Source organism: Paenibacillus eucommiae (assembly GCF_017874215.1).
Lineage (GTDB): Bacteria > Bacillota > Bacilli > Paenibacillales > NBRC-103111 > Paenibacillus_AI > Paenibacillus_AI eucommiae.
The window spans coordinates 115,343-173,013 of the sequence record NZ_JAGGLB010000022.1 but is presented as its reverse complement, the minus strand read 5'-3'; the positions used below and the strand labels follow the sequence as shown (position 1 = coordinate 173,013).

The window sequence follows — 57,671 nt, the reverse complement described above, 5'->3', positions numbered from 1 at the left end:
CCGCAAGCTTTTGACAGGCTTCCATTATGTAGTGGTCAATTTAGTGATCAGGTCTGCAGGGCTGTTCGTCCCGAAAGGCAATCCTAAACAAATTTATACATGGCGTGATTTGAAGCGGGAGGGAATAACGATAGTCAATCGTGAGAAGGGCTCAGGTGCGCGTGTTTTACTGGATGAGCAGCTGAGACTTCAGGGTATGGATACCAGGCTTTTGAAAGGTTATGATTGTGAGAGGTCGAATCACATTGCAGTTGCAGGCATGGTAGCTTTGGGGGAAGCAGACGTGGGAGTAGGTATCGAAAAGGCTGCCAATATCGTTTCAGGAGTCGAATTTATTCCTATGATTCAAGAAAGATATGATCTTGTGATGATAAAATCACCGCAAAATATGGAATGGATTGCCCAGGTGATGAATATTTTGAAATCGGAGGCATTCCTGCACGAGCTTACGTCTGTTCAAGGTTATGATCTATCTCTCACGGGCACTATTATGTATGAGTCATAAAAATACGTCATAAAGTATGTGATCATGAAGCAAGTACTAAGCAAAAATTTAGTACTCATTTAGCACACATTAAGTCAGGATGGTTATCCTTGCATAGATGTGTGTTTTTAGTTTGAGGATGTACTTACTATTTAAATGAAAACGGCATATTTACAGTCAGCAGAAATTCATATATAATTTTACGTAACGCATAAAGGTTCTTCGTCTCACATATAGAGACGATGAGGGGCCAACAAGGAGGAACATCGAGTGCAATATACACAGGTTAAAGATTTAACGTTTTCAAAGCTAACACTAGGGACCGTACAACTGGGAACACCTTATGGAATCGCTAATAAAATGGGTCAGCCCGATGAAAGCACGCGTTCTTCAATCCTTGAGGCAGCTTTGGAAGGCGGTATCAATTGTTTTGATACTGCGAATCGATACGGTACCTCCGAGTTGGTGCTTGGTGAGTTTTTTGCTAACCGGGAAAAGCCATTAATCGTTACGAAGATGCGGCTGGATGTAGATAAAAGCACAGAAGCGGCTGAAGTGGAGCGTTTAATGCTAGAATATACGGAAATGTCCTTAAGCCGTCTGGGAATCTCTCAAATTCCGATTATGATGCTGCATAACCCGGACATATTGGCTTTTCACGGAGAAACCTTCACGGCTGTATCCAAAAGGCTGAAGCAGGAAGGTCTGGTTGCCAAAATGGGGATGTCCATGGGGGCAAATTCGGAGGAACAATTCCGCGATTTATGGCCGATCATCAAGGATGATATTTATGAGGCCGTGCAGATTCCAATCAATATATTGGATCACCGGCTGCTGCATACAGGTGGAATGGGGCTATTAGAGGAGTCTGGCAAAATTGTATTTGCGAGAAGCATCTTTTTGCAGGGTTTATTGTTCCTTAAAGATGATGAACTGCCGCCGCATCTCAAGGAAGCAGCGAAACCGCTGCAAACACTGCGGGCATTGGCGGAGCAGGAAGGTGTTTCCATAGCTCAGCTGGCTGTTTCCTTTATTGCCGGCCTGCCGCAAATCCACAGCTTGTTGTTCGGAGCGGAAACAGCGGAGCAGGTTAGGGAAAATATCAGTCTGTTTAACAGTCCTGCGATTAGTGAAAAGACACATGCCGCGATTCTCAAGGAGCTTGCTGACGTGCCGGAAAGCGTGATTAATACGGTGTTATGGGCCCGGACTTAGGAAATGAAAAGAGGGGAACGCGATGATTAATGTGCTGGTTAATATGCCCGTTCAGCCTGAACGATTGAATCAATTACAAAACATGCCGGGAATTCGCGTTGAAGTGGTTCCTTATATAGAAGAACGACATAGACTTCCGAAGGATATGCTGAGAGATCAGCATGTCCTTTTCTGCAGTACACCACCTGATAATATCGAAGACATGACAGCGCTTAAGCTTGTGCAAATCAGCTCCGTTGGCTACAAGCAGGTTATGGACATAGGACTTGTGGAAAAAGGCGTCCGGGCCTGCAGCGCTCAGGGCGTAGTTGACGTGCCCATAGCGGAGTGGACGATAACGATGATGATTCAGTTAGCGCGCGATATGCGCGGCATGTTCCGAAATCAGGACAATCAAATTTGGGATCGTTCGGCCCGCTTTCAAACAGAAATCAGGGGCTCGCGCGCCGGGATATGGGGCTATGGCGGTATCGGAAGAGAGACGGCACGTCTGCTCAAAACGATGGGCATTCACGTACGGGTCCTAGTCAGGGAAGGCATTAAGGAGAGGGAACATATTTATTGCCTTCCAGGGACAGGAGATCCGCTGGGGGTGCTGCCTGATCAAGTGTTTACAGCCGGCCAGGAAATTGAATTTTTGCAGGATTTGGATTTCATGATTGTAGCCGTGCCGCTAACGAAGGATACGGAGGGGATGATTGGTGAGAAGGAGCTGCGGGCTCTTCCTGAAACTGCTTTTCTACTCAACCCTGCCCGCGGCCCCATTATTCAGGAGCAGGCATTGCTGAAGGCTTTAACGGAAAATTGGATTGCCGGAGCAGCGCTGGACACCCATTACTATTATCCGATGCCAGCCAGTCATCCGCTTTGGAAACTGCCAAATGTGATTATGACCCCACATATTTCCGGTTCCTCGCAAAGCACCCATTTTCTCGACCGGGTCTGGGATGTTTTTGTGGACAATATCGCACGTTTTGTAGATGGGAAACCGTTGTTGAATGAACTGTCGCAGCGTCAGCTGCAAGGGTATTGAAGGGAAGCGCAGAACTTATCCAGATGGGGGGAATTAGCATGCTGATTACCGATGTACGAACGATTTTATTGACAGGACCTTGTACCAACGATCCATTTTTATCGGAAGCCCGTAAGCTGCGCAGCGCTGCGTTTATTGAGATTCATACGAATACGGAGCTGATTGGTCTCGGAGAAACGTACATTGGGTACTTTTTTCCGGAAAGTGTACAGCCGATTGTTGATTTTTTCAAGCCGATATTGATCGGTCAATCCGTGGATGATATCCCTTTATTATGGAAGCGGATGTATCACTGCGGCAACTTCTGGTGCCGGACGGGATTGGGGCTGTCGGTGCTTGGGGGCATTGAAGCCGCGTTGTGGGATTTGCGAGGGAAGGCACTAGGTTTACCCGTGTATGAACTGCTAGGAGGCCTGCAGCATAAAGAGCTCCCCTGTTACGCGACCGGAGGTCCAAGTAATTATCCGCCCGATAAATTGGCTGCCAAGCTTGAGCATTATTTATCGCTCGGCTTTAAAGGGGTTAAGATTGGCGCTGGCAGCTTTGATAGTGAGAAAGGCTGGTTCATGCCGGAAACGGATCTGGAGATAGCCGAATTTGAAGCGGCGAAAATGGAGCATGTCCGCTCCGTTATCGGAAAAGACCATCAGATTATGATGGATGGCCATATGGGTAATAGCCCAACAAACACATGGACGCTGCAGACGGCGAAGACGGTAATGAAAGCATTGGAGCCTTATGGGCTGTTGTTTTTTGAAGAGCCATTGCACTACACAGATGTGGCTGCTTACGCGGAACTGCGAGCAAGTACGAGCGTCCCCATCGCTGGAGGGGAGTGCTTAACCGGAAGCTCGGAATGGCAGCTGTATGCAGATCTCGATTGCTTCGATATAGGGCAGCCCGATGCTTCCTTTGTCGGGGGACTAAGTGAATTTATGGCGGTGGCGGCCATGTATGCCCGCAAGGGGAAGGGCATCGCTACGCATGCTTGGGGAGCAGGAGGCTCCTTAATGCAAAATATCCATTGCGGGTTCGCCTGCCCGAATACGAGCATTCTGGAAATACCGCCGAATTTCGCCGGGCTTCATAGTGAAATTGTCACGGATTCCTTTGCTATGGTGAATGGGCTTGTAATCCCTCCAGAAGCGCCTGGACTGGGAATCGTCCTGACAGAAGCAACGAAAAATAAATATCCATTTATTCCTGGAAGTGGTGAATTTAATTCTGTTCCTGGTAAGTTATTGGTTACCTGAGTAATAGGAAGTTATTCACTATCCCTTACGGTCATAATGAAAACGGAGGACTTCCCTGAATGAAAAATGTATCCACAAAACTAGGCAAAAATCTATACATAGTTAGACATTGCAAGGCAGCGGGACAGGCAGCGGATGCTCCATTAACCGAATTGGGCTTGGAGCAAGCCACTAAGCTAGCCGATTTTTTCTCAGATAAGTCTATCGATTGTATTCTCTCAAGTCCCTATGAGAGAGCTTACAGCACCATAGTTCCTTTAGCGAAAAAGCTTGGGTTGCCTATTGGGTTAGATGAACGTTTAACGGAGCGGGTTCTTTTGGGCAAGGATCATCCGGATTGGTTTGAAATGCTTCGCGAAACCTATGAGGATCTGGACTTATGCTATGAAGGGGGCGAATCCAGCCGTATGGCTATGAAGCGCGCTGCTGCCGTGGTCTCAGAGGTGCGGGAGGGAGGCAGCAGCAATGCCGTTATAGTTACACATGGCAACTTAATGTCGCTTCTGCTGAAGCATTTTGACAGCCGGATTGGTTTTAAGGAATGGGAAGCCTTGTCGAATCCAGATGTGTTCCAGCTTTCCTTCCTTAATGATACGTTCCGCATTCAACGGATTTGGGAGGGCTAGAAAGGGCCAACCAAGGGAACTTCTACCTGAAAAGCCTGTTCAATCAGAGCAGCTGGAACGAGCAGTTGGCCCTGATCTCCAGGGAAGGAGGGTAGTGGACTCAGAACAGGACTTCCGTTAATCAAGGCCTCTTCACCCCAATGGTTGATCTGCAGGGTGACATCACCCTTAGTAAACACAGCTTGTGAAGTGGCGGCATCCCACGAAACCTCAGCACCGATGCTTGCAGCAAGGTCCCTTGCTGGAAAGCGGCTTTGATTGTAGGCCTTGAGATCGTCAATTTTGTTGATTTCCTTCAAAGCGGATCCAGGTATTTGATACTGGATCCGATAGGGTTTGCCCTCCGGCAGAAGGAGGAATAATACATGATCAAGCAAAGGCTGCTCTTGCTGTTTTAGAGCAGTAACAACGCGGAGCATCTGCTCTAAATCCGTTTTTTGCATCTCCCGGTCAAACTGAAAAGATAGATCGAAGGCCAGGTTTGCCGTTGTATAAGGCGGCACGTCTCCGTAGATGGATCCGAAATCGTATTTCCCTACTTCGCAGCAGGTGAAGGCCAAATGAAGCTGGTTCCTGAAATCGTCCTCAACGGTCAGTAAACGTTTGTCCACATCTTCTTTTGCCTGCTGAAGCCACAGCGTACTGGCGTAGTCATCAATGAATCTTAACGGATTCTCTTTGCGCGGATATACCGAAAATTCAAGACCTATAGAGCTTTTGGGATACACTCTTGCGCTGATCGGTTCCATATTATCCCAGAGATAGGTGGCGTGTTTGATCGTCATCGGCTCGTTATATTTTTGCTCGAGATAGTGTTTCACTTTGTATGTATAGATTGCTTTTTGGATCATGCCGTAACGGAATTCTTGAATCCCTAAGACTAGCAGCAACAGAAAACCGGCGATTGTGCTTACTATGATTTTTCCGGTATGTTTTCTCATGTTCAGTTGTCAGCTCCTTCTGCGAATTAGACGAGGCTGGCGTGGAAATGGTTCCTTTTTTATGCAAGTGCTAGACCAGATAAGAAATAAACAGGGTAGCAATTCCGAAGTAAATAAACAGCGAAAGTACATCGTTAAGGGTTGTAATTAAAGGGCCGGAGGCTACAGCAGGATCGATTTTCAGCTTGTTTAACAGTAATGGAATGACGGTTCCGGCTATTGTTCCTATAATAAGTGTGGAAATAAGGGAGATACCAACGACGAAGCCCAGCATCAAGCTTCCCTGCCATACATAGGCCAGCAAAGTTATTAATATTCCGCACGTTAAGCCGATGATGAGTCCGACAAGCAGCTCTCTGATGATCAATCCTCTGACTTCCTTACCGCTCAGCTTCTTGCTGATCAGCCCCCGCACAACTACCGCCAATGACTGTGTTCCCGTATTCCCGGTCATACCGGCAATCATCGGCATAAAAAAAGTGAGAGCCACGATCTGATTCAAGGTATCCTCAAACCGGCTAATGATGGTCCCGGAAATCAGGCCAATGAACAGCAATAAAATGAGCCAGGGTAGTCTGCGAAAGGCAGCGGTCGTAGGCTTTGTGTTGAAATCTATATCCTTGCCGCTACCGGAAAGCTTCTGGATATCCTCGTTGGCTTCCTGATAAACAATGTCGATAATATCATCGACGGTAATGATCCCAATAAGTACATGGTTAGGATCAACAACCGGAACGGCTGTGAAATCATAATTACGAATCACATCAGCGACCTGCTCCTGATCCATCCCGACATCTACGGAAATGACCCTGGAGTGCATGATTTGACTGATTTGATGATGAGGCTCGGCCAAAATTAAATCGCGGTAGGAGACTACGCCGAGCAGCTTTTTGTCTTCATCAATGACGTATAAGTAGCTGATTGTTTCAGAAATGTCGGCAAATTCGCGAATTTTTCCGGAAGCCTCTTTGACCGTGTAATGCTGCGGAATCCACACATAGCGGTTGGTCATAATCCTTCCTGCTGTTTCAGCTGGGTAGGTCATCAGCTTGCGGACCGCACCGGATTCGGAAATGTTCATGGAGGAAAGGAAAAGATCGCTCTCCTTATCCGATAAGGAATGCAGGAAGGTGGCAAGGTCATCGTTGTCCATTTCGTCCATAACTTCTGCCGCTCTGGATGAACCAATCATGCGGATCGCCTGGTATTGCGCACTTGTTTCTAATTCCTGAATCATATCCGTTAAAATTCTTGTTTCAAGCATTCCCAGGAAGTGCGGACGAAGCTCCTCAGGCAGCTGATTAAACAAGATCGCGATGTCAAAAGGTTGCAGCTCGTCAATAATAAGTTGAAACTCATCGTACTGCTGATTGGTCATGAGCTGCTCGATACGGTCAACCATTTGCCCGGCGTTTAGATCCCTGTACAAAATGAACTCAACTCCTTATTGTAATCTGTCTTTTTCTTTTCCTAGTATGCCATATTTTCTCCATACTTCCCATCTTTTATCTAGAAACAACATCGTCAGTAAAAGACAGTAAAGAGCCACGTAATGTTATTTACAAACAATCGAAATTGGGATAAAATTTAATTATTAAAACATTAGTTTTAACAGATAAAACTCGCTAGTGGCTCGTCAGTTTATGAAGTCATAAGTCATTTAATGAAAATTGAGGAAGAAGGTTCTGACATGAGTGATATTGGGAAAAAGCTAGTCGATTTGGAAACACCAGCTATATTAATCGATTTGGATACATTGGACCGTAATTTACGGCATACGGCTGAACTGGCGCAAAAGGCTGGAGTCAAGCTGCGGCCGCATTTCAAGACGCATAAAAGTGTATGGATTGCCAAGCAGCAAATGAAGTACGGAGCCTGTGGCATGACAGTAGCGAAGCTGGGAGAAGCCGAGGTGCTGGTCGATGCGGGTATAGATGATATTCTTATTGCTTTTCCAATTGTCGGCAAGGCAAAGCTTGAGCGGTTGGCCAAGCTGCTGGAACGGGCAAAAATAATTGTCAGCACAGATAATGTAGATGTGGCCAAGGGGCTCTCAGATTTGGGCACCTCAATAGGCAAGAAAATCAGACTTTATATAGATGTTAACACTGGACTGAATCGCTGTGGTAAGGAACCCGGAGAAGAAACGGCTGCTCTTGTTACTGAAATCTCCAAGCTTCCTGGCGTGGAAGTAATCGGTCTAATGACACATGGCGGATTCGCCTACGGCCTGAAAACACCGGAAGATTTAAGAAACGCGGCGCTTACAGAAGCGCAAGGGCTAGTCAAAACCAAGGAGCTGCTGGAGCAGTCTGGTATTTCAATTCCTGAAATCAGTGTGGGCTCAACACCTACGTCGAAGTATGTTGATGCGGTTGAGGGCGTAACCGAAATTCGTCCAGGCGCTTACGTATATGGAGATGGCGGCCAGCTATTCATCGGCATTATTAAACCAGAGGAGTGCGCTATGCACGTCATGGCAACTGTTGTTGGCATTCCACGCAAGGGCACAGCCATTATTGACGCCGGCTCCAAAACCTTCAGCAGTGACGCAAGCGGCCATTTCCCTGGATTCGGCAGACTGCGCGATCAACCGGAAGTGTATGTGGAACGCCTCAGTGAAGAGCACGGCATTGTTCATCTGCCAGAAGGTGTATCCTATGAGATTGGCGATCAGCTGTTTTTCCTGCCTAACCATTGCTGTACGGTAAGCAATTTGCACAATGAGCTTCAGGGAATTCGCGGAGATCAGGTTGAACAGATCATAACTGTGGATGCACGCGGTAAAGTTCGTTAAAATTCATTAAAGTTCGTTCATAGCACTACGGTTTATTGACGGTTTATTAATGGGAGGATGAAATTGGAAATGAGTCGCGAGCAGCTTTCCTTAAGGATCAAAGAGTGGGTCGAAAATAATAAAGAAGAAGCGGTAGCGCTGGCTTCCAAGCTTGTTCAAATCGAGAGCGTTAACCATCCTCCTGTTGGCAATGAGGCTGAATATCAGCGTTTTTTTGCTGAGTGGATGGTTGGACAACAAGGTGAAGTGGATACGTATGAGCTATCCGAGGTGCCAGGTTTGTCAGAGCACCCTGCTTATATGAGTTCACGTCGTTATGACAACAGACCCAACGTGGTAGGGCGTTTTTTTGGAGCTGGCACGGGCAGGTCGCTGATGTTTTCAGGCCATGCCGATACGGTCTATCAAGGGAATGAACCATGGACGTACCCGGCGTTTTCCGGAGAAGTCGCTGATGGCAAATTGTATGGGCGCGGCTCTTACGATATGAAAGGCGGCATGGCTGCTGCTTTAATGGCAGTCAAATGCTTGAAGGATCTTGAGATTCCGGTAGCCGGTGATGTATTTATTGAAAGCGTAGTGGATGAGGAGCATGGCGGAGCGAACGGTACGCTTGCCGGCCGGCTTCGTGGGCCGAATGCGGATATGGCGATTATTCCGGAGCCAACGAATATGGACCTTTACCCGGCTCATCTAGGCGGAGGCATCTGGAAAGCGACCTTCCAGGGTAAAAGCGGCATTGGCTTCGCCGGCGAAGTGCTGGTCAGCGCGCTGGAAGCAACAGTTGAGTTTGCCAACCTGCTGAAGGCTTATAACGCTTATCGCAATGAGCATCTCGAAGTGCCATCCTGGTGGCAGAACGGCCGCAAGGCGGAAGTTGCGCTGCTCACTATTTTCTCAGGAGATGTGAACCGTGAGCTGCAGGAAAAGCTGCCGGCCAATGGTGAATTGAATTTCTGGATTGAAGGGTACCCGGGCATGACAGGGGAAGGCATTATTGAAGATCTGTGGAAGTTTTATGATGCTCAGGTCAAGGATTATCCGACTTTACAAATATGTAGGCCGCAGATCCGGCCATTAATCCGTTATTTATCTGCCAGTGAAATGAAGCTTGATGCCACGGGTAAGGAATTCTTGCAACTGGTTTCCGAGTCTGGTGAGAAGGCACTGGGTTCATTCCCGGAGCCTCCAAAGGGATCCCCTTTTGCCTGTGACGGCTTTATGTTTAACTTATACAGCAGCACACCGGCTTTGGTTCTTGGACCGAGCGGTGGAAATGCGCATGCGGCTGATGAATACCTGGATTTGACCTCTTATGAGCAGTTGATTCAATGGTATGCCGAAATTATTGTGAATTGGTGCGGTGTTACGGACAAAGCAGAATAAGTCGATGGTGTAGATTAAAAAATCCCAGGGGAGGAATAATAAATGAGATTAAAGGATAAAGTAGCACTTGTTACTGGAGGCTCGCAAGGTATTGGACGGGCGATAGCGGCTCGTTTCGCGGCGGAAGGGGCCAAGGTTGCTATCTCAGGACGCGGCCGTGAAGCTCTGGAGGAGACTGCGGCTTATATTACGGGGCAAGGCGGCGAAGTGCTTATCATCGAAGGTGACGTTCAATATAAAGAGCAGGCTGAACGCATGGTGGATGATGTTCTTTCGCAGTGGGGAAAGATTGATATTCTGGTTAACAACGCGGGTGTCAACAAGACGGCTTCCTTCCTGGAAATTACCGAAGAAGATTGGGACTGGCACATGGACATTAACCTGAAGGGAACCTTCCTGGTTTCCCAGCGGGTGTCCAAGGAGATGGTCAAGCAGGGCAGTGGCGGCTCTATTATCCAAATGTCGAGCGTCAACGGCTTGGCCGCGGAATCGGATCAGGCACATTACAATGCTACCAAAGGCGGGATCAACATGCTCGCCATGTCAATGGCGCTAGAATTGGCCGAGCACGGCATTCGTGTCAACGCCTTGTGTCCAGGGTTTATTGAAACACGCCTGACTAAACCCCTGATTGATAATGCACCAGCAATTGAGAACTATTTGAAGACGATTCCGATGAAACGTGTTGGACAGCCAGAGGATATCGCGGCGGCAGCGTTATTTATGGCAAGCGATGAGTCAAGCTATATGACCGGTCACTGTATGGTTATAGATGGCGGTCAAATTATCAAGCTTTCTTAATTCCTTAATCGGAGCTTAGCCCGGGTTGAATATGCTTCGTTTTCTTGGACAAGCTCTGGTTTAAACTTTTGTTTCAAATCTTGTTTCAGCTCTTGTTTCAATGGACCCTTGTCAGGGTAATTACTTCTTATCTCATAATAGAAATTTCTTTATTAGAAATAATAGGAATAATTGAAATAAGGAGGCGGACCAGATGTCCAACGAGCAAAGCAAGGATTACAAGAACGAGGATTTGAAAACCGTAAAAGAGCATGAAAAGTTCGATGAGCAAAAAGGCTCCGATAAACCGATTGACAAAGTGATGAATGGTTCAATGGCGCCGAATTTGGATGAGATCAAACGCCTTGGCAAAGATATGGAAGGCATGAAAACCGAGACACAATTAAACGAAGAGGGTCTCGTAGCCGATCCTGCACAAAGCGAATGACGATATATAAGATAAAATAAAAAATAATCAGTTCTTCCGGACATGCCTCTAGCATAGCGGATAGAATAAAAAAACAAGCTGAGTGGAGCTGTGCAGTATCTCCATCTTGGCTTGTTTTTTTATGAACTTACTTGAAAAGTATAAGTTTTTGGTGGAAGCCTGGCGTGGATACAGCAGCACGTCTCCCGAATGGAGTGGAGTGTGCGCATTGTGTGCATCACTTAACGATGTTTTTCATCGTTAAAGTAGGTGTTTCTGCTCTATCCGTCACGTTAATGATGATTTTCATCGTTAAAAGAGGACGAATAGCCTCTCAGGGGGGTTAACAGGGATTTTAACGATGTTTTTCATTATTAAAGAAAGGTTGTGGAGACGATCTGCTACTTTAACGATGAAAAACATCGCTAAGTAGCAGCCGGGGCGGTGCGCGCTCAATGTCGTCAGGCGTCAGGTCCAATCCAAAGCAACAGCATGTAGGCGAAAGTCCGCAGACAATAGGTTTGTGCGGCCGAAGCAGCAGAATGTAGGCGGAAACCACACACATTGGGCTGTGTGCGGCCGAAGCGGCAGAATGTGGTCGGAAAATGGCACACATTGGGCTGTGCGCGGCCGAAGCAGCAGAATGTGGTCGGAAAACCACGCACGTTGGGCTGTGCGTGGCCGAAGCGGCAGAATGTAGGTGGGAAACCGCACACATGTGGCAGGCTTAACCTGACAACATTGGAGCGTGTACTCTTCATCCCCAGCGCATGCTCCTGCCAGGGAAATCTCCTCCAGTCAAGAGAAAAATCCTTGCTGGCTGTCGGTTTGAGCTTGGTGTTCGTACTATTATAGCGCCATTCCCTCCCCGAACCACCACATTACGAACACACACATCAAAGGACACCGCAAGGCGTTTTTGATGTGTCTATGTGAACTGTTGACTAATTTTCATGGAATGAATTATAATATACAAAAAGGTTCTAAGCATAAACACATATCCTATCCAAATAAGAGGTTAATACCTAATGAAAGCTCCCAAAGGTCAACTGTTCAGAAGTTTCTTTAGTTCTCAGGTCGTCAACGATTTACGTACGAATATTATTACAGGAAAGCTGCCGGCAGGCGAGAAAATCGTCGAAAATGCGATTGCCGAAGAAATGAATGTTAGTCGCGGACCGGTGCGCAATGCCTTGGCTATACTGGAAGCGGAAGGTTTAGTTACCTTTTTGCAGAACGGAAGAACTGTGTCGAGTGGCTTCACTCTAGTGGATGCAGAGAAGCTGTATGAGATGAGATCCTTTATTGAATTGAAGGCGATCGAGCTCATTTTTAAAGATAATCTTACAGATTTTCAATATATTAAACAAATCAATGAGGGATTAAGGAAAGAGAAGCATAACGTTGCAAATTTTACGAATCTGGATGTAAGCTATCATTTTGAGCTAATGCGTCTTTCGGGCAACAAATATTTGCTGCAATGCTGGCTTTCTCTTCGTCCACTGCTGGAAACGATCCTGATGATCACGAACACGCAAATCCGCGAAGACGATCAAGAGGGTTTTAACAAAGGGTATGTGATCGACCACCACGAGAAAATTACAACAGCCTTAATTACAGGCAATTTCAATGAGGCCATTTTATTTCTAAAAGAACATTTGGATACAGGTAAGGCTGTTATGATCGAGAAGATGAGTGAGATTTTGAAAGAGCGATAGGCAGCTCAGTATGGAATGAGTATTGGATCCATTTGAGTGAAGATATTTTATAAGAAAAGCGACTATGGTTGTGCATATATGCGCAGTTGTGGTCGTTTTTTATGTCTATTGAGGCATAATATTAAAAAAAGTGTGTTCATTTATTGAAATTAATATAAAAAAAGAAAATTTATACAGATAATCAATAACAATTAGACATAATAAGTAAACCGTTGACAATTATTATTCGCCATGTTACTATACGAATTGAGATAGAGGAAGTAATATTTGCAGCGAGAGGTGCTATTTAAGGGGACAGTTGGTTTAGTGTCAATACGTTTAGTTGCACGAATGAAAGCGTAATCAAATAGATAATTATCTTTCAGAGGCATAAATAAGTAATATATCTTGAGGAGGAAATAGTTGTGAATAATGTAGTTGATTTTTCTTATTCTTTTGGTACACCACATCGAATTACAGTAGCAATGCCTGACAGCAGCAGCAAGACGCTGCTTGATTTGGAAAAGGGCGGCTGTAAAATGTCATGGACTTATGACGACTTAACACGAATGCCTCTAGGGGCACTGATGCTTCCTACTACCTCGAAGCATGTTTGGTTCCGTCCTACCGTAGACGGGATTCCGTTTGCTGACAGCAGATGGACGCGGTCAGAAGGGCATTTGCCAGTTTTGGTAAATACATATTTTAATTCATCATCATCTGTTTCAATGAAGCTGGAAATCGTCGGAGGCGAAGAGGCAGCGATTGTACGAATCGATATCACGAATGCGGATGATCAAGAGCGTCAATTTCAATTACTTTGCGGGGATACTCCGTGGTCCTCAGCTTATAATCCGAATTGGGTAAATCCAAATGACGAAGCAGATGTGTTGCTAGCCGGTTGGCTGGACCGGGCAGACCGTATTCTGGTTGTAGGGATTGGAGCTGAAGCCTATACATCCAATCCAACCAGCTTCACGATGTCTTGGGATGTTAAGCCTGGCGAAAGCCGCACAGCATGGATTATTAGACCTTATCAGGCTTATGCAGCCGATTCAGAGAAGCTGCGTATTAAGGATTGGGAACATGATTTTGAACAAGCAAAGCAGCATTGGCGGACACTGTTAGCAAAGGCCGCACGTATTCATATACCAGATGAAGCGGTGGAGCAATGCTTTCTGGCTTGTCTGGCTGACATATTCATTATGCGGGAGCCGGTGGCCCAAGGATATATTGCCCCAACACCGGGAACCGAAGGGTACAGAGCGCCTAATTCAATTGAGCCTCTTTTGGGCTGTATTGCATTGGATCAATTTGGTATGCATCAAGAAGCGGAAGCAGCATTCCGCATGGCTGTGGAGCAGCAAGAGGATAACGGGGATTGGACAGACCCGAAGGGTTGGACACATTTAATGTGGGCCGGCAGTGGATTCAAAGCTTGGACAGTCATGGAGCACTACCGCTTAACTGGGAATATTGAATTTTTGCAGGAAATATACCCACGATTGACGGCAAGCACGCGCTGGCAGGAGAAGATGCGTGCCAGTACACGTATTGATGCAGGTGGCAAACGTACTTCAACGTATGGATTAATGCCTAGGGGTATGGGCGACTGTGGGTTGATGAATGACGAGGACTACTATGGTGTGTTTTATCCGCACAATTTCTGGAGCTTGTTCGCAGACCGTTTAACGATGGAGGCCGCACAAATTTTAGGTAAAGATGCTGATGAGAAGGAATTTCGCCGTATCTATGAAACAGCAAGGGAGGACTTAGTGGCGTCCTTGCAATTGGGAGCCATTCAAGAAGAGGATTACCGCTGGATATCCGGCGTGGCTAACAAAACGTGCGGCAGCCGATGGGGAGCCCTTAATGCAGTATATCCCTGTGGAGTGCTGTCTGCAGAGGATGAGCTTATGAGAGGCACAATCCGCTATATAGAATCAAGAATGAGTCCAGGCGGGATGCCATTGAATACAGGGTGGTTAAAGGAAGGCATGTGGGTTGCAGCAACATTAGACAATGTGGCACAGTTTCATCTGGCTGAAGGAAATGGAGATGCGTCAATTGACTATTTGTACAGTACGCTTAATCATGGAACTCCGTTGATCACTTGGTGCGAAGAGCGCGGGCAGGAAGCCGGTACGACGAATTGTACAGGGGATCGGCAGCATTTGTGGACACCGGCAGCAGTCGTCAGATTGCTGCGCGATAGCTATTTAATGGAGGAAGGCACTACTCTGCATTTGGCAAGAGGACTTGAAAGAAGCTGGCTGATAAGTGGGAAAAAAGTTGGGATTACCGGAGCCCCAACCCATTTTGGCCGTGTGTCTTATGAAATTGAGTACGATATGGAGCTTTCAAAATTGGTGGGTAAAATCAACTTTCCTGAAGACTGTAAGATGGAAGAGGCCATTTTACATATCCGTCTGCCCCTGAACTACGAAGTCATTTCCATAAATTCCGTAAGTGGTTCCGTAGAGCCAAGTCTTATATCGGGCGGTAAGCTGAACTGGAAGGCACCACGCGGAGAAGTGACCTTCGAGGCGATTATCGCTGCAGCAGCATCATGACAGGTGAGGTGAAATAATATGCGCCTAATCTTAAAAAATTTCAAATATGTGGAACAAGTCATGAAAATGAATCTTGATGAGTATTTAAGCATGTACCAAATCGGTTATGACGCATGGAAAAATAAGTGAGGTTAGAGAAAATCTGCTGGCGTAGCTTGCGGATTTTTCTTGTTAACAAAGGCGTAACGTTCCTTACAACTGTTAAGCCACATCAGATCTGTCAGTTTCATATTTGCACACTAAAAGGAAAAAGAGTACATTAAAAGAGAATGCATATTCAAATATATCTAATTCGCAATGAACGGGTGAGGAAAAATGACAATAAACACAGATCAAATGAGACAGTTAGTTTTTGTAGGCTCTTATGCGGAGGCCTCAGCCAGTGGCGTGTATGTGTATTCCCTTGATGCTGATTCTGGAGCATTGACGCTTCTGAATCAAGTTTCAGGACTGCAAAATCCGACTTTTTTAAATCTGGATGTCACCAATCAGCGTCTGTATGCAATTGCTGAGAGACTGACGGACGGGCAAAGAATGGGAGCTGCTGTGGCCTTTTCCATAGATCCAACTAAAGGTACTTTGCAAGAGCTGAACAGATCAGCCACCGTTGACGCCACGACCTGCCATATACAGCGGGATAAGGATAATCAATTCCTGGTTGTTTCCAGTTATTCCGGGGGGAAGCTGGGTCTGCTGTCGCTTGCGGGGGATGGACAAGTAGGGGAACTGCTGGATGCCAAGCAGCATGAGGGACATAGCGTGGATCCGGACAATCAGAATAAGCCGCATGTACATTTTGCGGTGTTCAGCCCGGATAACCGTTTCGTGCTTGCTGCCGACCTTGGCATTGATCGTATTCGTACATATAAAGTGGATGGGGCGCAAAGAAAGCTGGTTTCCCAGAGCGATGCAGTGCTTCAGCCGGGAGCCGGACCGAGGCACCTTGCCTTCCATCCAAACGAGGAGCACCTCTATGTTATTAATGAGCTCAATTCGACCATTACCCTCTTTCATTACGATAGGGGAACAGGAGAACTGACAACACAAGCAACGGTTTCCACGCTGCCAGAGGATTATAACGGCGAAAATGCCTGTGCCGAGATCCAACTATCATCCGATGGCAGGTTCCTGTATGGTTCTAACCGGGGCCATGACAGCCTTGTGGTGTTTGCTATTGATCCGGATACAGGCAACCTTGCTTATGTTGAGCATGTTTCCACCCAAGGGGAGCATCCAAGGCATTTTTCCCTGACTCCAGATGGGCAGTTCCTGCTTGCCGCTAATCGGGATACGAACAATATCGCAACGTTCCGTGTGGATACGCAAAGCGGGAAGCTGCAGTATACTGGTCAGCAAGTGCAGACTTCCAAACCGGTATGTGTGAAGATAGGCTTGTTTCCAGTTCATTAATTTCAAGGAATACCGATGGGGGACGAGGGACTTGGCTTTTCCACAATATTTAAAAGAGTACCCGAACATGCATACTTCCTTTCCGCTTCATTTAAGCATGAACCGCCTTGTGTCCGGGTATCCCGCCCATCGGCATGACTTTCTTGAGTTTTCGTTCGTGATTGCAGGGAGTGGATGGGAGAAGGTGAATGGGGTTCGGCATCCGATGACTGCTGGAACCTTCACCTTTGTGCTTCCTTATCAAGTACACGAAATATTTACGGATCCCGGAAGCACCCTGGTGCTCTTTAACTGCATGTTTAAGATGGATCTGTTGATGAAATCGGTAAAAGGATCAGGGAGACTGGCTTAAGGGGCTGCTGGTACCCAAAGAGTACCGTAAACGAAGTAAAACAAATTATTGACAATCAATTTTGCGGCATGTTACCATATGAATAATTGTCAACCGTTTACTTTATGTATTGGAGGCTTATTTATGAAATCGCTATCCGGAAAAGTGGCTGTAGTCACTGGCGCAGGGAGAGGTATTGGGCGCAGCATTGCTAAATGCTTGGCAGCAGCAGGAGCTAAAGTTGTCATTAATTATGCACATAGCCAAGGTGGAGCTGAGGAGCTGGTTAAGGAGCTGCAGGACGAAGGCTTGACAGGTCTTGCGATTAAGGCTGACGTCTCTGTTGTCGAAGAGATTGAGCGTATGGTCCAGCTAACTGTGGAGGCATACGGGCGGATCGATATTTTGATCAATAACGCTGCGATCGACCCTACAGAGGACTTTTTTCAGGTGACAGAGGCGTTCTGGGAAAAAGTAGTGAACACAAATCTGAAGGGAACCTTCTTCTGTGCTCAAGCCTGTGCTCGCGAAATGCAGAAAACGGGGAGCGGGAAAATCATTAACATTAGCTCCGTACACGGAGAGCTGACCATGCCCCGCTACGCTGTATATGCTTCTACTAAAGGGGGCATTAACGCGCTGACCAGACAGCTGGCCCTGGATTTGGCGAAGTATCACATTACCGTAAATGCGGTTGCCCCTGGAGCCACGGAGGTGGAGAAGTTCATAGGTCAAGCCTGGTACGATCCAGAGGAAATGGGAAGCTATATTCCACTTGGGAGGATTGGACAGCCGGCGGATATTGCTCCAATGATTCATTTTCTTGCTTCCGAGGATGCTAATTTTATTACAGGTCAGATCATCACAATTGATGGCGGATCCAGTACAAAGCTATTTTTACCCGTAGATGTGACCTAAGTTTCTTGAAAAGAGGTGATGGAGATGAAATTCAAGAAGCTGGTGAACGTGCTTGAACAAGTAGGTCTGCGCTATGCAGTTATTAATGGTGAGCATGGTGGGGCGTTGGTGCTTCTCGAAAGAGGAGCGCGAGTCATAGGGATTTACGCAGAAGGAGAAGCAGAGAATTCGCTTTGGGTCCATCCGTTGCTGGAAGATGTCAGGCAAGCGAAGACCCATTTCCAGGATGAGCAGCATTGGAACATAGGCGGAGATCGTACTTGGGTGAGCCCGGAGGTAGAATTTTTTATTTCCAATGTTGAGGCGTTCTGGGACACTTACAAGGTTCCGGCAGCTATTGATCCAGGGGCTTATGTTATGAGCGATGGAGACTTTGGAAGGGAGGAAAAGAGCTGGTCGCAGTCTGCTGCTTTATTTGCTTACAGGTCACAGCTGGAGTTGGATTTTCACTTACAAAAGAAGCTGCGACTTGTGCCAGATCCGCTTCGTTTCACATCCTATAATTCATCGTTTGGATCTTATTCGTATATAGGCTATGAACTGGATATCCGTCTTTCCATACCTGCAGAAGCACCGTCTGCGCCTCTATCTTTGTGGAATCTGCTTCAGCTGCCTGCGGGAGGTGAAGTCAGGATTCCTACTTATGGTCAAGCGGATGTGACCGACTTTTTTGCTCCGACAGGCCCTTCACATCTGAAGGTTACTCCTGGGCTTGTAAGCTTTCGGCTGGATGCCAAGGAGCAGCACAAAATTTCCATCAAGGCCCCCTTCATCACCGGAAGAATGGGATACATGCGCGAAGGGGCTGAAGGAGAGGCCTACTTGCTTGTTCGGCAGTTCCAGGTTAACCCGTCAGCAGATTATCCGGATGTACCAGCGGATCGTTTGGACGATCAAGGTCATTGTGTGCAGTGCTATAACGACAGCGGAGAGCTTGGGGCTTTCGGGGAAATGGAATATCATTCTCCGGCGCTGTCAATAAAGAGTAAAGATAAGGAACTGCAGGATAGAAGCCAGATATGGTGCTACAATGGCAAAGCAGCTGATATCGAAGTGATAAGCGGGCAGCTGTTAGGAAAATAATTTTTATCAACTTAATTGTCAACGGTTTACTTAAATAGTATAAACCTAAACTATATATGTTAATCGGAAGGAGGGGCTCCAGAAATGAAAATGTCTGATTTGCTTGGGAAAGTTGCCTTAGTCACAGGGGCCGGAAGCGGTGTCGGACGTACAATGGCCTGCAAATTGGCAGAACACGGGGTAAAGCTTGCACTTTGCGATATCCGTGAGGAACAGCTCAAGGAGACTGCAGAGCTTATAGAAGGAAAGGCAGGCAGTGTGATTTATGTAAAAACCAATATTGCCGACGAAGAGGAAGTAAATCGGTTGTTCAGGGAGGTGAGCTCCTGTTATGGACAGCTGGATATAGTCGTGAATTGTGCTGCGATCTGGGATGCAGGAGAAGTCGAACAAATTGACAGTACAAGGCTGAACAGGATGCTGGATATTAATCTGAAGGGCAGCTTCTTTATATGCCGTGAGGCATTTGTATTGATGCGTCACAATAGTCCGGAGGTTGGGGGCTCCATAGTGAATATCGCATCAACGGCGGGTGAATTCGGAAGCATCCGGCCAGCGGCTCACTATGCAGCAGCCAAAGGAGGGGTGATCGCGATGAGTAAATCATTGGCGCGGGAAGGAGCGAAGGATGGTATCCGGGTCAATGTGGTTTCACCAGGTCCACTAGATACGCCAATGTCGAATATTACAAGCGAGGATCAGCGAAACCAGATAGGTGAACGTACACTGCTCGGCAGGATAGGGACGGCGGATGATATTGCTAATGGCGTGCTGTTTTTGGCCTCTTCCGTATCGTCTTGGATTACTGGTGAAGTGCTGCGAGTGAATGGCGGGAGTTTATTGTGAAGCTCCAATATAGAGTCGGGGAGGCAGTGTAGGGATGTCTAAGAGGGGAGATCATCAATACCGTGTAGTGCTGACGGATGCCGATCGGTTTCCGCTCGGGGAAGCCCATAGCAGGGCATTAATGCAAGCTGGTATTGAAGTGATAGGTGTCTCATCGAAGCTGGGTGAGGAGGAGCTGGCAGCATGCTGCACCGAGGCTGACGGAGTAATTGTGTTCGGTAGCAAAATCACCCGGCATGTGATAGAGCGGATGCATAAATGTCAAATCCTTGCCCGCTGTGGAATCGGCTTTGATAATATTTGCGTAGAGGCTGCACGGGAAAAAGGAATTACTATTACTTATGTGCCCGATTATTGTGTGGAAGAGGTATCTGATCATACAGTCAGCCTTATGCTGGATTGCTGGCGCAAATTGTCTCTTAGCCGGGACCGGGTCAACCATGGGTTTTGGGATTCTTATGAACAATTAGGCTCGATGCGGAGAATCGCCGGACAAACGGTAGGTTTATTGGGTTTTGGACGGATAGCTCAAGCCGTTGCCAGGAAATTGCAAGGTTTTCGTGTGAAGCTCATCGCTCATGATCCTTATGCAGCTAATGAGGTTTTGGAATCTGTAGGTGTTGCGGCGGTTTCTTTTGATGAGCTGATTCAAGCTTCCGATGTGCTTGCGCTGCTACTCCCATTGACACCGGAAAGCAGACATATTATAAACCGCAAAGTGCTGGAGCGCGTTAAGCCGGGATTGATTCTTATCAATACTAGCCGAGGTGGTCTGATTGATGAGGATTCACTGGTCTGGGCGCTGCGAATGCATAAGGTCGGTGCTGCCGGAATGGATGTATTGGAAGCGGAACCGCCGCAAATTGAAAATCCGCTGCTCCACATGCCAAATGTTATTATTACTCCCCATTCGGCCGCATTCTCGGAAGAAGCTCTGTTTGAGGTGAAGGCCAGAGCGATTGAGGAAATTATTCGTAAATTTCAGGGACTTAGCCCCTTGATGGAGATACCGACACCACATTCTTGATTCTGAAGTGGAGCTTATATTTTTACAAGGAGGAACATCTATGCTAACGAAGGTTATCATTCCCAAGATGGGGATGTCTACAGTAGAGGTTGATTTGGTCCATTGGTTTGTAAAACCAGGAGATACACTTAATGTGGGGGACCCCATCGCTGAAGTTGAATCGGAGAAAGCCAATTTTACTATCGAAGCGGAAGTGACAGGGAAAGTTAGTGAAATTCTGGTTGAGTTAAATGAGACCGTTGATGTGGGAACTGTGATTTGTCTGTTGGAAACCGAATGAAGGGATTAGGGGTGAGAGGATGAGCAAGGAATGGTCCAAAGAGCTCGGGATGGAAATGTACCGCAGCATGCTGCGTATCCGCAAATTTGAGGAACGCGTGATACGGTTGGTAAATGAGAATGAAATAGCTGGAGTCACTCATGAATACATTGGGCAAGAAGCGGTAGCAGTTGGTATATCCGCAGCTCTGGAGCAGGATGATATTATTACGTCCACACACCGCGGGCATGGCCATATTATTGCGAAGGGCGGACTCGTACGACGGATGATGGCCGAGCTGTTTGGCCGCAGTACTGGGTATAACCGCGGACGTGGAGGCTCGATGCATATTGCTGACCTGTCCTTGGGTATATACGGAGCCAATGGGATTGTTGCTGCCGGTGCCCCTATTGCGATGGGAGCTGCCTGGGCGAGCAAAGTGAGTGCTTCGGCACGCGTGGCTGTCAGTTTTTTTGGCGATGGGGCGGTGAACCAAGGGGTTTTACATGAAACGATGAATATGGCAAGTCTCTGGAAGCTTCCAGTTCTGTTTGTTTGTGAAAATAATGGGTATGCGGTAACGCTTAGTTCCCAGGAATCGAGTGCGAACACGGATTTCGCCGGGCGGGCGGCTGCCTATCGGATGCCGGGGATAAAAGTTGACGGAATGGATGTGCTTCAGGTATTGGCTGCAGCCCGCCAAGCCATAGAGCGCGCCAGAGCAGGAGAGGGGCCAACATTTCTGGAATGTATGACCTATCGGTATATGGGCCATCATACGGCGGAAGCCACGATGAGCTTGCAATACCGAAGCAAGGAAGAAATTGAAGCATGGAAGCTGAAGGATCCTATTCCCTGTTTATTTCGTGATCTTCAGGCTCAAGGCGTTGCTGCCGAAGAAATGCAGCAGGCTCTGGTTGAGATCGAATGTGAAATCGAAGAGGCTGTTGAGTATGCGCGTCAGAGTCCGGATCCGCAGCCAGCAGAGAGCCTGGAGCTGATGTATGCAACACCGTATCCGGGATTACCAGCCAAGGGGTGGATTTGATGAGAGAAATTCGTTATTTACAGGCTTTACGGGAAGCTATTTCACAAGAAATGACCCGCGACGAATCCATATTTGTTATGGGCGAGGATGTCCGCCATTCGCTTCGCGGGGCGACGAAGGATTTAGTGCAGCGCTTTGGCGAGCAGCGGGTAGTCGATACACCGATCTCGGAGGCGGCTTTTACCGGAATGGCGACAGGTGCCGCTATGGCTGGATTGCGACCCATCGTAGAATATCAAATCAGCGCTCTTATTTATGTATCTTTCGATCAGCTTATTAATCAAGCGCAGAAGCTGCCTTATATGATGGGAGGACAAGGTTCAGTTCCGGTAACCTATATGGTCACTGGTTCAGGCGCCAGATCAGGTCTTGCCGGTCAGCATTCGGATCATCCATATCCATTTCTGGTCCACGCCGGTATGAAAACGATTGTTCCATCGACTCCTTATGATATGAAGGGACTTATGATCAGTGCAATCCGGGATAACGACCCGGTCATGGTATTTGCACCGGCGAAGGTGCTCGCAATGAAAGGGCAGGTACCCGAGGAAGCTTATGCGATCCCCTTTGGTCAAGCGGATATTAAACGCAAAGGTGATCACATAACCGTAGCTGCCGTAGGCCATCTTGTACACGATGCCTTGAAAGCAGCAAATGAATTAGCACTGGAAGGGATCTCAGTTGAAGTATTCGATCCCAGGACATTGCTTCCTTTTGACAAAGCCACACTGCTTGAATCGGTAGCCAAAACGGGAAGACTTGTCGTATTCGATGATTCCAATCGAACATGCGGATTTGCAGCGGAAGTGGCTTCGATAGTGGCTGAGGAAGGCTTCTCAGCTTTAAAGGCCCCGATCAAACGCGTAACCCGCGCGGATGTGCCTGTTCCATTTAACCTTGGGATGGAAAGCTTCGTTATTCCGACGAAAGAGGATTTGATTCGCGCCATTAGGCAGATCGCACAGGAAGGATGAGGACAACAAAATGAGCGGAGCGAATGAGTTAACGCCGCATAAAGAAGTTCCATTAAAGGGCATCCGGAAAATGATTGCTGCCAGGCTTGGCACTGTGTGGCAGGAAGCTGTGCATGTAACACTGCATAAAGCGGTGGATGTGACTTATTTGTATGAGCACAAGGCAGAATTGACATATTCGCTTATGGATTATTTTTTATATGGGCTTGTACAGACGTTGAAAACTGAGCAATTTGTTGGCTTTAACGGACATTTTGACGGACAGATCTTAAGGCAGTTTACTTCCGTTAATCTTGGCATAGCGGTAGATCATCCTAAGGGGCTTATAGTACCTGTGCTTCATGGTGCAGAAGGGATGGAGCTTGGCGAATTCGCAGCGAAAAGAAAAGAGCTGGCGAAGCGTGCCAAAGATTGGAAGCAAGCTCCGCAGGAGCTGGAGAACGGAACGTTTACGATGACGAACCTGGGGACTATGGGCATTGATTGGTTCACGCCTATTCTGAATCCACCACAGGTGGCAATTATGGGCCTCGGCAGAACAAAAGTGGAAGTTACGAGCTGGAGCTGGGGGGACACCCCCAGACAAAGGGCACTTCTTCCACTGAGTCTGACGATTGATCACCGGGTTCTGGACGGCGCGGATGCAGCAAGATTCCTGGAGCATGTGGAATTATGCATGCTGGAGCTGGCGAAATCTCCACGTTAAAATGTTTGCTTACTAGTAACATTCTAGTGCTAGTGACATCTAGTGTCATCTGGTTTGACAGTTTGACATCTGGTTACTGGAAAGATACAGTATGCAAAGCCACAGATAAGCTGGCTAAGTCCCCCACGCTTTCGCCAAGTCCTGCTGGAACAACGGTACAGACCGACAAGGAATGGGGGAGTGTCTCCTCCAGCAGAACCTGTTTAACGATCGGCTCCAGGAAGGCAAGCTGGCGGCCGTAAATACTTCCGATGACGATTCGTTCGGGATTGAGGACATCGATAAGGATGGCCAAACCGCGTCCTAACTGACGCGCGGTGATATGAAGGACCTCGATCGCCAGGGCATCTCCTTGCTGCGCGGCCTCCCCGACCTTCTGCGCGGTTACTTTCGCCAAGTCCTCATAAACCGGACAGAACAAGGGGGAGTCTCCTGCGCGGAGGCTTTTCTCCGCCATCGAACGAGCTAACTGGGCGATGCCTCCACCGCTGCAGAAGCCCTCGAACGAGCCTGGCTTGCCATATCCTGTAGGGCCGTCTTCTTCCATTCTCATATGTCCTACTTCGCCTGCCATATCGTTAGTTCCGGCATAGAGACGCCCATCGAGTATGAGTCCAGCGCCCATACCGGTGCCGAACGTCAGAAAAATCATATTGCGGCAGCCTTTCCCGGCTCCCCATTTCCACTCCGCCAAAGCACAAGCATTGGCGTCATTTTGCAAGCCTACGGGTACGCCAAAGCTCTGCTGAAACGGTGTAATCACATCAATTCCATCCCAAGTTGGCAAATTGGGGGGAGCCAGAATCAATCCCCGCCTGCTGTCAAGCGGCCCACCGCAGCTAATACCGATTCCCAGCACGGTGGAGGAAGTTTCGGTGATAATCTCCTGCAGCGTATCAAGTAATTGCTTGAGGGCTAGTTCTGGGCTAGAGGGGGTGGGAAAGCTTTTCTTGGCCAAGATCTGTATACCCGCTGTTGTTTCTTCTCCAATGGAAACAGCGCATTTCGTTCCTCCGATGTCAACGCCAGCGTATGTACCCAAAGTACTCATTTTGGAAAAAATTCCTCCTCCAGCAAAATGCAAAGGGCATGATAAATGGGCAAATGCCGTTCTTGAATATCCGGTGTCCGTTCCCATGGCACACAAATGGTAACATCGCAAACTGCTTTCATTGCACCGCCGCCTTGACCGGTCATGCCGATCGTTCGCAAGCCCCGCAGACGGGCAACTTGAAGGGCGTGCAGCACATTTCTGGAGTTGCCTGATGTGCTCAGACCGAGAACTACATCACCTTGGACTCCGTATCCATATACCTGCTGGGCGTAAACCATATCTGCAGCCACATCATTGGCGAAAGCTGAAATGAGAGCGCTATGGCTGACAAGAGAAATAGCCGGAAGAGCTCCTTGCAGATGATCCGCCAAATAGCTGCCATGATCACCGAAATGATCCCTTAGCTGGCTTCTTTCATTTTCCGGGAGTGGCCTTTTGGACATAAAGCCTTTCATCAGCTCACCGACGATATGCTCACTGTCTGATGCACTCCCGCCATTACCGCAAACAAGCAATTTCCCGCCTTGGCGGTAAGAGGTTGTCAGCACCTCGCAGGCTTGCTCTATATCTGGGATACACTGGCTTAATTCTGGATATTTGCTCTTTAATTCGAAAAGTATGGCATTCAATTCTATTACCTCCATAATACCATGATGCACGGTGTATTTATGTTCCAAGAATATGTTCGCATACTTTTTCAGAGTTGTCTATCGGAATTTTCTTATTGAATGAGTTTATTTGTTAAATAATTTGTGTATTTGGTTTTGCCCCAGCCCTTCTGGGAGTGAGCAGGGCTGACAGGGGATGTTTCTCTCCGAGCAATTGAGCCTTGAGCATCTCAGCAGCGAGCATGCCATATACAGTTCCATTTCCTCCACAGCCCAGAGCATGAAACAGGCCAGGCTGTTCTGGCGACTCCCCTAGAAACGGCAGGTCATCTGCAGATTCTCCGAAGGTTCCGCACCAGGCATGCTCCGCTGCCCATTGCTTTTCTGGAAATAAGCTGCTCAGCTCAGCCAACAAATGCTTGGCCCGATTTTCCAAATAATTGGAATCTGTTACGGGATCAGGCCGATTCTCATCCAAGCCACCCGCAATAATTCTGCCGTCTGGTGTGGTGCGGAAATAAAAGTAAGGACGGGCTGTCTCCCACATCATATAGTGATTAGGCCAAGAGGATGGCAGGGAGTTAGGTGGCGTGGTTATAGCATAGGAACGTCTTAGTATGGGTTTGATTTGCTGTGAGCTTTCGATACCTGGCAAGTAACCTGCAGCACGCACAAGCTGATTGGCAATAATTTGGCCGTTAGCGGTGTGGATCACAAATCGGCCGTTCCGCCTTTCGATCTCTTGAACCTTGGTTTTTTCGAAAACCTTGGTTCCTTGCTTTACAGCTCCATCAATTAACCCATGTGCAAAGCGCACCGGATTGACCTCGGCATCGCCATGTGTAACGAGAGCAGCAGTTTCGCGGAAACTATCTTGGTGTTGAATATGGCTTGGAACTCCCCAATCTACCGGAAAGCCATATTTCCGGAGTAGGCCGTATTCCTTGTAGAGCTTGGATGCATCCTCCAGGCTGCTTGCACAATAAAGGCTGCTCCTTTGATGAAAGCCTGTTTCGAAGGATGCGGTATCGGCAAGCTCGGATAAGCTTTTTAGGGCTTGTCTGCATGCGCTATAAAATTGAACAGCGGCCATTTCCCCAATTTGCTCTGCTAACTGATGGAGCATTATGTCGTTGGAAAATTGGAGCAGTCCTGTGTTAGCTGCAGTACTTCCGGATGCAGCAAGGTTTCCTTCTACGACAACAGCAGGGATGCCACTGCGGGCTAACACAGCCGCACAGATTGCACCCGTCATTCCTCCGCCAATAATCGCAACCTGGGTAACGACTCTTTGATTCAGTGCAGGATAGGAGGGAATGTCTGACATTGTGCTGGGCCAGTAGAGGGATCCGTTGTGTAATTTTGATTGAGTAACATTCATCATATAGGCTGCAGCTCCTCATCAGAAATTTTAATGTATATGAACTTTCAAACTATTCGGCTCGAGATGATTTTAATTAACCTGCCTCCCCAAATTTGAAACCAGATTGAACCATCTACAAACGCACGAACACCAAGTTCAAACGGACAGCCAGCAACGGTTTTTCTCTTGGTTAGCGGAGATTTCCTAGCGGGAGCAGGCGCTGGAGATGAAGAGTGTCCCCGCGAGAGCTCGCAACCGAGAGGATTGGCTACTTTAACGATGTTTTTCATCGTTAAAAGCATCAGGCCCGCTCCACATCCTGACTTTAACGATGAAAAAAACATCGTTAAAGTCCATTTTCACCAACATGAGAGACCATCCGTCCTCTTTTAACGATGAAAAACATCATTAAAGTGATGGATTGACCTGGAACACTTCATTTAACGATGAAAAACATCGTTAAATGAAGCACACGCTCAAGTCGGCGGAGGGCTGGCTTCTACTAAAGCTACTAACTCTCATCCTCCCCAGTTCCCTCCAAGCTGCAAAGAGCCGAACATATCACGCTTAAACCGAAAGTGGGCTGCCAGCAGAAGTTGCTTTCCTGAGAGAAAGGGATAGTGGTGATAGGATAATCTGAGCTTCCTTTCTGATTCCCTCGGAGGATGAAGGGTCACACTGTCTACTTTTTCACTGTAAAGCTGCACCGTATAATTGGGGGATTTTCACTCCAGGCATATACAGCAAAACGTATACTTTCCAGTGAACTACAAAAAAAAGCCCAGATCGGGATGATCTGAGCTTTTTTGACGCAGAATTTTAAAGTACTTTACAGCGAGAGGATCACTTACTTATAAGGAGGAAAACCCTTGCTAGCTGTCCGTTTAAGCTTGATGTTCGTGCGAATGTAGCTGCGAGAGGTAAGGGGTGTGGGAGGAAGAGCGATAGCGTCCGCCTTTAAAGATTTGTTAAATCCCCACATCCATTCCATTCAGGGAACAAATCTTTAACAGCGGCTGGAGCCCACACCTCTTACCTCCGCAACGCTCCCACATAATCAACACGCTCATCAAAGGACACCGCAAGGCGTTCTTATTTTGTTAACCACACACGCATAAGAGAGAACAGCTGATTAATATTCAGCGGCTTGCTAATATAATCGGAAGCACCGGCTTCCAGGCATTTTTCGCTCTCATTTTTCATGGCTTTGGCTGTTAGAGTAATGATGGGGATATTCCCCCAGTTCGGCTCATGACGGATAGCATGCATAGCCTCGTAGCCATCCATAACGGGCATCATAATGTCCATAAGTATCAAGTCCACTTCAGAATCCTCATACAAGGCATCCAGACATTCCCTGCCGTTGCCTGCTACTCTAACCAGCATGCCTTCATTCTCAAGAGCTATAGTTAAGGCGTAGAGGTTGCGAACATCATCGTCGACCAGCAGCACTTTCTTTCCTTTGAATAACTGGGCATACTCGGAATGGGCAGACAGCAGGCCAGGAGGCTCCATGTCTTCCGATGAGGAATCGGCGATATCTGAAGGTGATGCGGTAGCAGCGACTTCTAGTTGTGAAGCTGTTCCTTCACTTTGATCTTGCGTCATGTGAGGCACATACAGGGTAAATGTGCTACCCTTGTTTTCTTCACTTTCAATATCTATATATCCGCCCATAAGCTTGGCAAATTCACGGCATATCGAAAGGCCAAGACCGGTTCCTCCATAGGTGCGGTTCGTTGTACCGTCTACCTGCTGGAAGGCTTCAAAGATCAGGCTTTGCTTATCTTCCGGGATACCGATGCCTGTATCGGTAACGGAAAAGCTGACCACCAGGCCGCCGCTTTGCCAATCAAGCTGCTTGCTCAAGGATGATGGATCCGCTTTGTCAATTTTCAAGGTCACCTTACCCTGCTCTGTAAACTTAAAAGCGTTGGACAGTAAATTTTTCAAAATTTGCTGTAATCTTCGGCCATCTGTTTTCATGACCTCTGGAATATCGGAACCGAGTAGAGTCTCGAAGGAAACTCCTTTTCCTTGTGCAATGATTTCAAAGCTTTGATTCATAAGCTCAGGCAATCCATACAAATTAACATCTTCGACCACAAGATCTACTTTACCGGCTTCGACCTTGGATAGATCCAGAATATCGTCGATCAGCGTTAATAAGTCTTGACCGGAATGATGAATAACACTGGAATATTCCTGTTCTTTAGGAGTAAGCGTTCCACTTTGATTTTCAGCCAGCATTTGCGATAAAATCAGGATACTGTTTAGAGGCGTACGCAGCTCATGGGACATGTTGGCTAAAAACTCCGATTTGTATTTCGAGCTTTGCTTCAATTCCTCGGAGAATTCCTCCAGCTCGCGCTTGGTTACTTCCAGCTCAATCGTTTTTTGACGGTCCAGCTGGTGCTGCTGATGCAAAATCTCATTGGTACTACGAAGCTCCTCCTGCTGCATCTGCAGCTCTTCCGCCTGCGATTGCAATTCTTCAGTCTGTGTCTGCAGCTCTTCGGACTGCGATTGCAGCTCTTCCGTCAAAGCTTGTGATTCTAGCAGCAGACGCTCGACCTCCATTCTGCCGCAGACACGGTTGATTGCGGTTCCGAATGTAGTGCGCAAGTTTTCCAGCAGTATCTGGTGCAAGGGTGTGAAATTTTCCAGTGAAGCGAACTCAATCACAGCTTCTACTTTGCTCTCAAATTCAAGTGGAGAGATCAGCACACTTTTGGGCGCAGATTGTCCCAAGCCGGAAGCTATTTTAATATAATGGTCAGGCAAATCATTTAGCAGGAAAACCCGCTTTTCCTTGGCACACTGGCCAACAAGTCCTTCACCTATAAGAAAGCTTGAGGTGGAAGGATCATCTTCTTGTCCGGCAAACGAGGCGAGCTTAACCAGCTTTTGATTACTGCCATAACCTTGGAGGATGTAGAACACTCCATGTGTGGCATTCAGCATAGAGGATACCGCCGCTACAAAGGCTTGAGCAAGCTCAGTGATATCGTTAAAGCCCTGGGACATGGTCGAAACCTCGGCAATCCGAGTTTGGATCCAATTCTGCTGCTCTATTCGCTGGGTAAATTCTAGCGTTTGTTTATTATAGGCTTCAAGTGAGCTGGCCATTTCGTTAAAGGACATGGCAATTTTTCCGATTTCATCGTTGGTTTTAATTTGCAGCCGCGGCAAATGATCGGCCGTATTAAAATCAACGTTGTTCATTACGTTAGCGACTTGATTTAGACTTTTGGAGGTGCTATTGATTAACCACAAGGCGACCCCGGTGCCGATAATCAGGGAAGTTACAGCTGTTAAGCCAATAATGAGCAGCATCTTACTGTAAATATCTTTGGATCGCTGCTGAGCTTCATTCATTAAATTTTCCTGAAAATCTTTGAAATCCTTCAAGCTTTGATTAAGCGCATTGCGGCTTTCCTGCGCAGCATTAATAAATAGATAAGAGGCCGCCTGACTATTGCCTTCTGTCATATTGACGATCAATTGCTTCACAACATCTGAATATTCGGTGTAGTTGAATTGGATTTTGGCAAGCAATTGCTTGCCTGTTTCGCCAAATACAAGGCTGTCCGTGGCTTTCATATTCTCGGCGGCAACTTGGCGGGCATCTTGAATAGCTTCCAAGTGCTCCTGTGCTTTACTGCTGTTTTGTTCATTGATCAGGTAACCGAGCTCGCTATCGATAAAAGAGAAGGCCGTGTGGAATTCGGTAATGTTTTTTAATTTTTTGTAACGGTCGTCTACGATTTCTGTAGTATTTTTATTAATAGAATTCATCATGATAATAACAAAGCTCATCAGAGCAAGCATCAGCACAAGGGTAATGCTTAAGCCTAAAAACTGTTTTCTTTTAAAATTCATCCCGATCCGTCCTTCAATCCTGCATATTTTAAAATAAGAATGTATATTCTTTTCCACGAACCACCTTTTATTATATCATAGAAGGAAGAGTTGCAACTATACTGTTATCTAGTAAAAATCAGCTTGTAATTTTAGGCAAAAACACCGATGATAAGTAGATAATCTTTTGTAAAAAGAGGGTGTGTTTATGTCATTTGTCATTCGCTTGAAATGGTTTTTCAAAATAAGGTGGGCGCAGTATACACTGGCCATTATTCTTATGACTTTGGTGAGCTTGCTTTCTACCATTCCGCCTAAGATGATTGGCAATACAGTAGATCATATCAGTAAGGGGGATTTAACGGCCGTGGGCTTAAGCAATACCGTCTGGCTCTTGATCGGTCTCTCAATCTTACTGTACGTGATGACCTATGTATGGATCACTACATTATTTGGCAATTCGGCACTCGTAGAGAAATTACTGCGGGGCAGGCTGCTGAAGCATTTAACGAAGATGACGCCGGGATTTTTTCAGCGCAATAGCACGGGACAGCTGATGGCGCTGGCGACCAATGATATTTTGGCTATCGGCCAAACAACCGGTTATGGAGTCATGACGCTGGTCAATACACTCGTTGGAGCTACAGTGGTCATTGTGACAATGATTTCGTTGATCAGCTTTAAGCTGATGCTCGCCGCGCTTGTTCCGCTGCCTTTTCTGGCTGTTGTGATTAATTTTTTGGGTAAAAAGGTGAGATCCCGCTTTCTGAATGCACAGGCTTCCTTCGGTAAAATGAATGATCATGCGCTGGAGTCGATATCGGGTATGCGCGTCATTCGCTCCTACGTTCAGGAAGATAAGGATATGGAGGCTTTTGACCGCGTTACTTCAGATGTAATGAACAAGAATAAAAAGGTGTCTATTCTCAATGCGATGTTTCAACCCCTGATTTCGTTAATTGTCGGGATCAGCTTTACGATTGGCATTGGTTATGGGTCGTATCTGGTTATAGAAGGGCAAATAACGCTGGGGCAGCTGATTTCCTTTAATATTTATCTGGGCATGCTGATCTGGCCGATGATTTCCTTCGGCGAATTTATTAACGTTCTTCAGCGTGGAAGTGCTTCTGCGGACCGTCTGGAGGTGGCTTTTGCTGAAAAGCCGGATATCAAGGATGAGGATAACCTTAGAGAGGTAAAATTACCGTTCAGTATAGAGATGAAAGAGTTAACGTTTAAGTATCCTGCCTCTAACCATCCGAGCCTGGAGCGAGTCTCATTCCGGCTAGAACGCGGACAGACATTAGGTGTCGTAGGCAAGACGGGGAGCGGGAAGAGTACATTGCTCAAGCAATTTATGCGGCAGTATCCGATAGACAAAGAGATGCTGTATCTGTCTGATACCCCTGTTGAAAAGATACCCCTGGAACGTATGAAGAGCTGGGTCGCTTACGTCCCGCAGGAGCATCTGCTGCTATCAAAGACAATCCGCGAAAATATAGCGCTTGGCAAGCCGGACGCAACTCCAGATGAAATCAGCCGGGCTGTGGAGATGGCTTCGTTCACCCAGGACATTGCCCAAATTTCGCAGGGACTGGAGACGGTGATTGGGGAAAATGGCGTCATGCTGTCCGGCGGTCAAAAGCAGCGTGTAGCGATTGCGCGTGCACTATTGATCGATGCGGAGATTCTGATACTTGATGATGCCTTATCGGCTGTAGATGCGCGGACGGAAAACAAGATCCTGCATAGTATTCGGCAGGAACGTGCTGGCAAAACGACCTTAATTACGACTCATCGCTTATCGGCAGTCAGCCACGCCAATTGGATTCTTGTTTTGGATGATGGACATGTGATCGAGGAGGGCACTCACGAGGAGTTAATTTTGTTCGGAGGCTGGTACAAGCAGCAGTGGGAGCGTCAACAGATGGAAGCCAGTCTGGCTGAATAATCATTGTTGATGGCAAGGCTCCACCCGAATCAGGTCCAAATGTCCCATCCCTACCTAACATGAGGAGGTCAAAATGAATCCAGATCCAAAGCCTACAGTGGCGAAAAGATTATTCCGCTATGCTTTTGCTTACAAGTTCAGAATCCTTGGAGCTTTGCTTATTCTTTTTTGTGCGGTCGGAGCAGAGCTCGGGGGTCCTTTTATTATCAAGACGATTATTGAACACCTTTCTGGACCTGATAAAGAGCTTTCGTCTATTTTTGGCCTGCTTGGGCTTTATTTGGGGCTATTGGTGACAGCGGGTATTAGCAATTTTATTCAGGCTTATACCCTGCAATCAACGGCGCTAAGAATTATTAAAAACATGAGAATGGATTTGATGCAGCATATTCAGCGAATTCCGCTGCGATTTTTTGACAATACGCCAATCGGACAGGTCGTTTCAAGGATTGCCAATGATACGGAGGCTGTGCGGGATTTATTTATGAGCTTTATGGCGACCTTTGTCGTCAGCCTCGTTCAATTGCTCGGTATTTACATTGCTTTATTTATTCTGGATCCACGGCTGGCTCTATTCACACTGCTGCTTCCGCCGCTGTTCGCGCTTATTATGTGGATTCATCTGAAATATTCGAAAATTTTTATAACCATAATGCGTGCGCGGCTAAGTGATATGAACGCAATGATTAATGAATCCATCGCCGTTATGCCGATTATTCAAGCCTTTCGCCGTGAGCAGCGGACGATAGAAGAGTTTGAGACCTTGAATGTGGATCGCTATGTAAATCAAATCAAGCAATTTAGAGTTTTTTCACTATCTTCCCGTAATATTGTTGGTACTATCGGAAGCCTGCTGACGGCGATGGTGATCTGGTACTTTGGCCGTGAGTCGCTGCAAACTGCGATTTCATTCGGTATCTTTTATGCCTTTATCGATTACCTGGGGCGGATTTTTCAGCCGATTATCGGTATTTTCGACCAGCTGACGAATGCCCAGCGGGCGATTGTCGCGGCAGAAAAGGTATTTGCGATCATGGATATCGAAGGGAAAGAAGTAGAAAAGACTGAGCAAGTGCGCCGTCCGGAAGGCGTCGTGAAATTCGATGATGTGACCTTTTCCTATAAAAAGGGAGAGCCTGTGCTGAAAGGGATTTCTTTCGAGGCTCGTAAAGGTGAAACCGTGGCGCTTGTGGGACATACAGGCTCAGGGAAGAGCTCGATCATGAACCTGCTGCTGGGCTTCTACGAGATCGATGAGGGTATGATTACGATTGACGGACGTGACATTTCCACGTTTTCCAAGCAGGCGCTTCGGAAGCATATGGGGATTGTGCTGCAGGATCCGTTCCTTTTTGCAGGGGATATTAAGTTTAACGTGAGCCTGTATAATAAAGAGATTACAATAGACCGTGTGAAGCAGGCCTTAAGCGATGTGGGCGCCGCTCCCTTTATTGAGCAGCTTCCTAATGGTTATGATGAGATTGTTGTGGAACGTGGAAGTACGTTATCTTCCGGTCAAAGGCAGCTGATTTCCTTTGCCAGAGCGTTAGCATTCGACCCGGCTATTCTTATTTTGGATGAGGCTACCGCCAGCATTGACAGTGAAACAGAAGGCTTGATTCAGCGGGCTCTCGGTATTGTCAGTGAAGGCAGAACGACCTTCATCATTGCGCATAGACTCTCAACGATTCGTGAAGCCGATCAGATCCTTGTACTGCACCGCGGCGAGATTGTCGAGCGGGGAAATCACGATGAGCTGATGTCGCTCCAAGGCAGGTATTTCAAGATGTATCAGCTGCAAAAAGGCGAGAAAGCTTTAGTGGATCCGTTATCCTAGAAGCGTAGAAGCCGCAATCGGGAATACCAGAGAGAAAGGTGCCAGCGCTGTTGGCCCTTTCTCTTTGGTTTGACGAACAAATGATTCGTTTGTTACAATGTTCCCATCAAATAGGAAAAGGATGAGAACGATGGTTCGTCGTTTGAAACGGCTTAAGAATGTTGCTACTGCATTAAGCTTCTAAGTGAAAATATGATTTATATGACTTAGAAGCGAGGGAAACGTATGAAACAACATCGGTTTAACCACTGGTCAGAAACTAAGTATCTAAAGGATATTGTAACCAACCCAATGATTGAAGTAGGGGAGTATTCCTATTACTCTGGTTATTACGGTCATCATGATTTTGAAGATGGGTGCGTTAGATACCTTTGGGGAGATGAAAAATCAAGAAGGCTATTTAACCCCATCGAAGACTATGGTTGGGTATTAGATAAATTGATTATAGGAAATTACGTATGTATTGCAAGTGGTGTAATTATTTTAATGGGTGGGAATCACAATCATCATCCTGAATGGATTACCGTGTATCCTTTTGCGGAGCAGATTGAAACCTCTTACGAACCCAAAGGGGATACCATCATCGAAAGTGATGCCTGGATTGGCATGAATGCAATGATTATGCCCGGCGTGAACATTGGTGAAGGTGCCATTGTTGCGGCAGGATCGGTTGTTGTAAAAGATGTCCCGCCATATACGATAGTAGGCGGCAACCCTGCTAAAGAGATAAAGAAACGCTTTACAGACAAAGAAATCGAAAAGTTAAAGGAAATGCGTTGGTTCGATTGGGAACGTGAGAAAATTGAACGGGCCATTCCTATCTTCTCCAGTTCTTCTATTGATCAATTATATGACTATTACCTAAGGGAAATAAAACCATATGAGCACCTAGAGAATGGTTGATGTACAGTTTGGCGTTCAATAAGTGACACTAACAAAAACGATAGTTCAAAAAACCACCTTTTCTGCAGGTGGTTTTTTGTTTGTCGCAAACCACTCCTGGTGGTGATGGCACTATGAAGGGCAGCCATCGCCCGATCAAATAGAGAGGATAATTCATATATTAGTATAAAGGGGGGACAATCATGAATAAACAAGCCTTCTTGTCAGCAATCGGTCCGGCAGCCCAGAAAGATATGGCGGCTTCCGGCATACTTGCAAGTGTAAGCATTGCGCAAGCGATCCTGGAAAGCGGGTGGGGGAGCAGCGCCTCAGGCAATAATTTATTTGGCATTAAAGGAACGGGGCAGCGGCTAACAACCAGCGAGTATATAAATGGGGAGTGGGTTCGAATCGTTGACGGCTTCAGGGTATATGACAGCTGGCTGGACAGTATTCGCGATCATTCCAGACTGCTCCAAATGAACCCGAGATACGCTGCTGTAATAGGCGAGCGTAATTATATCAAAGCGAGTCAAGCGCTCCAGTATGCAGGTTATGCAACAGACCCTTCCTATGCCGCCAAGCTCATAATCATTATCGAACAAAATGGCTTGACGAAGTACGATAAGGCAGTCATTAAGGAGGACAAGGAGGAGGACAGCTATATGATGAAACCGCAGGATGCCAATAAAATCATTGCTTTTCTATCCGCGGCTTGGGGCAGTACGGAAAATGCCTCAGCAAGAAAAGAATTCAACAGACTGGCCAATGAGCTGAGGAAAGCTTCCGGACAAAAGGTAGAATAGCACCATGAGGCAACTTTACGAATGGAGCTGTCAATTGGAGCTATCAATGAATGAAGCTAACATGAATGGAGCTCTCACGCAGGAAATTTTAACAAAGGGAACTTGTACAGAGAACTCTTGTGTTCCCTTATTTTTTTGAGATAAAAGATATTGCCTTTGTCCATATCAAGTGATACAATTCGTATCATATATGTTTTGTATCATACATAACGTATCGGGGAATAGCACCGGATAGCACCGAATTGCACGAATTGCTCTTTAGAAAGGGAAGTGGAAGTGATGAAGCGCAGGTGGACCTACATGGCTGTTTCAGTATTAGCGGGCGGTATATGCCTGGCAAGTTATTTGTATTGGCATTTGGAGCCTGAACGCCATTTTAACAAAGTGAACGTTCCTGTATTAGCTCTTCCGGCTAAACAGATGGGGCTTCAATTGGCAGTGCCGTGGAGAAGCTCGTTTGTAAGGGAGGAGAATAATCCTGCTGAGGCTGGTGCCTTGAACATGGGCGCAGCGGCAGCAGCAAACCCGGCTATGGCTGAGAAAGCAGACCCGGAGGGACCGAAAGCATTCAACGTGCTTATTTTGGGGATTGATGCCAGAAAAACAGAAAGCTCACGAAGCGATGTAATGATGGTGATGAGAGTCGTTCCAGCTGAGCGCAAGGTACATATTCTCTCTCTGCCACGCGATACCCGTGTTTCAATTAACGGTATTGGGTATACCAAAATCAATCACGCGCATATCCTGGGGGAGGTAGAGGGCGGTAATCGGGCAGGTACAGAAGCGGCCATCAAAGCAGTCAGCAATTTCCTGGACATTCCGATTAATTATTATATGAAAACGAACTTTCAAGGGTTTGAGAATGCGATCGATGCCATAGGAGGTGTGAAGGTTGAGGTTGAAAAGGAGCTTTATTTAAAAGCGGTTAATGTTACGCTGCATAAGGGAACACAGCTTATTGACGGCGAAATAGCACTCGGCTTGGTTAGGGAGCGATGGGCATTCCCGGACGGGGATTTCGGAAGGCAGGCCGAGCAGGCGAAAATACTGCGGAGTGTAGCCGAGGAGCTGCTGCAGCCCGAGCAGCTGCCGCGGGTGGCCGAGCTGCTAGCGAAAATCAAAAAGGATATTCTGGATACGAATTTCACGGATTCCGATTTGATTAGCCTCGCCTGGCTGTTTAAAGGAATGAAGTCGGACGAATTTCAGTACAAGCAAATTCCGGGACATGGCGGCTATGAAACCGATGCTTTGTCAAAGACGCGTTTATACTATTGGATTCCCGACATGGAGCAGGTGAAATCTCTTAAAGAAACCTATTTGAAATAAATACAAGCTATGCTATAATTTCTTTGATACGAATTGTATCTAAAAAATACGGATTTGAAAAGGGAAGGTGTATACCTGCATGCAAGTTGTCCAGCCCATTCGAGACCAGGAAAAAATCGAAGAAATTCAAGAAATACTGAAGCGGCAATCCATGAGAGACTGGCTGTTGTTCACGGTTGGTATTCATTCGGGATTGCATCTCAGCGACTTGCTGAAGCTAAGGGTAGGGGATTTGAAAGGTAAGAGCAAGGTGACCATTCAGGAAGGAAAGACAGGCAAGAGCAAGTCATTCCTTGTTTCCAGCCAGCTTCGTGATTGGGTTGAAGAATATGTCGTCCATATGGATGATTATGATTTTCTGTTTCCTTCGCAGCGGACAGGCAAGCCGATTAAGAGAATACGGGTATACCGTATTTTGAATGAAGCGGCCAAGCAAGCCGGGCTTCAGGATATTGGCACACACACGCTGCGCAAAACGTTCGGTTATCACTATTATCAAAAAACAAAAAATGTTTCCGTACTCCGCGAGCTTTTTAATCATTCTGCACCATCGGTCACTCTCAAGTACATAGGTATGCAGGCAGATAAAAGGCTCGCCGAGCTATGAGGGAAGCAGACAGGGGGAAGACCGCCTGGTTAGATACGAAATGTATCTTGGGTTATGTACATCGTAAAGCTTTATTAGCGGTTAAAGCTCTGGCCATTGTATATTGCTGTGCGCTTTGCTCTACTCTAAGGATCTCTCGGCTCTCACAAAAGCAATGAACCGCTTGGCTTCTTCTGCAGACAGTTTTCTGCCATCTACAGTTAAGGCGAATTTTTCCATAATGTTCTCATCAGAAAGCTCCAGGCTATCCACAAAATCCCTGACATCTTCATCCAGAACAGCTTCGGGATTATTAGATCTGTTTAACAAATAATCGGTAGAAACTTTAAAGAAGGAAGCAATTTTATTCATAGTCTCATAGTCAGGCTCTCTACGAGAGGTTTCATAATGTGAAAGTGCAGCCCTTGAAATGCCCAGCTTATTGGCAAGCTCTTCTTGGGTAAGTGCATGTTTTTCACGTAAGAGGGCAATTCTGTCCCCATATCTTATCATCTTTCATTTCCTCACATTTCAATTAGGAATATTAGTAGTATAACCACTAGTTTAGACTTATTATACCAGTGTTTTGTCTGATAACAAAATGAAAAATGCAGAATTTTCGCCTATTTTGTTGATACTTGAGGAAAAATATGCAGGATCAAGCCAAGCAGCCGCTGCTTGGAAGGAACCGAAATGAGAATAGGAGCTTCTTTATATTCCAAAGAAAGATAAAGATTGTGAAAATATGAAAAATCATAGAATTTTGCTTGACAAGATACGATATGTATCGTAAATTATTGATTAAAGATACATATCGTATCTAGTTAAACTATTTTCAAACGGAGGGTAAGATGGAACTTGAAATCAAGGATTACATCAAGATTATCCGGAAAAGATTGTGGCTCCTTCTAGCAATCGTGCTGTCAGCGAGTGTCGCCACCGGAATTATCAGCTACAACTTCATTCGACCCGTATACGGAGCAGATGTAAAGCTGATTGTCACGAAGGCAGAGGAGATTCAAGGCGCACAAGTCATCGACTATGGAAGCATTGATACCAATATCAAGCTCATCAATACATACAAGGAAATAATGAAGACACCAGCAATTATGAATAAAGTTGTTGAACAGTACCCTGAGCTCGGTCTGAGCTCGAAGCAGCTAATTGAAAAAGTGAATGTGAGCTCTGGGAACGAGAGTCAGGTCATGACGCTAAGTATGGAGGATCATTCTTATGTCCAGGCAGCCCGCATGGTGAATGCGATAGCGGAAGTGTTCAAAAATCAGATTCCGACCATTATGAAGGTGGACAATGTAACTATTCTAAATGAAGCTAACGAATACAGCGTCCCAGAGCCCATTAAACCTAATCCGCTAATGAACGTAGTGATTAGTTTGATTTTGTCCTTTATGCTGGCACTGGGAATTGTGATTATTCTCGAATATATGGATGATTCCATCAAAACGGAAGAAGATGTCAAGAGACGCTTGGGTGTTCCGACACTCGGCCTGATTTCCAAAATTAAATCCAAAGACATGAATACAAATTTGGCCATGAAAACACATAGAGAGGTAGGTGAATCCGCATATGTCAGTGCCAACCAGTAAAAATAAATACCTGCTGGTGACTAACACAAACCCTAAATCCATCATATCCGAATCCTATAAAACACTTAGAACGAACCTCACCTTTTCCGCGGTGGATCAAGCGATCAAGCGAATCCTCGTGACCTCATCACAGCCGGGTGAAGGGAAATCGACAACGATAGCCAATTTGGCGGTTACGTTTGCACAAGAGAATAAACGGGTGCTGCTCATTGATGCTGACCTGCGAAAGCCTGCGCTGCATCATTTTTTTGTCAAGTCGAACCGGTACGGCCTTACGAATGTTTTGATTAACCAAGGTCAGGCTGCCAGTTCTATCTTGGAGACGGACATTCCCAATTTATCCATAATCCCTTCGGGCCCCGTCCCGCCTAACCCGTCCGAGCTGCTTGCTTCCCAAAAAATGAAAGCCCTGCTTGAACAGCTAGATGCTGAATACGATTTAATCCTGATTGATTCGCCTCCTTCCTTGGCGGTAACCGATGCTCAGATTCTTTCAACCCTGTGCGATGGGGTGCTGCTGGTTGTCCATTACGGCAAGGTCAAGCAGCAGCTCGTCCAAAAGTCTTTGCTAGGGTTTGAACATGTCAAGGCGAGGGTGCTCGGTGTCGTTATTAACAATATAATGTCTCCAAAAGACGGTAGTTCATCTTACTATTATATGTGACAGGTTAGGAGTGAGAAGATGAATACGCAGTGGAAGGTTAGTTTGGATGAAAGTCGGATACAGCGCTCCTCTCGCACTTTGCAAGCTTACTTATGGATGAAGAGGCTTATGGATGTCGTATTAGTGAGTATAGGAATCATCCTGCTTATGCCGATTTTTGTTATGATTGCGCTGTTGATCAAACTGGATGACCCCAAAGGTGTTGTATTCTTTTATCAAATGAGATCGGGAAAAGACGGCAAGCCCTTCCGCATGTATAAGTTTCGTTCGATGGTAGCTAATGCCGAGGAGCTGCTTGCAGGTTTGATCGACAAAAATGAAGTACAGGGCCATATGTTCAAAATGAAGGATGATCCACGAATTACGAGAATCGGCAAATTTATCCGCAAAACAAGTCTGGACGAGCTCCCGCAGCTGCTGAATGTGCTTAGGGGAGAGATGAGTCTCGTTGGGCCAAGGCCACCGCTGCTTATGGAGGTTAAGCACTATTCCTCCTACCATATGCAGCGTTTGCGGGTTATACCAGGCTGTACAGGGCTTTGGCAAATAAGCGGACGCAGCAATTTGAACTTCGAACAGATGATTGAGCTGGATTTGCGGTATATCTCAGAGCGAAGTCTTTTTCTGGATATGAAAATAATTCTGAAGACATTCCGTGCACTATTAGGTGCCAAGGGTGCCTTTTGACAAAGAGAGGCGGGCGAATGATATGGACATGAACAAATTAAGCAAAATTTATGTGGCAGGCCATCGTGGACTTGTAGGATCTGCTATTTATCGCAAGCTGCAGGAAGAAGGCTTCGATAATCTTGTAGTCAGAACATCAGGTGAGCTGGATTTGAGAGACGATGAGCAAGTGAATGATTTTTTTGCGGAGCAGCGGATTGAATATGTATTTTTGGCTGCTGCCAAGGTGGGCGGTATTATGGCCAACCGGGAGCATCCCGTTGAATTTTTGCGAGATAATCTTTGTATTCAAAATAATGTCATCGACGCGGCGTATCAAACTGGAGTGAAGAAGCTGTTGTTTCTGGGCAGCACCTGCATTTACCCCAAGCTGGCACCACAACCGCTGAAGGAAGAGTATTTGCTGACTGGCGAGCTGGAGCCTACGAACGAACCTTATGCTGTAGCCAAAATTGCCGGTATTAAGCTTTGCCAAGCCTACAACCGCCAATATGGAACCCGCTTCATTTCCGTTATGCCTACGAATTTATATGGCCGAAATGACAACTATGATTTACAGCATTCACATGTGCTTCCTGCGCTGCTGCGAAAGTTTCATGAAGCGAAAGAGCAGGGCTTGCCTTTTGTGGAGATTTGGGGAAGTGGAGAGCCGAGAAGAGAATTTCTCTATGTCGATGATCTGGCCAATGCCTGTCTGTTCCTGATGGAGCACTATGAAAGCAGTGAGATTATTAACATCGGCTTAGGTGAAGATATTGCCATTCATGAACTGGCTGATAGGATCAGACAGGTTGTAGGGTACGAAGGAGCTATTCGTTATGATGCAAGTAAGCCGGACGGAACCCCAAGAAAGCTGGTTGATGTCAGTAAAATTAACGGGCTTGGGTGGAAAGCGGTTACCTCGTTAGATGAAGGTTTACAGCAAACCTATACATGGTTTCTACACAATCAGGCGCCAGTCAAAAATATACTGCTGGGGATTTAGAATAGGAGGCCATTATGAAAAAAGCACTGATTACAGGCGTGACAGGGCAGGATGGATCGTATTTAGCTGAGCTATTGCTGCAAAAAGGCTACAAAGTCTACGGGCTGAGACGCCGAACAAGCACGCCAAATTATGAAAATGTAGAGGCCTTCAAGCATGAAATTGAATGGATATCTGGTGATTTAACGGATTTGTCTTCTTTAATAGAGGCGATTCAGGTCTCAAAGGCGGATGAGGTTTATAATCTGGGGGCCCAGTCCTTCGTGGAGGCTTCCTGGCCGCAGCCCTTGCTTACAGGGCAAATAACAGCTCTCGGCGTGACCCATATATTGGAGGCTGTGCGCATTGCAAGACCGCAGGCGAAGTTCTATCAAGCATCCAGCAGTGAAATGTTCGGCAAGGTGGTGGAAACGCCGCAAAAAGAAAGCACCCCTTTTTATCCGCGAAGCCCCTATGGTGTTTCCAAGGTATATGGTCATTGGATAACGGTGAACTATCGCGAAAGCTTCGATTTATTCGCCAGCTCAGGCATTTTGTTCAATCATGAATCACCGCGGAGAGGCATTGAGTTTGTCAGCCGTAAGGTAACGGATGGTGTGGCCAGAATCAAGCTGGGCTTGCAGAAGGAACTGAGAATGGGCAATCTGGACGCCAAGCGGGATTGGGGCTTTGCCGGAGACTTCGTCAAGGCGATGTGGCTTATGCTGCAGCAGGACACGGCAGACGATTACGTGATTGCTACCGGAGAGCTGCATACGGTAAGGGAACTACTGGAGACGGCTTTCTCACATGTCGACTTGAATTATGAGGATCATGTGGTGATTGATCCCAAATTTATTCGTCCTGCGGAGGTAGATCTACTGCTAGGCGATTGCAGTAAGGCGCAGGAAAAGCTGGGCTGGAGGCAGGAAGTGAGCTTCCAGGAGATGATCCGGATCATGGTGGAAGCTGATCTGCAGCGGGTGGAATGGGCAATGAAGAGCAGATTGATTCCTGTAGTTTAAGCCATGCGGAAATCCACAGGGAAGAACGGGGAATGAACGTGTCACGGAAAACCCAGAAGATATTGCTATATAGCATTAATTTCACTCCGGAGCTTACGGGAATAGGCAAATACAACGGGGAAATGGTCCGCTGGCTGACCAGTCAGGGATACGAAGTGCGAGTAGTTACGGTGCCGCCTTATTATCCGCAATGGAAAGTGCAAAGCGGTTACTCGGCTGGTAAGTATCGCAAAGAACAGATCGACGGAGCCGAAGTATGGCGGTGTCCGGTCTGGGTTCCCAGGCAGGCGTCGGGGCTGAAGCGGATTATGCACCTTGCCTCCTTTGCTGTTTCCAGCCTGCCGGTTATGCTGGTGCAGATGCTGTGGAGGCCCCAGCTGATGCTGGTTGTTGAACCGCCGCTTGCTATCTCTCCGGCGGCTCTTATCCTAGCCAAAATATTCAGGATCAAAGCATGGCTTCATGTGCAGGACTTTGAAGTAGACGCTGCATTTGATCTGGGGCTGTTGCCGAAGAAAAAGTTCCTGAAGGCAGTCATCACAGGTATGGAATCAAAATTAATGCAGGGATTCAATAGGGTATCTACGATTTCTCAGCCGATGCTGAGCCGCTTGCAAAGCAAGAGAGTGCCGGATAAGAACCTTGTTTATTTTCCCAATTGGGTGGACACAACGGCTATTTATCCTTTGCCGGAGCAGACAAGCTTTCGGCGGGAGCTGGGTTTGGATCAGAACGACTTTATAGTGCTCTATTCAGGCAATATGGGAGCCAAGCAGGGGCTGGAGATTTTGCTGGATGCAGCGGAGAAGCTCCAGCCTTACAAGCGTATTCAGTTTCTGTTATGCGGAGACGGTCAGGTTAAGGAGACTCTGATCCAGCTCGCAGCAAAGAGGAAGCTGACCAATATCAGATTCCTTCCTCTACAGCCTCTGGACAAATTAAATGAGCTGTTGAATACGGCTGATGTACATACCCTGATCCAGAAGCAGAGCATATCCGATCTGGTTATGCCATCCAAGCTAACCGGGATGCTGGCAAGCGGACGTCCGGTTATTGCTACGGCTGAGGAGGATACGGCCGTATACAATGCCATTATGGAAGCAGAAGCCGGATGGCTTGTACCTCCTGGTGATGCAGAAGGACTGGCGGAGTGCTTGCTGAGGATGTGCTATTCCAAAAGTACATGCAGCAAGCTTGGCCGGCAAGCCCGCGAATATGCTGTCCGGGAATTGAGCATGGAATCTATTATGAAGGATTTCGAGGTTTCGTTTTCCGGCATGTTTGATGCCGGGCAAACTATGCATGAAGAAAGGCTTTTGGAGCGATGAACGGTATGATTACAGAAGCAGAAGTGGATGAAGGCATGGATATGAACACGGGGATGTTTACGAATGTGGATGACGCTATGCAAGTGAATCTGGACAGGCATAATGCTCCTCAAAGTAACAGAGTTAGACTGGACCTCTACACCCAGGAAGGGTATTCAAGGGGAAGGAACGGCTTTGTTGTTCTTTTATGGTGGTTCGTGCAAGGGACGTTATTTCGCTTTTCACTCCACACTATGAATGGTTGGAGAAGAGCATTGCTGCGCTTGTTTGGCGCCCAAATTGGCAGTGGAGTGAGAATTCGTCCATCGGCGACTTTTACCTACCCATGGAAGGTTTCGATCGATGATTTTTCCTGGGTAGGCGATGGGGTGGAATTCTACAGTCTGGATAAGATCTCAGTAGGGAAGCACTGCGTGATTTCTCAGAAAAGCTATCTATGTACGGGCAGCCATGATCTCACAGATATTCAATTCGGATTAATAACCAAGCCTATTCGCATCATGGATGGCGCCTGGGTGGCGAGTGATGTATTTGTATATCCAGGGGTAACGATAGGAGAAATGGCTGTAGCTGCTGCCAGGAGCACGATTGTAAAGGATATTCCTGGTGGTGAAATTCACGCTGGAGCTCCCGCCAAGTATTTCAAGCAGCGTCTTTTTCAAATACCGGTTGTAGAGAAGGGAAGGGAATTATGAAGGTTGCTCTGTTATCTGGCGGTTCGGGAAAGCGTTTATGGCCATTATCTAATGAGGCGCGGTCGAAGCAGTTTCTAAAGATGCTGATGAATGAACAAGGGGAAATGGAGTCGATGGTGCAGCGTGTATGGCGTCAGCTGGAATCAGCCGGCTTGGTGCAGCATGCGCTGATTGCCACAGGGAAAGGCCAGGTGGACATCCTTACAAACCAGCTGGGGGACAAAGGGAGAATTGTCGTCGAGCCGCAGCGGAGGGATACGTTTCCCGCTATTGCGTTGATTGCCACTTACTTATACTCCATTGTTGGAACAAGCTTGAATGAAGTAGTTGCTGTACTGCCAGTAGACCCTTATGTAGAAAGCGATTTTTTTGAAAAGCTGAAGGATTTGGAAACTATTGTTCATGAATCTCGGGCAGATATTGCGTTAATCGGCGTAAAGCCAACGTATCCTTCAGAAAAATATGGCTATATCGTACCGGATTGCAACAGACTTGAGGAGGAGAATTGTCAGGACGGTGGCTGCAGCAACGGGAGCAACAGCAGCAACAGCAACAACAATAGCTACAGCAGGGTGAGTCATTTCAAGGAGAAGCCCTGCGAGGAAGAGGCCAAAAGCCTGATTGCTGAAGGTGCATTTTGGAACTGTGGCGTATTTGCCTTTAAGCTTAATTATTTGATTAATTTGCTGATTGAAAAGGGCTACCCGATCCAATTCGAGGAAATGCTCAGACAGTATGACAAGCTGCCTCAGATCAGCTTTGACTATGAGGTCTTGGAGAAGGCGAATCACATTGCCGTGCTGCCTTACGAGGGCTGTTGGAAGGATCTGGGCACATGGAATACACTGACTGAAGAGATGAGTGTGAACCTGGTCGGAAGAGGTCTGATTTGTGAAGAGTCGGCAAATACACACGTCGTTAATGAGCTCGATATGCTGGTAACTGTAATTGGCGTATCCGATATTGTAGTTGCAGCAAGCCCGGACGGGATTCTTGTCACGGACAAAGCGAGCAGCTCCAGGCTGAAGGAAATGCTCACAAGCATTGAGCAACGTCCGATGTATGAAGAGCGCCGATGGGGCAGCTACCGGGTGATGGATTATAAGCGATCGGAGAATGGGCAGGAAGCCATTACCAAGCTTGTGCAGATAAAAGCCGGGCAAAGTCTGAGTTATCATCTGCATCTGAATCGCAGCGAATGCTGGACGATCATTACCGGGAGCGGGGAATTCGTCTTTAACAATGAATTTCTTTTCGTCAATCCTGGGGATGTGCTGCAAATTCCCGCTGGAACCTTACATAGCATTCGCGCACTGAGTGATATCGAATTTATCGAAGTTCAGCTTGGCGAGAAATTGGAGCTGGAGGATATTATCCGATTGTTCACGAGCTGGACGGAAATTGAGGAGCGCTGCCGCATGGGGCGGTTATAGGGGGGGCAAGTTAATCTGCATAACAACCTACGTAACAAAGCTCAATATTGGCTTAAATGTTCATTAAAGAAGGCACCCGCCAGCTACAGCTCGCGGATGCCTTCTTTAATGAGCTTACGCAGGGAGGGAACCTTGCTGGCCGGGCCGTCTGTTTGGCCTTGGTGATCTGGACGATTAACTCACCCGCTCAAACTGAATGCCTATCCCGAGAGTCCGAAATAGGTTTTTCATCGTTCGGGAAGCATTATCGAGATTTAACGATGTTTTTCATCGTTAAAAGAGGCCGGATGGCCTCTTTGGGTGGATATATGGGATTTTAACGATGTTTTTCATTGTTAAAGTAGGTTGTGGAGACGACCCCGCGCATTTAACGATGAAAAACATCGTTAAAGCAGCAGTTCCTCTCGGTTGCGCGCGCTGGCGGGGAAGCTTTTTCATTCCCAGCGCTTTGCCGGCTAGAAAGTCTCCTCCAGCCAGGAGAAAAGCCCTTGCTGGCTGTCCGTTTGAACTTGGTGTTCGTGCGAATGTAGCTGAGGGAGGGGAGGGCTGTGGGTGGAAGAGCGATAGCGTCCGCATTTAAAGATTTGTTCCACCATCTATATCTATTTCATTCAAGGGAACAAATCTTTAACAGCGGCTGGAGCCTACAGTCCTTCCCTCCCGCAACGCTCCTAAGCCCCGAACATGCTCCTCAAAGGACACCGCAAGGGATTTTGCTCATCCGATTTGACCGACGATCGCTTTCATGGCTTCCACGGGGAGGGGATCGCACTTTCTTAGCAAGTCTTTCTCTGTCAGCAGTAAAGCTGTTTCGTTCAGCTCGGGTGCCAGCTTGTTGATTTTATTGGCAATATCGATTAAATCGTGGTTCCCGTCGCTGAAAGCGAGCAGGTTAGTGATCATCGACACTTCGTCTTTTTCCTTAGCTCCGCGAGTGCCGCCTACGGATGGATACAGCCCTCTTTTATCCAGCTTAGGTTCGCAATGAATGTGTGTGCTCTTGTAGGTTTCGTTGGCTTCAATCGTTTGAATAATGCTAATGTAGGTGTCAACGGCTTCCTTCATTGCTTTTTCCGAAATCAGCTCACGGTTATCCAGCGAGGTGTGATATTCAGGGTAATCACCATACATGGTTTTCATTAAGCTGCCGACCGGGAGGTTGAATGCTTGACTGCAGTACTGCCGCTCATCGCTGCCGAAGGGTGACCACTCCAGTATTTTGGAGCTTGCAGCCGTTTTATGAAGTACGTGCAGCGCTGCCTTATCGGCGAGGGTGTCGCCTCTTTTGCTTTTTTTATAGGTGAATGACTCTCCGTGACCTACACATGTGACCACATAGCCTGCTGCTACATTTTCTTTGAGTTTTTCCCCGTGCTGGCTGAGGTAAGCGATAGAGCCTATCGTTTCAGGAACATATAAGAACCTGTAGCTGTATTTCAAATTTTCTTGCTCCAGTAAGTATTGATAAATGAAGGTTTGCACAATAGGGCCGGACAGCTCATTAACTGCCATAGAAGGATGGCACACATAGGTGGAAAATAAGATCTCCTGATCCGTCTCTCCCTGAATAAAGCCTTCTCCAATGGTCAGGCTGCCTGGCTCCATGGAAGTATCGATAACGACCTCATACTCATCATCGGTGAATTCACCAAGCCTGTCATGCTGCACGCAAAAGCCCCAGTTTTCTTTATAGTAGGAAGTCACGTAGGGGATCGCAAGCGGCATATCCGGAAGCGTGTGCAGATGCCTCATTAATTGCTGTTTCGAAAAGGTGCCCCACACCGGAACGCTGTAGCCTACAAGGTGGAGATTATGGTCCTTAATATCTAATATTGTTTTCCCTCTGCTGTCCTTAATGTAAGCTTCCTTGATATTCCACTCTTTAGGTATCGTCCAGTCGAAGCACTCCATTCCTGTCGGATATTCATACTGCTTGATCGGAACCAGCTCATCTAAAATAGACAATGTTTTCCTAACCCCGTCACCGGTAATGCTTCTGTGGATGGGGAAGAGTTTATCAAATAAATTCATGTACATGGATTAGAGCCCTCCTTAAAGTTTTGCGCAGCAAAACTGGCATCGTAAGCGTCATCTCTGAGTTTTGCGCAGCAAAGCTGGCTTCGTAAGCATAATCTCTGAGTTTTGCGCAGCAAAGCTGGTATCATAAGCATAAGTTAAAAATCATGGTCGCCCCCGACAACACCCGAGCTGCTTTCACTCAAATAGTAGGTGGCCAGGTAGGGGTTTGCCGAAATGGCGGTGTACCAGCCGATATGTCCTCTGAAAAAAATCTGCAGCTCTTCGTCCTCACTCAAGCGAATATATTCTGTGCCGTTAGGCGCTATATACATATGACGGATAAGCGTATTGGTATCCGCCTCGCGATAGAAGGTAAGCTGGACTTCAGCTTCTTTGTCGTATTGGATGATCGGCGCGCTGTTCACGAGCCATACAACGCTGTCAGCCTGATCTGCAAGAACGGGAGCCCAATGAAAGCTGCGCTTTTTTTGCTCCAGCCGGGGATTCCATACCTCCATGTTTTTGCAAATGTTGCAGGGGAGGGCTGCTGCGTTAATGCCGTAATCGAGCCCGATTTTAATGCGCGCGGGCAGTCTGCTGCCTTGGACGGGTCTGGCTATAAGTTTGGCCCCTTTTGCCTGCTCCTGGACAATGCCGAGGCGGCTGCAGATGGACTTAAGCTCGATGATTTCCATCCTGCCCCCGGGGGAAAGAAGATGCCGGGTTTGAAGCTCTGCAGCCAGCAAGGTGCCGTTCGAGGAATAGATCTCCACATCCAGCTCAAATTCGGAGGGGGAATAGATGGGATAAAGATGAACATTTGTAAAGCGCTCGTCCAGAATGGAGAGTGGGATCATCAGACTGGCTCCATGATAACCGGAATCCGTCTGGGCCTCGTCCCAATAGTCAGAGTCTGAATCGGCACCAGAGCAGTCATAATAAGTATGCGTAACGCTTACTGCGTTGAGCGATTTCTGATAATTGCCAGCAATAATTCTGGGAAAAACCCACTTCACATCGAAGGTTATTTTGGCGGTTCCCGGCATCCCGTCTAGAAAGCCCAGGAGATCCAGGCTGTGGCTGGGATAGATCATTGTGGTCTGATAAGGAAGAAGCTCAGGGATCAGCAGCTCCTGCTCAAGCACTTCCTGACGATGATTGTAAAACAGCATTTTAACCGTACCCTCATTCACTTGCTCAAAGCCATTAATAAAAGTAAAAAAGGGTTCACGGTCATCCGTTACATAAATCGTAAAGCCTGCCTCGGGAACCATCACTTCCAAGTTGCTGCTGCGATCCTCAATATCATTGAAAATGCGCTGTGAAGTATGCACGACGCTGCTGAAGCCAGGGCCGTAATAATTGACCACAACTGCTGGATAAGGAAAGACCAAATCATGTGCAGAGAAGAACTCAACCTCGAGGCTTCCCAAAAATTCGATATGCTCCTCCAGGTCCAGCTTCTTTAGAAGCTCGCTGAATTCAATGCGGTATGCCCTTGGCTCTTCGATTAGTTTGTTAGAGCGATACAGGATGTCACCGTCACTGGTTCTAAGTGTTACCACCGAATGAATTTGTCCAATACTGCGCTTAATCATCCAATAGCCCAAATAACATATACGGGTCGTGATTCCCGGCAAATGGATCACCGGGAAGATGGCTGACGAGCGAAACGTCGGCTTGCGGAACGTTGCCGTGATCGCATGACCTGAGAGCTGCTGCAGATGGTGCTGATAGCTTCTCATTGCACAGCCTCCACCAGCACCTTATCCAAAGGGGCTATCTGGGATGCCAACGGCCGGGTGGTAGCCAGCTGGTGCTTGCAAAGCTGATTGACGAAGGATTTCACGAACTGGTAATCAGCACCGATAAGGTGGGCTATCTCCAGGCAGCTGCGCTCGCCATTCATCCAGATTTGTGCCTCCTGCAGATGGCTGTATCCTTTCTGATTCAGCTTGGGATCTATGTACAGATTATATTTGCTTAAATATAGCGGTCCTTTGTAGGTGAGAGAAGGTATGCAGTCTGTTTCGAAAATATCGATGATTTGCTGCAGAACGCGAAGTGACTCCTCAAGCTTGCCAAAGTCGCAATGGCTGAGGTTATCAAGCTCCGTGTGATAATACTCAAAAGGATGCCGGCTCATGCCGACTGTAGGAATTTCAAAGCCAGGCCCATCATAAAACATCTCATCATTACCATACAAGCCCCGATAAGAAGCTTCTCTGAAATTATCATCATATGCCTTCAGCACATTTCGTGTTATACGGTCAATGTAGCTGTCCCGGGAATGAGATTGGGAAAAAGAAAGCGGGTGAGAATTGCCCATCATATCCAGGTAGAGACCATATTTTAAATGACTGATATGGTTACCGTATTGCAGAATTGCAGCCGCCGCATAATATTCGGGCCCCAGAATGAGGCGGTAAGTATACCTGCGGCTGGGCAGCTCCTGCAAATAACGGAACAGCTCAAGCAGCAGCGCAATGGAGGCGATCCCATCGTTAACTTGCCCGGGATGGCAGGTATGAGCAGCCAGGAAAACCGTATCCGGAAGCTCGCCGGGGAGTATCCAATCGATCAGATCGCAGGTTCCGGAGCCGAATTCCGTAACGATATGCACCCGGTAGGTTTCATCGCTAAGCTTCTTCACAGTGTCGTAAGAAAGGCTGAAGCCCCAGTCCTGCTTCTCTCCAAGCTGATACTGCCAGCGGTTCTCATACAGCAGAGTGTCCGTATATTTCGGATGATCAGATATATGCGCAAGCAGTTCTTCACGGGATATCAAGCCAGAGAAGGAGGCCGAGTAGGCTTTCAGATAAATCGGATGTACATGGAAGTCGGCGATTCTTTCCCCGCTTAAAGTTTCTATGTAAGCTTCGTGCACCGTCCATTTATCCGGTATGACCCAGGTCAGGCAATCGGTCCCGGAGGGCAGGGACAGTACATCCAGCTTAAGCTGTGCGGCAAGCTCCCTGACGAAGAAGCTGGTATCATCACTGACGGGCACCCGATTGAGCATATAATATTTTTCAATAAAATCGTACATGCGCTGCTGGAGCGAATTTGTAATCACGGTCATTCCTCCTTAGAGTGTTGCGTTTCACTTCTGGCTCACAAATGCATTGATTTCATACCATTCCTCATGTTCTCTCATTAGAGAAAGCATATCTTCCAGCGTAAAATGCGGATTTACAGGATACAGGGTTTGGATGATATTGGAGACGAGCTGGAAGTCCTCGATGGTGTCTACCGTCCAGCGATGACGGCTTTCATTTTCATTATTGCGAAAGTTACCCAATGTGAAGCGACCCGCATTACGATAAAGAAAGGGGGTCACATGCTCCCGGTCATAATCCAGAAAAGCTTCGTGATGCGCTATATGAAGAGCGTCAATGGAGAATACCTCTGTATCCATTCCGCGAGGATAAGTTCGATCAATGAAATTGGACACATAATCGTAGTGATGACGATACTGCATATAATAACGAATAATTTCATCTAAAATATGCGGGTCGATCACAGGGCAATCAGCCGTCAACCGGACAATCACATCGGCCTTAAAGGCCACTGCAGCGCCATAATACCTGGACAGGACATCCTCTTCGGATCCGCGATAGTAGGGAAGGTCCAGCTTTCTGCAAATATCAACAATGGACTCGTCAATCTGATTTGTTGTTGTAGCAATAATAATTTCATTGATTTCTCTCGATCTGCTTACTCTCTCAAGTTGGTATTCAATCAGACTTTTATTCATCACCTGCTTCAATACTTTTCCCGGGAGTCTGGATGAATTCATGCGCGCTTGGATAATGGCCGCTACTTTCATGCTGTCACACCTCTTCTTTCAAAATAATTTCTACATAATCTCTATCTATCCCGATACAAACTATCCCGATACAAATCGTATTTTAATAGATACAAAATGTATCATATCTATTAATTTATACATGATTGTGCAAACTGTCAATCCCTAAATGTTGTAATAAAAAAAACCTTGACTAGATACTAAATGTATCATAAATTAGAGTTATAGTATACATATCGTATCCAAAAAGGAGACAAGCCGCATGGAAATGGATGGTAAAGTCGTACTAATTACAGGCGGGACAGGCTCGTTCGGCAAGAAGTTTGTAGAACATATGCTGCAAACCGATGTAAGGAAGCTTATTATTTTCAGCCGGGATGAACTGAAGCAATACGAAATGAGCCAGGAATACAAGGATTCCAGACTGCGTTTCTTTATTGGAGATGTCAGGGATCTGGACCGTCTGAACCGGGCCTTCGATGGCGTTGATGTCGTCATTCATGCGGCTGCTCTCAAGCATGTGATCGCATGCGAATATAACCCCTTCGAAGCGGTCAAAACGAATATTTTAGGTGCACAAAATGTGATTGAAGCAGCTATTAACCAAGGCGTTAGAAGAGTAATAGCCTTAAGCACGGATAAAGCGGCTAATCCGGTCAATCTGTACGGCGCAACCAAGCTGGCATCGGACAAGCTGTTTGTTGCGGCTAATTCCTATTCCGGAACGAAGGATACACGGTTTGCGGTTGTGCGTTATGGCAACGTAGTCGGAAGCAGAGGGAGCGTGATCCCTTTTTTCCATAAGCAGAAAAAAACAGGGAGACTGCCGATTACCGATGAGCGCATGACCAGATTCTGGATCACCCTCGATCAAGGTGTGCAGTTCGTTAAGGAGAGCCTGAAGCGGATGAAGGGCGGAGAGATTTTTGTGCCCAAAATTCCTACAGTGAAAATCGTCGATCTGGCTTATACGATGGCTCCTGAATGTATATTTGAATACATCGGAATTCGTCCGGGTGAGAAGCTTCATGAATTTATGATTACGGAGGATGACGCCCGCAGAACGGTTGAATTCGATACTTATTATGTCATTCAGCCGGAATTTCCCTGGTGGCTGGATGGCGAAGAGCCATATGGAGGGACTCCGATCCGGGAGCATTTCAGCTATGCCAGCGATACGAATCCGCAGTGGTTGTCACAGGACGAGATCAAAGAATATTTGGGAGAATACCGATGAGCAGCCTTACTAGCGGTTTGAAGAGAGAAACCTGGCTGCCCTACGGACGTCAATGGATCGACGAAGCGGATATTCAGGCGGTCACAGCCGTGCTTAGAAGTGATTACCTGACGACAGGTCCGAAAATCGAGGCCTTCGAAAGCAAGCTTGCCCGCCAGGTGGGGGCGAAGTATGCCGTGGCTTTTGCGAATGGAACGGCCGCTTTGCATGGTGCATGCTGTGCTGCGGGTATTGGCCCGGGAGATGAAGTTATTACGAGCCCGCTTACCTTCGCAGCGAGCGCCAACTGTGTGCTGTATCAGCAGGCCACCCCTGTGTTTGCCGATATTGACGCAAGTACCTATAACCTTGATCCCGCCAAGACAGCCGAACTTATCAATAGTCGTACAAAAGCAATTATTCCCGTTGATTTTACAGGGCAACCCGCTGATTTGCGCACAATAAGGGCGCTTGCCCATGAACATGGTTTGCTCGTGATTGAGGATGCCGCCCATGCTTTGGGTGCTTTTTATGAGGGTGAGCCTGTAGGCGGTATCAGTGATATGACGATGTTCAGCCTGCATCCGGTCAAGCATATTACATCGGGTGAAGGGGGCATCATCACTACGAATAGCGAAGATTTGTACGAGAAGCTGCTGCAGTTCCGCTGCCACGGGATTGTGCGGGAGCGGGCCAAGCTTATCCATGAAGCACACGGGCCCTGGTATCATGAGATGCAGTCGCTTGGCTACAACTACCGGATGACAGATTTGCAGGCGGCTCTGGCGGAGAGTCAATTAGAGAAGCTGCCTATGTTTGTAGCTAAAAGAAGAGAAATTGCCACTCAATATGATGAAGCTTTCGGAGCGATGAAAGTCTTGCAAATTCCTTGGCAAAGCAGCGAAGGCGTTTCCAGCTGGCATCTGTACGTGATCCAGCTGCGGCTGGAGCAGCTTAGCGCCGGCCGCAAACAAATCTTCGAGGAGCTTATAGCGCTAAATATTGGCGTTAATGTTCACTATATTCCCGTTTATTATCACCCGTATTATGAGCAGCTGGGCTATTCCCGGGGACTATGTCCGCAGGCTGAAAGATTGTATGAGCGGATATTAACGCTGCCTTTGTTTCCAGCGATGACAGCTGCTGATGTGCGGGATGTAATAGCTGCCGTCAAGGGAGTGACTGAGAGGTACGCATGCTAGTTTATTTTCGCGCGGATGCTTCTTTGCAAATCGGCAGTGGTCATATTATGCGCTGCTTGTCGCTGGCTGAGCAGCTGCGCAAACAGGGTGCGGACGTCCTCTTTTTGTGCCGGGATTTAGAAGGAAACCTGGCTGTTTATTTAACTGGCAAGGGATATCACGTCGTTATGTTACCGGCACAAAACGAAAGCGGGACGAAGGCGGAAAATTTGGGGAGTGATATTAATCCCGCAGAGCGCTTCTACACAGGGAGCCCTCCCCATGAAAGCTGGCTCGGGGTGCCGTGGAGTGTGGATCGGGATCAAACGATTGTACGTTTGCAGGAAGAGACCAGAAAGGTCGACTGGTTCATTATTGATCATTACGCGCTGGATGCCAAATATGAGCAAGCTATCCGGCCTTATATAGGTAAATTGATGGTGATCGATGATTTGGCTGACCGCGATCATGCCTGCGACCTGCTGCTGGATCATAATTACTATGCGGATATGGGTTCCAGATACGAAGGATGGCTTCCGGGATCATGCAGAACATTACTGGGACCCTCCTATGCATTATTAAGACTTGAATTTCGGGAAGCTAAAGCTTCTGCCGTAAGGCGGGACGGACAGGTCAGAAACATCCTGTTATCGTTTGGCGGAGTAGATTTAACGAATGAAACCCTGAAAGCCTTATATGCGCTGCAGCCGCTCGTTCGTCACGATATGCAAATAGAGGTTATCCTCGGGAAGCTGAACCCCCATGCGGAGGCGGTAGCTGAGCTGTGCCAGCAAATCCCGGGATGCAGGGTTTACGTCAACGTGGACAATATGACGGAGTTTATGGCAGGCGTGGATCTGGCTATCGGAGCGGGCGGCACGACGACCTGGGAAAGATGCTGCCTGGGATTGCCAAGCGTAATCATTACAACAGCAGGCAACCAGGAGAGGCTGACGGAGCACATAGCCAGAACCGATGCCATCTGCTATCTTGGCAAATCGGACGAGGTAACACCACCCCAAATAAGGGAAGCTGTTGAACGGATTATGCGCAGTCCGCAAGCCTATCTCCACATGTCGGCGTGTGCTGCAGCATTGGTCGATGGTCTTGGTACAGAGCGGGTAGTCAAGGTGCTGAAGGAGCTGAGAGAGGGGCTGGGCGTGTGAATTACCGCATTACCATAGTGACAGACAAAAATAATTGGATTAATACTTATATGCCTCAGTGGATAGAAGCTCTTGAGCCATCGACCCGCGAGGTGGACTGGGTTCACGATGCCGCGCAGATGAAGCACGGTGATATCGCGTTCTACCTGGGCTGTGAGCAGATTGTAACGCGGCAGCAGTTGGATTTACATACGCATAACCTGGTCGTGCACGCCAGCGATTTGCCGCAAGGCAAAGGCTGGTCCCCCCTAACCTGGAAAATACTGCAGGGAGAGCACCGCATCCCTGTCGTCCTGTTCGAAGCGGCAGAGCAGGTGGACAGCGGCCCTGTTTATCTGAAGCATACGATGGAGTTTGCCGGCCACGAGCTGCTTGGCGAGCTTCGCGCCGTACTGGCAGCGACGACCCTAAAGCTGTGCAGTGAATTTATCGGGCGGTATCCGGCGATTGTGAAGGAAGCACAGGAGCAACAGGGGGAAGCCAGCTTCTATCCCAAGCGGACACCGCAGGATAGCCGGCTGAATCCGGAGAGCTCGATCCAGGAGCAGTTCGCTTTATTCAGAGTTGCTGACAATGAGAGGTATCCCTGCTTTTTTGAGCTTGGCGGAGAGACTTATATATTAAAAATCGAAAAAAAAGGTTGAGAGGCATATGCGGGAAATACAATTGGGTGGCCGTAAAGTGGGGAGGGAGTATCCTCCCCTGATCATTGCAGAAATGTCAGGCAATCATAACCAGTCCCTGGAGGCAGCCTTAAGCATTGTTGACGCTGCTGCGGAGGCTGGAGCGCATGCGTTAAAGCTGCAAACCTATACCGCGGATTTGATGACATTAAATTTGGAGCATGGCGATTTCCATATCGGGGATCCGGACAGCTTATGGAAGGGACAATCCTTATACAAGCTGTATGAGCAAGCTTATACGCCATGGGAATGGCACAAGCCGATCTTTGAGCGCTGCAGGCAGAAGGGCATCATTCCGTTCAGCACCCCGTTTCACCGTAAAGCAGTTGATTATTTGGAGCAGCTGGATGTTCCCTTCTACAAAATCGCCTCCTTCGAAAATAACGATATTCCTCTGATTCAGTATGCCGCCGCAACAGGAAAGCCGCTCATTATTTCAACAGGCATGGCCACTTTGGCAGAGCTGGAGGAAACCGTTAAGGCTGCGCGTGAAGCGGGGTGCACGCAGCTTGTTCTACTGAAATGCACGAGCTCCTATCCTGCCACTCCTGCCGACAGTAATATCAATACGATTCCGCATATGAGAGAGCTGTTCGATTGTGAGGTTGGTTTATCCGATCATACGTTAGGTATCGGGGTCGCGGTAGCGAGTGTAGCTCTTGGAGCTTCTGTTATTGAAAAGCATTTCACTTTATCGCGCGCTGACGGCGGCGTGGATGCGGCATTCTCGCTGGAACCGGAGGAAATGCGGCAGCTTGTTTCTGAATCGGAGCGGGCGTGGCAGGCTATGGGTAAAATTTGCTACGAGCGCACTGAGAAAGAAGCCAGCTCCCTTAAGTTTCGGCGGTCCCTCTACATCAGTCAGGATATGGGTGCAGGGGATACGCTCAGCGAAGAAAATGTAAGGATCGTTCGGCCGGGCTATGGTCTGGCACCCAAGTACATTGATTTATTTCTCGGAAAAAAAGTTTCCAAAGCTGCCAAAGCGGGAACTCCCCTGAGCTGGGATATCCTGTAATTCACAAAATCTGCAAGTGGAGCAGGAGATGGAATAGAGCATGAGTGAAGCTTTATCCGGCAAAAGGCTTTTTGTTTGTACAAAGC

53 protein-coding genes (2 of these 53 running past the window's edge) are annotated in these 57,671 nt (G+C 47.2%); 42 read left to right on the top strand and 11 right to left on the bottom strand.

Translation table 11 applies throughout. From position 1 onward, the window contains the following. From J2Z66_RS27160 to J2Z66_RS27140, 5 genes are all read left to right on the top strand, one after another. Positions 1–505: the 3' portion of a substrate-binding domain-containing protein gene (locus J2Z66_RS27160; RefSeq protein ID WP_209975886.1), read on the top strand. Its footprint begins 416 nt before the window's first position; the window shows 505 of its 921 coding nt (coding positions 417–921); its start codon lies beyond the left edge, outside the window; the stop codon is at positions 503–505. A 249-nt stretch (positions 506–754) separates the two neighbouring features. Then, a complete protein-coding gene (locus J2Z66_RS27155; protein WP_209975885.1) occupies positions 755–1,699 on the top strand; it encodes an aldo/keto reductase in 945 nt (314 codons plus the stop codon). A 22-nt stretch (positions 1,700–1,721) separates the two neighbouring features. Continuing rightward, positions 1,722–2,732, top strand: coding sequence for a D-2-hydroxyacid dehydrogenase (locus J2Z66_RS27150; RefSeq protein ID WP_209975884.1), 1,011 nt, complete (start codon positions 1,722–1,724; stop codon positions 2,730–2,732). A gap of 38 nt (positions 2,733–2,770) precedes the next feature. Then, positions 2,771–3,985 carry a mandelate racemase/muconate lactonizing enzyme family protein gene (locus J2Z66_RS27145; RefSeq protein WP_209975883.1) on the top strand — a complete coding sequence of 405 codons (1,215 nt, stop codon included), beginning with the start codon at positions 2,771–2,773 and terminating at the stop codon, positions 3,983–3,985. 59 nt (positions 3,986–4,044) lie between these two features. Next, on the top strand, positions 4,045–4,611 hold the full coding sequence (locus tag J2Z66_RS27140) for a histidine phosphatase family protein (protein ID WP_209975882.1): 567 nt from the start codon (positions 4,045–4,047) through the stop codon (positions 4,609–4,611). On the opposite strand, the gene J2Z66_RS27135 is transcribed toward J2Z66_RS27140, so the two are convergent. Together J2Z66_RS27135 and mgtE are read right to left on the bottom strand one after the other, a co-directional pair. Further along, complete coding sequence (locus J2Z66_RS27135; protein ID WP_209975881.1) at positions 4,608–5,552, bottom strand: stalk domain-containing protein; 945 nt, start codon at positions 5,550–5,552, stop codon at positions 4,608–4,610. The genes J2Z66_RS27140 and J2Z66_RS27135 overlap by 4 nt on opposite strands. Before the next feature lie 70 nt (positions 5,553–5,622). Continuing rightward, positions 5,623–6,981 (bottom strand): magnesium transporter, encoded by a 1,359-nt coding sequence (mgtE, locus tag J2Z66_RS27130; RefSeq protein ID WP_209975880.1) that lies wholly within the window; start codon positions 6,979–6,981, stop codon positions 5,623–5,625. A gap of 261 nt (positions 6,982–7,242) precedes the next feature. Between mgtE and J2Z66_RS27125 the strand changes: the two genes are divergently transcribed. The 16 genes from J2Z66_RS27125 (at position 7,243) to J2Z66_RS27050 (ending at position 23,814) form a co-directional block, all read left to right on the top strand. Next, positions 7,243–8,349 carry an alanine racemase gene (locus tag J2Z66_RS27125; RefSeq protein WP_209975879.1) on the top strand — a complete coding sequence of 369 codons (1,107 nt, stop codon included), beginning with the start codon at positions 7,243–7,245 and terminating at the stop codon, positions 8,347–8,349. Between the two features lie 69 nt (positions 8,350–8,418). Further along, the gene (locus J2Z66_RS27120) at positions 8,419–9,735 is read left to right on the top strand and encodes a M20/M25/M40 family metallo-hydrolase (protein ID WP_245375875.1); all 1,317 of its coding nucleotides are present in this window, start codon (positions 8,419–8,421) and stop codon (positions 9,733–9,735) included. 42 nt (positions 9,736–9,777) lie between these two features. After that, on the top strand, positions 9,778–10,536 hold the full coding sequence (locus J2Z66_RS27115; RefSeq protein ID WP_209975877.1) for an SDR family NAD(P)-dependent oxidoreductase: 759 nt from the start codon (positions 9,778–9,780) through the stop codon (positions 10,534–10,536). A gap of 193 nt (positions 10,537–10,729) precedes the next feature. Next, a complete protein-coding gene (locus tag J2Z66_RS27110; protein ID WP_209975876.1) occupies positions 10,730–10,963 on the top strand; it encodes a hypothetical protein in 234 nt (77 codons plus the stop codon). A gap of 1,007 nt (positions 10,964–11,970) precedes the next feature. Then, a complete protein-coding gene (locus tag J2Z66_RS27105; protein WP_209975875.1) occupies positions 11,971–12,660 on the top strand; it encodes a GntR family transcriptional regulator in 690 nt (229 codons plus the stop codon). A gap of 404 nt (positions 12,661–13,064) precedes the next feature. Next, entirely contained in the window at positions 13,065–15,212 is a 2,148-nt protein-coding gene (locus tag J2Z66_RS27100; RefSeq protein ID WP_209975874.1) for a glycoside hydrolase family protein, read from the top strand. Between the two features lie 315 nt (positions 15,213–15,527). Continuing rightward, positions 15,528–16,622, top strand: a complete 1,095-nt coding sequence (locus tag J2Z66_RS27095; RefSeq protein WP_209975873.1) for a lactonase family protein — start codon at positions 15,528–15,530, stop codon at positions 16,620–16,622. A 31-nt stretch (positions 16,623–16,653) separates the two neighbouring features. Further along, complete coding sequence (locus J2Z66_RS27090) at positions 16,654–16,974, top strand: AraC family ligand binding domain-containing protein (protein WP_209975872.1); 321 nt, start codon at positions 16,654–16,656, stop codon at positions 16,972–16,974. A gap of 123 nt (positions 16,975–17,097) precedes the next feature. Next, entirely contained in the window at positions 17,098–17,871 is a 774-nt protein-coding gene (locus tag J2Z66_RS27085) for an SDR family NAD(P)-dependent oxidoreductase (protein ID WP_209975871.1), read from the top strand. A 24-nt stretch (positions 17,872–17,895) separates the two neighbouring features. Further along, the gene (locus J2Z66_RS27080; protein WP_209975870.1) at positions 17,896–18,954 is read left to right on the top strand and encodes a DUF6786 family protein; all 1,059 of its coding nucleotides are present in this window, start codon (positions 17,896–17,898) and stop codon (positions 18,952–18,954) included. Positions 18,955–19,038: 84 nt separating this feature from the next. Beyond that, positions 19,039–19,800, top strand: a complete 762-nt coding sequence (locus J2Z66_RS27075) for an SDR family NAD(P)-dependent oxidoreductase (protein WP_209975869.1) — start codon at positions 19,039–19,041, stop codon at positions 19,798–19,800. A gap of 34 nt (positions 19,801–19,834) precedes the next feature. Then, positions 19,835–20,827: a C-terminal binding protein gene (locus tag J2Z66_RS27070; RefSeq protein ID WP_209975868.1), complete on the top strand. Its 993-nt coding sequence runs from the start codon at positions 19,835–19,837 to the stop codon at positions 20,825–20,827. Positions 20,828–20,867: 40 nt separating this feature from the next. Continuing rightward, a complete protein-coding gene (locus J2Z66_RS27065; protein WP_209975867.1) occupies positions 20,868–21,107 on the top strand; it encodes a biotin/lipoyl-containing protein in 240 nt (79 codons plus the stop codon). A gap of 19 nt (positions 21,108–21,126) precedes the next feature. Continuing rightward, the gene (locus J2Z66_RS27060; RefSeq protein ID WP_209975866.1) at positions 21,127–22,134 is read left to right on the top strand and encodes a thiamine pyrophosphate-dependent dehydrogenase E1 component subunit alpha; all 1,008 of its coding nucleotides are present in this window, start codon (positions 21,127–21,129) and stop codon (positions 22,132–22,134) included. After that, entirely contained in the window at positions 22,134–23,108 is a 975-nt protein-coding gene (locus J2Z66_RS27055) for an alpha-ketoacid dehydrogenase subunit beta (RefSeq protein WP_209975865.1), read from the top strand. Before J2Z66_RS27060 ends, J2Z66_RS27055 begins: the two co-directional genes overlap by 1 nt. 10 nt (positions 23,109–23,118) lie before the next feature. Then, the gene (locus J2Z66_RS27050; protein WP_209975864.1) at positions 23,119–23,814 is read left to right on the top strand and encodes a 2-oxo acid dehydrogenase subunit E2; all 696 of its coding nucleotides are present in this window, start codon (positions 23,119–23,121) and stop codon (positions 23,812–23,814) included. Between the two features lie 73 nt (positions 23,815–23,887). Here the strand turns inward: J2Z66_RS27050 and J2Z66_RS27045 are convergent, their stop codons facing one another. From J2Z66_RS27045 to J2Z66_RS27030, 4 genes are all read right to left on the bottom strand, one after another. Further along, positions 23,888–24,865: an ROK family protein gene (locus J2Z66_RS27045; RefSeq protein ID WP_209975863.1), complete on the bottom strand. Its 978-nt coding sequence runs from the start codon at positions 24,863–24,865 to the stop codon at positions 23,888–23,890. Beyond that, entirely contained in the window at positions 24,862–25,497 is a 636-nt protein-coding gene (locus tag J2Z66_RS27040; RefSeq protein ID WP_209975862.1) for a D-sedoheptulose-7-phosphate isomerase, read from the bottom strand. The genes J2Z66_RS27045 and J2Z66_RS27040 overlap by 4 nt, the downstream gene beginning before the upstream one ends. A gap of 112 nt (positions 25,498–25,609) precedes the next feature. Next, positions 25,610–26,860 (bottom strand): NAD(P)/FAD-dependent oxidoreductase, encoded by a 1,251-nt coding sequence (locus J2Z66_RS27035; protein WP_209975861.1) that lies wholly within the window; start codon positions 26,858–26,860, stop codon positions 25,610–25,612. Positions 26,861–27,931: 1,071 nt separating this feature from the next. After that, on the bottom strand, positions 27,932–30,721 hold the full coding sequence (locus J2Z66_RS27030) for an ATP-binding protein (protein WP_209975860.1): 2,790 nt from the start codon (positions 30,719–30,721) through the stop codon (positions 27,932–27,934). 187 nt (positions 30,722–30,908) lie between these two features. On the opposite strand from J2Z66_RS27030, the gene J2Z66_RS27025 reads away from it, so the two are divergent. From J2Z66_RS27025 to J2Z66_RS27000, 6 genes are all read left to right on the top strand, one after another. After that, positions 30,909–32,651 (top strand): ABC transporter ATP-binding protein, encoded by a 1,743-nt coding sequence (locus J2Z66_RS27025; RefSeq protein ID WP_209975859.1) that lies wholly within the window; start codon positions 30,909–30,911, stop codon positions 32,649–32,651. A 73-nt stretch (positions 32,652–32,724) separates the two neighbouring features. Further along, positions 32,725–34,488: an ABC transporter ATP-binding protein gene (locus J2Z66_RS27020; protein ID WP_209975858.1), complete on the top strand. Its 1,764-nt coding sequence runs from the start codon at positions 32,725–32,727 to the stop codon at positions 34,486–34,488. A 225-nt stretch (positions 34,489–34,713) separates the two neighbouring features. Next, positions 34,714–35,391 (top strand): CatB-related O-acetyltransferase, encoded by a 678-nt coding sequence (locus J2Z66_RS27015; protein WP_209975857.1) that lies wholly within the window; start codon positions 34,714–34,716, stop codon positions 35,389–35,391. A gap of 182 nt (positions 35,392–35,573) precedes the next feature. Then, positions 35,574–36,176, top strand: coding sequence for a glycoside hydrolase family 73 protein (locus J2Z66_RS27010; protein WP_209975856.1), 603 nt, complete (start codon positions 35,574–35,576; stop codon positions 36,174–36,176). A gap of 300 nt (positions 36,177–36,476) precedes the next feature. Beyond that, positions 36,477–37,505: an LCP family protein gene (locus tag J2Z66_RS27005; protein ID WP_245375866.1), complete on the top strand. Its 1,029-nt coding sequence runs from the start codon at positions 36,477–36,479 to the stop codon at positions 37,503–37,505. Positions 37,506–37,584: 79 nt separating this feature from the next. After that, on the top strand, positions 37,585–38,112 hold the full coding sequence (locus J2Z66_RS27000; RefSeq protein WP_209975854.1) for a site-specific integrase: 528 nt from the start codon (positions 37,585–37,587) through the stop codon (positions 38,110–38,112). Between the two features lie 120 nt (positions 38,113–38,232). Here the strand turns inward: J2Z66_RS27000 and J2Z66_RS26995 are convergent, their stop codons facing one another. Next, a complete protein-coding gene (locus J2Z66_RS26995; protein WP_209975853.1) occupies positions 38,233–38,604 on the bottom strand; it encodes a helix-turn-helix domain-containing protein in 372 nt (123 codons plus the stop codon). Between the two features lie 338 nt (positions 38,605–38,942). Here J2Z66_RS26995 and J2Z66_RS26990 point away from each other — a divergent pair, with 338 nt between their 5' ends. The 9 genes from J2Z66_RS26990 to J2Z66_RS26950 all read left to right on the top strand — a co-directional run bounded on the left by J2Z66_RS26990 (position 38,943) and on the right by J2Z66_RS26950 (position 47,074). Further along, positions 38,943–39,698, top strand: a complete 756-nt coding sequence (locus tag J2Z66_RS26990; protein ID WP_209975852.1) for a YveK family protein — start codon at positions 38,943–38,945, stop codon at positions 39,696–39,698. After that, positions 39,679–40,362 (top strand): CpsD/CapB family tyrosine-protein kinase, encoded by a 684-nt coding sequence (locus tag J2Z66_RS26985; RefSeq protein WP_209975851.1) that lies wholly within the window; start codon positions 39,679–39,681, stop codon positions 40,360–40,362. The genes J2Z66_RS26990 and J2Z66_RS26985 overlap by 20 nt, the downstream gene beginning before the upstream one ends. Before the next feature lie 18 nt (positions 40,363–40,380). Beyond that, on the top strand, positions 40,381–41,049 hold the full coding sequence (locus J2Z66_RS26980) for a sugar transferase (RefSeq protein ID WP_209975850.1): 669 nt from the start codon (positions 40,381–40,383) through the stop codon (positions 41,047–41,049). Between the two features lie 28 nt (positions 41,050–41,077). Then, positions 41,078–42,034 carry a GDP-L-fucose synthase gene (fcl, locus tag J2Z66_RS26975; RefSeq protein WP_209975905.1) on the top strand — a complete coding sequence of 319 codons (957 nt, stop codon included), beginning with the start codon at positions 41,078–41,080 and terminating at the stop codon, positions 42,032–42,034. 14 nt (positions 42,035–42,048) lie between these two features. Next, positions 42,049–43,038 (top strand): GDP-mannose 4,6-dehydratase, encoded by a 990-nt coding sequence (gene gmd / locus J2Z66_RS26970; RefSeq protein WP_209975849.1) that lies wholly within the window; start codon positions 42,049–42,051, stop codon positions 43,036–43,038. A 32-nt stretch (positions 43,039–43,070) separates the two neighbouring features. Continuing rightward, entirely contained in the window at positions 43,071–44,366 is a 1,296-nt protein-coding gene (locus tag J2Z66_RS26965; RefSeq protein WP_209975848.1) for a glycosyltransferase WbuB, read from the top strand. Between the two features lie 5 nt (positions 44,367–44,371). After that, complete coding sequence (locus J2Z66_RS26960; protein ID WP_245375865.1) at positions 44,372–45,061, top strand: WcaF family extracellular polysaccharide biosynthesis acetyltransferase; 690 nt, start codon at positions 44,372–44,374, stop codon at positions 45,059–45,061. Beyond that, complete coding sequence (locus J2Z66_RS26955) at positions 45,058–46,494, top strand: sugar phosphate nucleotidyltransferase (protein WP_209975847.1); 1,437 nt, start codon at positions 45,058–45,060, stop codon at positions 46,492–46,494. Before J2Z66_RS26960 ends, J2Z66_RS26955 begins: the two co-directional genes overlap by 4 nt. Positions 46,495–46,816: 322 nt before the next feature. Then, entirely contained in the window at positions 46,817–47,074 is a 258-nt protein-coding gene (locus tag J2Z66_RS26950) for a hypothetical protein (protein ID WP_209975846.1), read from the top strand. 137 nt (positions 47,075–47,211) lie between these two features. Here J2Z66_RS26950 and J2Z66_RS26945 read toward each other — a convergent pair whose 3' ends face one another. From J2Z66_RS26945 to J2Z66_RS26930, 4 genes are all read right to left on the bottom strand, one after another. Continuing rightward, complete coding sequence (locus J2Z66_RS26945; protein WP_209975845.1) at positions 47,212–48,531, bottom strand: DUF4910 domain-containing protein; 1,320 nt, start codon at positions 48,529–48,531, stop codon at positions 47,212–47,214. Positions 48,532–48,668: 137 nt separating this feature from the next. Beyond that, on the bottom strand, positions 48,669–50,258 hold the full coding sequence (locus J2Z66_RS26940; RefSeq protein ID WP_209975844.1) for a hypothetical protein: 1,590 nt from the start codon (positions 50,256–50,258) through the stop codon (positions 48,669–48,671). Further along, complete coding sequence (locus J2Z66_RS26935) at positions 50,255–51,589, bottom strand: DUF4910 domain-containing protein (protein WP_209975843.1); 1,335 nt, start codon at positions 51,587–51,589, stop codon at positions 50,255–50,257. Before J2Z66_RS26935 ends, J2Z66_RS26940 begins: the two co-directional genes overlap by 4 nt. A 27-nt stretch (positions 51,590–51,616) precedes the next feature. Beyond that, a complete protein-coding gene (locus J2Z66_RS26930; RefSeq protein WP_209975842.1) occupies positions 51,617–52,342 on the bottom strand; it encodes a cytidylyltransferase domain-containing protein in 726 nt (241 codons plus the stop codon). A 241-nt stretch (positions 52,343–52,583) separates the two neighbouring features. On the opposite strand from J2Z66_RS26930, the gene pseB reads away from it, so the two are divergent. The 6 genes in view from pseB to J2Z66_RS26900 are tightly spaced (at most 40 nt apart) and all read left to right on the top strand, a layout consistent with a single transcriptional unit that may run on beyond the window. Further along, the gene (gene pseB / locus J2Z66_RS26925; protein ID WP_209975841.1) at positions 52,584–53,558 is read left to right on the top strand and encodes a UDP-N-acetylglucosamine 4,6-dehydratase (inverting); all 975 of its coding nucleotides are present in this window, start codon (positions 52,584–52,586) and stop codon (positions 53,556–53,558) included. Continuing rightward, positions 53,555–54,739: a UDP-4-amino-4,6-dideoxy-N-acetyl-beta-L-altrosamine transaminase gene (gene pseC, locus J2Z66_RS26920; protein WP_209975840.1), complete on the top strand. Its 1,185-nt coding sequence runs from the start codon at positions 53,555–53,557 to the stop codon at positions 54,737–54,739. The genes pseB and pseC overlap by 4 nt, the downstream gene beginning before the upstream one ends. Then, positions 54,733–55,884: a UDP-2,4-diacetamido-2,4,6-trideoxy-beta-L-altropyranose hydrolase gene (pseG, locus tag J2Z66_RS26915; protein WP_209975839.1), complete on the top strand. Its 1,152-nt coding sequence runs from the start codon at positions 54,733–54,735 to the stop codon at positions 55,882–55,884. Before pseC ends, pseG begins: the two co-directional genes overlap by 7 nt. Further along, positions 55,881–56,528 (top strand): formyltransferase family protein, encoded by a 648-nt coding sequence (locus tag J2Z66_RS26910; RefSeq protein WP_209975838.1) that lies wholly within the window; start codon positions 55,881–55,883, stop codon positions 56,526–56,528. The genes pseG and J2Z66_RS26910 overlap by 4 nt, the downstream gene beginning before the upstream one ends. A 7-nt stretch (positions 56,529–56,535) precedes the next feature. Beyond that, positions 56,536–57,585, top strand: a complete 1,050-nt coding sequence (gene pseI, locus J2Z66_RS26905; RefSeq protein ID WP_209975837.1) for a pseudaminic acid synthase — start codon at positions 56,536–56,538, stop codon at positions 57,583–57,585. Between the two features lie 40 nt (positions 57,586–57,625). Next, positions 57,626–57,671, top strand: partial view of a polysialyltransferase family glycosyltransferase gene (locus tag J2Z66_RS26900; RefSeq protein ID WP_209975836.1) — the 5' portion only. It continues 1,079 nt past the right edge of the window; 46 of the gene's 1,125 nt are visible here — the first part of the coding sequence; its start codon is at positions 57,626–57,628; the stop codon falls past the right edge of the window.

Excerpts from the sequence above, each read along its gene's own strand:
- J2Z66_RS27150 (WP_209975884.1), top strand. The coding sequence starts at position 1,722 with ATGATTAATGTGCTGGTTAATATGCCCGTTCAGCCTGAACGATTGAAT.
- J2Z66_RS27145 (WP_209975883.1), top strand. The coding sequence starts at position 2,771 with ATGCTGATTACCGATGTACGAACGATTTTATTGACAGGACCTTGTACC.
- J2Z66_RS27140 (WP_209975882.1), top strand. The coding sequence starts at position 4,045 with ATGAAAAATGTATCCACAAAACTAGGCAAAAATCTATACATAGTTAGA.
- J2Z66_RS27135 (WP_209975881.1), bottom strand. The coding sequence starts at position 5,552 with ATGAGAAAACATACCGGAAAAATCATAGTAAGCACAATCGCCGGTTTT.
- J2Z66_RS27125 (WP_209975879.1), top strand. The coding sequence starts at position 7,243 with ATGAGTGATATTGGGAAAAAGCTAGTCGATTTGGAAACACCAGCTATA.
- J2Z66_RS27120 (WP_245375875.1), top strand. The coding sequence starts at position 8,419 with ATGAGTCGCGAGCAGCTTTCCTTAAGGATCAAAGAGTGGGTCGAAAAT.
- J2Z66_RS27115 (WP_209975877.1), top strand. The coding sequence starts at position 9,778 with ATGAGATTAAAGGATAAAGTAGCACTTGTTACTGGAGGCTCGCAAGGT.
- J2Z66_RS27110 (WP_209975876.1), top strand. The coding sequence starts at position 10,730 with ATGTCCAACGAGCAAAGCAAGGATTACAAGAACGAGGATTTGAAAACC.
- J2Z66_RS27105 (WP_209975875.1), top strand. The coding sequence starts at position 11,971 with ATGAAAGCTCCCAAAGGTCAACTGTTCAGAAGTTTCTTTAGTTCTCAG.
- J2Z66_RS27095 (WP_209975873.1), top strand. The coding sequence starts at position 15,528 with ATGACAATAAACACAGATCAAATGAGACAGTTAGTTTTTGTAGGCTCT.
- J2Z66_RS27085 (WP_209975871.1), top strand. The coding sequence starts at position 17,098 with ATGAAATCGCTATCCGGAAAAGTGGCTGTAGTCACTGGCGCAGGGAGA.
- J2Z66_RS27080 (WP_209975870.1), top strand. The coding sequence starts at position 17,896 with ATGAAATTCAAGAAGCTGGTGAACGTGCTTGAACAAGTAGGTCTGCGC.
- J2Z66_RS27075 (WP_209975869.1), top strand. The coding sequence starts at position 19,039 with ATGAAAATGTCTGATTTGCTTGGGAAAGTTGCCTTAGTCACAGGGGCC.
- J2Z66_RS27070 (WP_209975868.1), top strand. The coding sequence starts at position 19,835 with ATGTCTAAGAGGGGAGATCATCAATACCGTGTAGTGCTGACGGATGCC.
- J2Z66_RS27065 (WP_209975867.1), top strand. The coding sequence starts at position 20,868 with ATGCTAACGAAGGTTATCATTCCCAAGATGGGGATGTCTACAGTAGAG.
- J2Z66_RS27060 (WP_209975866.1), top strand. The coding sequence starts at position 21,127 with ATGAGCAAGGAATGGTCCAAAGAGCTCGGGATGGAAATGTACCGCAGC.
- J2Z66_RS27055 (WP_209975865.1), top strand. The coding sequence starts at position 22,134 with ATGAGAGAAATTCGTTATTTACAGGCTTTACGGGAAGCTATTTCACAA.
- J2Z66_RS27050 (WP_209975864.1), top strand. The coding sequence starts at position 23,119 with ATGAGCGGAGCGAATGAGTTAACGCCGCATAAAGAAGTTCCATTAAAG.
- J2Z66_RS27045 (WP_209975863.1), bottom strand. The coding sequence starts at position 24,865 with ATGAGTACTTTGGGTACATACGCTGGCGTTGACATCGGAGGAACGAAA.
- J2Z66_RS27035 (WP_209975861.1), bottom strand. The coding sequence starts at position 26,860 with ATGATGAATGTTACTCAATCAAAATTACACAACGGATCCCTCTACTGG.
- J2Z66_RS27030 (WP_209975860.1), bottom strand. The coding sequence starts at position 30,721 with ATGAATTTTAAAAGAAAACAGTTTTTAGGCTTAAGCATTACCCTTGTG.
- J2Z66_RS27025 (WP_209975859.1), top strand. The coding sequence starts at position 30,909 with ATGTCATTTGTCATTCGCTTGAAATGGTTTTTCAAAATAAGGTGGGCG.
- J2Z66_RS27020 (WP_209975858.1), top strand. The coding sequence starts at position 32,725 with ATGAATCCAGATCCAAAGCCTACAGTGGCGAAAAGATTATTCCGCTAT.
- J2Z66_RS27015 (WP_209975857.1), top strand. The coding sequence starts at position 34,714 with ATGAAACAACATCGGTTTAACCACTGGTCAGAAACTAAGTATCTAAAG.
- J2Z66_RS27010 (WP_209975856.1), top strand. The coding sequence starts at position 35,574 with ATGAATAAACAAGCCTTCTTGTCAGCAATCGGTCCGGCAGCCCAGAAA.
- J2Z66_RS27005 (WP_245375866.1), top strand. The coding sequence starts at position 36,477 with ATGGCTGTTTCAGTATTAGCGGGCGGTATATGCCTGGCAAGTTATTTG.
- J2Z66_RS27000 (WP_209975854.1), top strand. The coding sequence starts at position 37,585 with ATGCAAGTTGTCCAGCCCATTCGAGACCAGGAAAAAATCGAAGAAATT.
- J2Z66_RS26995 (WP_209975853.1), bottom strand. The coding sequence starts at position 38,604 with ATGATAAGATATGGGGACAGAATTGCCCTCTTACGTGAAAAACATGCA.
- J2Z66_RS26990 (WP_209975852.1), top strand. The coding sequence starts at position 38,943 with ATGGAACTTGAAATCAAGGATTACATCAAGATTATCCGGAAAAGATTG.
- J2Z66_RS26985 (WP_209975851.1), top strand. The coding sequence starts at position 39,679 with ATGTCAGTGCCAACCAGTAAAAATAAATACCTGCTGGTGACTAACACA.
- J2Z66_RS26980 (WP_209975850.1), top strand. The coding sequence starts at position 40,381 with ATGAATACGCAGTGGAAGGTTAGTTTGGATGAAAGTCGGATACAGCGC.
- fcl (WP_209975905.1), top strand. The coding sequence starts at position 41,078 with ATGAACAAATTAAGCAAAATTTATGTGGCAGGCCATCGTGGACTTGTA.
- gmd (WP_209975849.1), top strand. The coding sequence starts at position 42,049 with ATGAAAAAAGCACTGATTACAGGCGTGACAGGGCAGGATGGATCGTAT.
- J2Z66_RS26965 (WP_209975848.1), top strand. The coding sequence starts at position 43,071 with ATGAACGTGTCACGGAAAACCCAGAAGATATTGCTATATAGCATTAAT.
- J2Z66_RS26960 (WP_245375865.1), top strand. The coding sequence starts at position 44,372 with ATGATTACAGAAGCAGAAGTGGATGAAGGCATGGATATGAACACGGGG.
- J2Z66_RS26955 (WP_209975847.1), top strand. The coding sequence starts at position 45,058 with ATGAAGGTTGCTCTGTTATCTGGCGGTTCGGGAAAGCGTTTATGGCCA.
- J2Z66_RS26950 (WP_209975846.1), top strand. The coding sequence starts at position 46,817 with ATGTTTTTCATTGTTAAAGTAGGTTGTGGAGACGACCCCGCGCATTTA.
- J2Z66_RS26945 (WP_209975845.1), bottom strand. The coding sequence starts at position 48,531 with ATGTACATGAATTTATTTGATAAACTCTTCCCCATCCACAGAAGCATT.
- J2Z66_RS26940 (WP_209975844.1), bottom strand. The coding sequence starts at position 50,258 with ATGAGAAGCTATCAGCACCATCTGCAGCAGCTCTCAGGTCATGCGATC.
- J2Z66_RS26930 (WP_209975842.1), bottom strand. The coding sequence starts at position 52,342 with ATGAAAGTAGCGGCCATTATCCAAGCGCGCATGAATTCATCCAGACTC.
- pseB (WP_209975841.1), top strand. The coding sequence starts at position 52,584 with ATGGAAATGGATGGTAAAGTCGTACTAATTACAGGCGGGACAGGCTCG.
- pseC (WP_209975840.1), top strand. The coding sequence starts at position 53,555 with ATGAGCAGCCTTACTAGCGGTTTGAAGAGAGAAACCTGGCTGCCCTAC.
- pseG (WP_209975839.1), top strand. The coding sequence starts at position 54,733 with ATGCTAGTTTATTTTCGCGCGGATGCTTCTTTGCAAATCGGCAGTGGT.
- pseI (WP_209975837.1), top strand. The coding sequence starts at position 56,536 with ATGCGGGAAATACAATTGGGTGGCCGTAAAGTGGGGAGGGAGTATCCT.